Source organism: Agreia sp. Leaf210, assembly GCF_001421485.1.
Classification (GTDB): domain Bacteria; phylum Actinomycetota; class Actinomycetes; order Actinomycetales; family Microbacteriaceae; genus Agreia.
The window spans coordinates 287,654-342,871 of the sequence record NZ_LMKK01000001.1 but is presented as its reverse complement, the minus strand read 5'-3'; the positions used below and the strand labels follow the sequence as shown (position 1 = coordinate 342,871).

Sequence of the window (55,218 nt, the reverse complement as noted above, 5' to 3'; positions counted from 1 at the left end):
AAGTACTACGACTACGCCGAGGCCGCGGACGGTCCCACGGTGCAGCGCTTCCAGGCGCTGGCCAAGGAGCTCTCCATGGTCATCGTGCTGCCGATCTATGAAGAGGAGCAGCCGGGCGTTCTCTACAACACCGCGGTGGTCGTCGATGCCGACGGCACCGTGCTCGGTAAGTACCGCAAGCACCACATCCCCAACCTGCAGCAGTTCTGGGAGAAGTTCTACTTCCGCCCCGGCAACCTGGGCTACCCGGTCTTCGACACCGCCGTCGGCAAGGTCGGCGTCTACATCTGCTACGACCGCCACTTCCCCGAGGGGTGGCGCGAACTCGGCCTGAACGGCGCACAGATCGTCTTCAACCCGTCGGCCACGAAGCCCGGCCTGTCGAACCGCCTCTGGGAGCTCGAGCAGCCCGCGGCCGCGGCGGCGAACCAGTACTACATCGGCGCGAACAACCGCATCGGCACAGAGACCGAGGAGTTCGGCGACGACGCCGTCACCTTCTACGGCAGCTCCTACTTCGTCGATCCGCGTGGCAACTACGTCGGAGACGTCGCCTCGACGGACACCGAGGAGATCGTCGTGCGCGACCTCGACCTCGAGGTTCTGCGCGAGGTGCGCAACTCGTGGCAGTTCTATCGCGATCGCCGCCCCGACTCCTACGTGGCCACGGTCGCGCCGTAACGGGGAGGGCGACTGACATGGCAACGACACTGGTCACCGGGGGGACGGTCGTGTCTTCGACCGGTCGCGCCCGAGCAGATGTGCTCATCGACGGCGAGACGATCGCCGCGGTTCTCGAGCCCGGCTCCGTGCTTCTCGGCACCGACCTCACCTCGGCCGTCGACACGGTCATCGACGCCACGGGCAAGTACGTGATTCCGGGCGGAATCGATGCGCACACCCACATGCAGATGCCGTTCGGCGGAACCGAGGCATCCGACACGTTCGAGACCGGAACCCGGGCAGCGGCCTGGGGCGGCACGACCACGATCGTCGACTTCGCGATCCAGTCGTACGGCGAGAAAGTGCAGGATGGCCTGGCGGCGTGGCACGAGAAGGCGGCGGGAAACTGCGCCATCGACTACGGATTCCACCAGATCATCGGCGACGTGAACGAGGAGTCGCTGCGCGCCATGGACGGACTCCTCGACGAGGGCGTCTCGAGCTTCAAGCTCTTCATGGCCTACCCCGGAGTGTTCCTGAGCAACGACGGCCAGATCCTGCAGGCCATGCAGAAGTCGGCCGCCACGGGCCTGATGACCATGATGCACGCCGAGAACGGTTCGGCCATCGACGTCTTCGCCCAGCAGCTGGTGAAAGACGGCTACACCGAGCCCTACTATCACGGCGTCTCGCGTCCGTGGCAGATGGAGGAGGAGGCCACGCACCGCGCGATCATGCTGGCGAACCTCACGGGTGCGCCGCTCTACGTCGTGCACGTCTCGGCGAAGCAGGCGGTGGGCCAGATCGCCACGGCACGCGACAACGGCCAGAACGTCTACGGCGAGACCTGCCCGCAGTACCTCTATCTCTCGCTCGAGGACAACCTGGGTGCTGATGGATTCGAAGGTGCCAAGTGGGTGTGCTCCACGCCGCTGCGCTCAAAGCACGAGCACCACCAGGATCAGCTCTGGCAGGCGCTGCGCACCAATGACATCCAGATGGTCTCGACCGACCATTGCCCCTTCTGCATGAAGGGCCAGAAGGAGCTCGGTGTGGGCAACTTCACCAAGATCCCCAATGGCATCGGCTCTGTCGAGCACCGCATGGATCTGCTCTACCAGGGTGTCGTCAACGGTCACATCTCGCTCGAGCGTTGGGTCGAGATCACCTCGACGACTCCGGCTCGCATGTTCGGCATGTACGGAAAGAAGGGCGTCATCCAGCCCGGTGCCGATGCCGACATCCTCGTCTACGACCCGAACGGCCACACGTCGATCGGCTACGAGAAGACGCACCACATGAACCTCGACTACTCCGCCTACGAGGGCTACGAGATCGACGGTCACGTCGATACCGTCCTCTCGCGCGGAAAGGTCGTGGTCGACGACAACACCTACCTGGGCGCCAAGGGCGACGGCAGGTTCATCAAGCGCGGCCTCTCGCAGTACCTCATCTAAGGGACCCCATGGAATTCGGCGCAGTACTTCAGACCAATCCGCCCGCCTCCCGCACGGTGCATCTCGCCAAGCTCGCTGAGCAGCACGGCTTCGAGTACGTGTGGACGTTCGACTCGCACCTGCTCTGGCAGGAGCCCTACGTGATCTACAGCCAGATCTTGAACGAGACCCACCGCGTGAAGGTCGGCCCGATGGTCACGAATCCGGCCACGCGCGACTGGACCGTCACGGCATCGCTCTACGCCACGCTCAACGAGATGTACGGCAACCGCACCATCATGGGCATCGGGCGGGGCGACTCGGCGGTGCGCGTCACCAATGGCGCTCCGACCACTCTGAAGGCGTTGCGCGAGTCCATTCACGTCATCCGTGAACTCGCCAACTCCCGACCGGTCGAGTACAACGGCGCCGAGCTGCGCTTTCCGTGGAGCGTCGGCAGCGAGCTGGATGTCTGGGTCGCCGCCTACGGTCCGCTCGCCTTGAAGCTCACGGGTGAGGTCGGCGACGGCTTCATCCTGCAGCTGGCCGACCTCGACATCGCCGAGTGGATGATCAAGACGGTTCGTTCGGCCGCGGAGAACGTCGGCCGCGATCCCGACGAGATCGCCTTCTGCGTCGCGGCTCCGATGTACATCGGCGACGACTGGCAGCACATGCGCGATCAGTGCCGTTGGTTCGGCGGCATGGTCGGCAATCATGTGGCCGACATCGTCTCGAAGTACGGTGCCGACTCCTCTGTTCCCACGGCTCTGACCGACTACATCAAAGATCGGGAGGGCTACGACTACAACGAGCACGGCCGTGCGGGCAACAGTCACACGGCATTCGTGCCCGATGAGATCGTCGACCGCTTCTGTCTGCTCGGAACCGCAGACGAGCACATCGAGAAGCTCAAGAAGTTGAAGGACATCGGCGTGACCCAGTTCGCGGGTTACCTCCAGCACGACAACAAAGAGGAGACCCTGCGCGTGTACGGCGAGATGGTCATCCCCGCGCTCAAAGAGCACATCACGGCCAAGGCATGACCCGAACCGGCTCCCCGCTCGTGCGCCGCGTACTCCTCGGAGTGCTCGGAGTCGTGGTGCTGGCCGCCGTGTGGGAGCTGTACAAGGCGCTCGGCCCTGCCACGGGCGTGGTGCTCGGCGACCTGACCGTGCTTCCGCGCACGAGCGACTTGGCCATGCCCCACGTGTGGGACATGGTGGCCCGGTTGTTCCGCCCTGTTCGCTCGGCCGGTGACGACGAGATGATGTGGCAGGCCGTGCTGCAGGCGTCGTTCTTCAGCCTCGGTGTGGCCGCGGTGGGCTGGCTCGTGGGCGTCGTCGTGGGCATGCTCCTCGCCGTCGTCATGCAGCGGTTCCGCACGGCGGAGTCTGCGCTGCTTCCCTGGATCGTGCTCAGCCAGACCGTGCCGCTCATCGCCATCGCTCCGCTGGTCAAGCGATGGGGATCGCAGATCGAGATCGGTTCGTTCAGCTGGGAGAACTGGATGTCGGTGGCCCTGATCGCGTCGTACCTGGCGTTCTTCCCCGTCTCGATCGGAGCGCTTCGCGGACTCGAGTCTCCCGATGTGAACCACGTCGAATTGATGCGCACCTACTCGGTCGGATGGTGGGCGACCCTCATCAGGCTCCGTCTGCCGGCGAGTGTGCCCTATCTCCTTCCCGCCCTGCGCCTCGCCGCAGCCAACGCCGTGATCGGCACCGTGGTGGCCGAGGTCTCGATCGGACTGCGCGGCGGCATCGGGCGCATGATCGTGGAGTACGCCGCCGCGGCCGGGGGAGACCCGGCCAAACCGTGGGCACCGATTTTCGGAGCCGTCGTCGTCGGCCTCCTGGCCGCGGGCGTCGTCGCCCTGATCGGCCTCGCCCTCACCCGTTACCGTCGAGGAGAGACCCCCGCATGAGCACCGAAACGTCTGCACAGGGCCAGCCCATCGCATCCACCCACCCCGCGGCCGTCTCTGTGGCCGGCGTGAGCAAGGTGTTTGCCGCTCGCAAGGGCGCGGATGTGACGGCGCTCGAGGCCGTCGACCTCACGATCGCGCCGGGCGAGTTCGTCTCGCTCATCGGGCCGTCGGGATGCGGGAAGTCGACGCTGCTGCGACTCATCGCCGACCTCGACTCGCCCACGAGCGGATCGATCGAGGTCTTCGGCAAGACGGCCAGGCAGGCTCGTATCGATCAGGCCTACGGCATCGCGTTTCAACAGGCGGGCCTGCTGCCCTGGCGAACGGTGCGCGCGAACATCGAGCTTCCGCTCGAGCTGCACAAGGTCGGCAAGGCCGATCGGGCGGCGCGCTCCTCCGAGCTGCTCGCGCTCGTCGGGCTCTTGGACTTCGCCGACAAATACCCCGACCAGCTCTCCGGCGGAATGCAGCAGCGCGTCGCGATCGCCCGCTCGCTCGCCGAGAGCCCCGGTCTTCTGCTGATGGACGAACCGTTCGGCGCTCTCGACGAGATGACGCGCGAGCGCATGCAGACCGAACTCGTGCGCATCTGCGCTGAGACAGGGGCAGCGGTGGTCTTCGTCACGCACTCGATCCCCGAGGCGGTCTTTCTCTCGAACAGGGTCGTCGTGATGTCACCGCGCCCGGGTCGCATCCGAGACGTCATCGCTGTCGACCTCGGGCGCGCGGAAGGGCGCGACGAGGGTCTGCGCGAGGCCGACAGCTTCTTCGAGGCCGTGGTGGCCGTGCGCGAGAGCCTGCACGGAGAACCGGCCGGGGCGTCCGCGGTGCGAGGGGTCGACCAACGATGAAACAGTCCGCGTCGATGCCGCGCACGATCCTCGCGCCGATCCTTCTCGGCGTGCTCGCGGTCGCGCTTTGGCAGCTCGCCGTGGTGGTGCTCGAGATCAAGCCGTTCGTTCTGCCCTCACCCGTGTCGATCGCGACGGAGTTCTCGTCGAGCGTCTCGAGCGTGTGGACGGCGAGCCTGGTGACCGGCGCGAACGCTCTCATCGGTCTGCTGATCGGCGCGATCGTCGGCATCATTGCGGCGATCATCGCCACCGTGCTGCCTCTCACCGACGAGCTGAGCGCGCCCTTGGTGGCAGCCGCGTCGGTGATTCCGATCGTCGCCCTGGCCCCGGTGTTCTACACGATGTTCGGTGCCGACAAAGAGACGGCGAGGCAACTCGTCGCCGCGCTCGCCGTCTTCATTCCGGTCTACCTCAACACTCTGCGCGGTCTGCGTCAGGCCAGGCCCGTGCACCGCGATCTCATGAGGGCCTACGGTGCGTCGGCGTGGCAGTCGACGCGTGCCGTGACCTTGCCCGGTGCGGTTCCGTTCTTGTTCATCGGGCTGCGCATCGCGTCGAGCCTGGCCGTGATCTCCGCCCTCATCGGAGAGTACTTCGGAGGCCCGATCGGTGGACTCGGCAAGTCGATCACCTCGGCCGCTGCGTCGAGCAACTACTCGCTCGCCTACGCCTACGTGCTCGGCGCCATTCTTCTCGGACTCGTCTTCTACGTCGTGACGCTGGGTCTCGAGAAGCTCGTCTCCCCGCACCGCGCCTCTGTCTCGACCCCCTAGAACGTCCGCCTCTTTCTGGCGGCCCTGCACCATTCACCGCACCATCACAGGAGGAACAATGAAACACAGCAAACGCCTCATTGTCACCGGCGCCATCGCGGCTGTCTCGGCTCTCGCGCTCGCGGGCTGCAGTTCGAGCGGTTCCGACGACTCCACGGATTCCGCGAGCGGCGAGCTCACCCCCGTGACTCTTCAGTTGCAGTGGTTCGCACAGGCGCAGTTCGCTGGCTACTACGCAGCGCTCGACCAGGGCTACTACGAAGACGAGGGCCTCGACGTCACGATCCTCGAGGGCGGCGCCGACATCGTTCCGCAGGACGTGCTGTCGGGCGGAGACGCCGACTACGCGATCTCGTGGGTTCCCAAGGTGCTCGGCTCGATCGAACAGGGCGCCGAGATCACCGACGTGGCGCAGATCTTCGAACGCAGCGCCACCACGCAGATCTCGATGAAAGACAAGAACATCACGACCGCCGCCGATCTCGAGGGCAAGAAGGTCGGCAGCTGGGGCTACGGCAACGAGTGGGAACTCTTCGCCGGTATGCAGAAGGCCGGAGTTGACGCCTCGAAGATCGACCTGGTGCAGCAGGCTTTCGATATGAACGGCTTCCTCGCCGGCGACATCGATGCGGCCCAGGCCATGACCTACAACGAATACGCACAGGTACTCGAGTCGGTGAACCCGGCGACGGGCGAGTTGTTCACCCCCGACGACCTCAACGTGATCGACTGGAACAAGGAGGGCACGGCCATGCTTCAGGACGCGATCTGGGCCGATTCGGCCAAGCTCGCCGACGATGACGCCTACGCAGACCAGACCGTCAAATTCATCAAGGCCTCGATCAAGGGATGGATCTACGCGAAGGACAACCCCGAGGAGGCCGCGGCCATCGTGACCGCCGCGGGCTCGACGCTCGGTGAGAGCCACCAGCTGTGGATGACCAACGAGGTCAACAAGCTGATCTGGCCGTCGACCTCCGGCGGCATCGGCATGATCGACGAGGACGCCTGGAAGCAGACCGTCGACATCGCCATGGGAACGAAGAACGAGACCGGCGCGACCGTGATCTCGGCCGAGCCACCGGCATCCGCTCACACCAATGAGTACGTCGAGAAAGCGCTGGCCGAGTTGAAAGACGAAGGAGTCGACACCGAAGGTGCCGACTTCACACCCATCGACGTCACACTGAAGGCCGGCGGCGAGTAACACCCAGTTTCACCATCACCATCGTTCCCTGAGCTTGTCGAAGGGAGCCTGTCGAAGAACTTCCCTCCGACAGGCTCAGGGAACACAACACAGAAAGAACAGGCACCACCGTGATTCCCACCTCTGACGACGGCAAGCGCGCGTACGACCTCGACCGGGCCTACGTCTTCCACTCCTGGTCGGCGCAGGCCGCCCTCGACCCCATGGTCATCGCGGGCGGGTCGGGCACGCGGGTGTGGGATCACGACGGCAACGAGTTCCTCGACTTCTCGAGCCAGCTCGTCAACGTGAACATCGGCCACCAGCACCCGGCGGTGCGAGACGCGATCAAGGCTCAGGCCGACGTTCTCACCACCGTCGCCCCCGCCCACGCCAACCTCGCCCGAGGCGAGGCGGCCCGGCGCATCCTCGATCGTGCAGGATCGGGCTTCGGCAAGGTGTTCTTCACCAACGGCGGGGCGGATGCCAACGAGAACGCGATCCGCATGGCGCGGCTCTACACGGGGCGCGACAAGGTGCTGTCGGCGTATCGCTCGTATCACGGCAACACCGGCGCCGCCGTGGTGGCCACGGGGGACTGGCGTCGTGTTCCCAATGAGTACGCGCGCGGACACGTGCACTTCTTCGGTCCGTTCTCGTATCGCTCGGAATTCTGGAGCACCAGCCCGGCCGAGGAGAGCGAGCGGGCTCTGCACCATCTGCGCCGTGTCGTCCAGAGCGAGGGCGCGTCGTCGATCGCGGCGATCCTGATCGAGACGATCCCGGGCACCGCTGGTGTTCTCGTGCCCCCGCCCGGCTACCTCGCGGGGGTGCGGGCACTTGCCGACGAGTTCGGTATCGTGCTGATCTTCGACGAGGTCATGGCCGGCTTCGGCCGCACCGGTGACTGGTTCGCGTTCCAGTCACTGGCCGACGACGGGGGCCTCGTCGTGCCCGACCTCATCACCTTCGCGAAGGGCGTCAACTCGGGCTACGTTCCCGTGGGCGGCGTCATCATCTCGCCGTCGATCGCGGCCACGTTCGACGAGACGGTGTTCCCCGGAGGGCTCACGTACTCGGGGCATCCGCTCGCCATGGCCTCGATCGTCGGGGCGCTCGACGCCATGGAGAGCGAGGGCATCGTCGCGAACGCGAAGCGTGTGGGTGCGGATGTCATCGGACCGGGCCTTCGCGCGCTGCAGGCCAAGCATCCGACGATCATCGGCGAGGTGCGCGGGCTCGGCGTCTTCTGGGCGCTCGACCTCGTCGCCGATCCCGAGACGCGCGAGCCGGTGGCGCCCTCTGTGATCGGTGTGCTCAAGAAGACGCTGCTGTCGCTCGGGCTGCTGCCCTTCTTCGCCGACAACAGGCTGCACGTGGTGCCGCCCTGCGTGGTGACCGACGACGAGGTGGCTCGGGCGCTCGATCTCTACGACCAGGCGTTCTCGAGTCTCGAAGGTTAGATCGTGTACCGCACGTGAAGAGTTCGAGCCTGACTCCTTAGTTCGGCTTCTAGACTGTCGAACTATGGACGTCGGACGACTCAATCTGCTGCGCGAACTCGCCGAGCGGGGCAGCATCACCGAGGTGGCCAAGGCCACCCATCGCACCGCTTCGGGCATCTCGCAGCAGCTGCGCAAGCTCGAGTCCGAGGCCGGTCTCCCGCTCACCGAGAAGGTGGGGCGGGGGATCGCCCTGACCGATGCGGGCCGAGCGTTGGCGCGCAGTGCGACCGATGTCGCGATCGCGCTCGAGAAGGCCGAGGCCGTGTGGGACGAGTTCCGCAACGACCCCACGGGCACGGTGTCGCTGGCGACTTTCCCGACGGCAGGTCAGATGCTGCTGCCGGGCATGCTCAAGCGCGTGGCCGAGACCGGCGGCCTCACGGTGCACTGCTCCGACCGCGACCCGGAGTCCGAGGGTTTCCCGTCGCTCACGAGCGATTTCGACATCGTGCTCGCGCACTCGCCGAAGCCGGCGGCCTTCTGGAACGACAAAAATCTGCTGGCCGTGCCGCTGATGACGGAGCCGCTCGACATCGCGCTCCCGCCCGGACACCGCCTCGCCGACAAGGACTTCCTGGTGCCGAGCGACCTCATCGGCGAGCAGTGGATCGGGGTGCCCTGGGGGTACCCGTTCGAGCGCACGCTCAACGACATCTTCGAGGCCGCCGGGGTTCCCGTGAACTTCTTTCAGCGCTTCGGCGATACCCGGGTGACCGAGGCGCTGGTCGCGGCGGGCCTCGGTGTCGCCGTGCTCCCGTGCTACACGGCGGCGGGTGCCTATCGCGACCGCATCGTGCTCAAGAACCTGCAGGGAGTCGTGGCCGAACGGCACATCGCGATTCTGATGCGCCCCGACCGCGCCGAACGCCTGGCCGTGCGCACCGTGGTGGACGCACTGCGCGCAGAAGCGGCCGCCGTGGTCGAGGCGAACAAGCACCGCAACCCGCCGGCCGCCTAGCTGCGGCTGTGTGGACTTTCGTCAGTTCTTCGGCGTCGCCCTTCGCAGGATGAAGTAGCCCGTGATGGCGGCGATCGCGGTGGGCACGAGGCTCCAGGCGATCACGCCCGACGGGCCGTTCGAGCCGAACCAGGCCCAGACCGACGGCCAGCTGCTGGTGAACGACGCCAGAGCGATGCCCGCGACCAACAGCAGGGCGAGCGTGCCGAACAGAACGAGCATGCCGTTGTTGCGCCAGCGCTGGTAGATGGTCGCGATCGCGGCTCCGACGAAGTAGAAGAACAGATACGCCGCGAAGTAGAGGCCGAATCGCTCGATCCACGACGCGTCCGCGCCGCCGAAGTAGAACGTCGCGAACATGGACCCGCCGAGCCCCCACCCGTCGGTCGCCACCTCGATGGCCGCCAGCACGGTGAGACCCGCGCTGTAGACCGCCGAGAGCCCGATGAAGGTGAGCGCGCTGCCCAGCCAGAAATCACGCCTCGTCACGCTGAACCCGAGTGCGAAGGGGAACGTGAAGGCAACGGCCTGGATGCCCAGCACGAGCATGTAGACGAAGATGTAGAACAGGGCGCCGGAGAATTCGAGGCCGTCTCGCGCGTCGGCCCTGTCTGCCTCGCTCGAGATCGACGAGAAGATGATCCACCAGATAGCGACGTTCACCACGAAGATGCCCCCCATGATCATCCACGGCACGGCGAAGACGCTGTATCGGTTCACGAGGTGCAGCCGAACGACGGCGAGGATGTTCGAGGCCCCGCCAGGTCGGTCGATCCGCGCCTCGTCGATGGTCGGTTGAGTGAGGGTGCTCATGCGCTCTGCTCCAATGCTGTCTGGCTGCTGCCGGTGAGGCGCACGACGAGTTGCTGCAGCGACACGGGCGACAGCTCGAGGCCCATCTCGGTGGCGCGTGCGCGATCCTGAGGTGTGAGACGGCCGACCGTCACCGAGGCGAGACCGCCGATGCCCTCGCGATGCAGCACCTCTCGGCCGACGACGAACGAGTCGACGCCCTGCCTGGTACCGACCACGGTGGTGGCAGATCCGCGCAGGGTCTCCGCGTCCTGGTCGATGAGCAGCTTGCCCTCGTCGATCACGAGAACGTGCTCGAGCAGGTTGCTGACCTCGTCGATGAGGTGCGTCGAGAGAATCACCGTGCGGGGATGCTCGCCGAAGTCCTCGAGGAGCCGGTCGTAGAAGATCTGCCGCGCCACGGCATCCAGACCCAGGTACGGCTCGTCGAAGAACGTCAGCGGGGCGCGGGATGCCAGCCCGACGATGACCCCGATGGCCGACAGTTGGCCGCGCGACAGCTTCTTGATGCGGCGATTCAGCGGCAGCCGGAAGTCGGCGATGAGGCGTTCGGCCAGGGCGGCGTCCCAGTTGGGAAAGAACCAGGGAGCGCTGGTGAACACGTGCCGCGGCTTGAAGTCGTCGGGGTAGCGCTGACTCTCTTTGATGAAGCACACGTTCTTCAGCACACCCGAGTTCTCGACCGGGTGTTCTCCGAAGATGCGGATCTCGCCGCGGGTGGCGAAGTCCTGGCCGGTCAGCAGTTGCATCAGAGTCGTCTTGCCGGCGCCGTTGCGGCCCAGCAGCCCGTGGATGGTGTTCTTCTGGACGCTGAAGCTGACGTCGTCGACGGCGGTCGTCTCGCCGAAACGGCGGGTGAGGTGAGACACCTCTACTACTGCACTCATGCTGTGCCTTCCTTTCTGATCATGTCGATCAACTGCGTTTCGCCTATGCCGAGCTTCTCTGCCTCGACCATCAGCGGTGCGATGAATTCGTTCTGGAACTGGTCTCGGCGCTTGGCCACCAGTCGGTCTCGGGCGCCGGATGCGACGAACATGCCGATGCCGCGCTTCTTGTAGAGGATGCCGTCGTCGACGAGCACATTGACTCCCTTGCCTGCGGTTGCGGGGTTGATGCGATGGAATGCGGCGAACTCGTTCGTCGATGGAACCTGCGACTCTTCGGGAAGGGCACCGGCGATGATGTCGTTCTCGATCAGCTCGGCGATCTGCACGAAGATCGGTCGAGAGTCATCCACGACGTGTTCCCTTCGTTGGTTCATTACTCATGTAACTAACCAACCAGGCTTGCCTCGCCGTGTCAAGACTTTTTCCTGCGCACCCTCAGGGGACGCCGCGCGGCGATCGCCGGTAGACTCGAATGTTGTGAACAAATTCAAGAAGACGCCCTACACCGTGGGGGTGCACGACCTCATCCACCGGCCCGGCGAGATGCGCGAGCACGAACTCGAGATCGTTGTTCCCGAGAAGCTCGGCGAGGGCCTCGTGGCCGTTCAGGCCGACTCGATCCTCGATGTCGACCTTCGTCTCGAAGGCCTGCACGACGGCATCCTGGCGTCGGTTCATGTCTCCGGAACGGCCGACGGAGTCTGCGGGCGCTGCCTCACCGACATCCATCTGCCGGTAGAAGTCGAATTCCAAGACGTTTTCGCGTATTCTCTTGACGAAGCTTTTGATTACTCGGTTCTCGACGATCACGTCGACCTCGAACCGATGATCAGGGATGCGGTGGTACTTTCACTGCCGTTCCAACCGGTCTGTCGGCCGGATTGCCCAGGACTAGACCCGGAGACGGGTGAGAAGCTGGCCGATCAGCCGCATGACGAACCCCAGCAGATCACCGATCCGCGCTGGGCTGCGCTCGCCGGCTTCGAAGCCTCCACACAGACTGACCAAGCAGACACCGACGCCTCCGCGCGACCCGAGTGACCTGAACGATAGAGAAAAGAGAAGATCATGGCTGTTCCGAAGAGAAAGATGTCGCGGGCTTCCACCCGCATGCGTCGCGCTCAGTGGAAGGCTACGGCCCCCACCCTCGTCAAGACGATCGAGAACGGCAAGACTGTCTACAGCTTGCCGCACCGCGCCAAGATCGTCGAAGACTCCGCAGGCACCCCCCTGTTCATGGAGTACAAGGGCCGCAAGGTCGCAGACATCTAAGACTCCTGCTGTCGGCAACGACAACAGATGCGTCACCAAGGAGCGCCTCGATGGTTTCTGAACACGAAACCGACGGGTCGCTCCTTTTGGCGACTTTGCAGATCGAGCTTCCCGACGATCTGCTCGAGCTCGCCCTGACCCACCGCTCGTACTCGTACGAGCACGGCGGCATCCCCACGAACGAGCGCCTCGAGTTTCTCGGCGACTCGATTCTGGGCCAGGCGGTCACGGTCATGCTCTACCGCCGTTTTCCCGATCTCGAAGAGGGAGAGCTGGCCAAGCGCCGCGCGAGTCTCGTGTCGACGGTCGCTCTGGCGGAGATCGCCCGAGGCATCGAACTGGGTCGCTTCGTTCGACTCGGTCGCGGCGAAGAGCTCACGGGTGGTCGAGACAAGCCGTCGATCCTCGCCGACACGATGGAGGCCGTCATCGGCGCCAGCTATCTGGGTGCGGGCCCGGATGCGGCGACCGCGCTCGTGCTTCGTCTCGTAGCCCCCCTCGCCACTGCTCCCGGTCACTTCCGCATCTCCATGGACCCCAAGACGTCCCTGCAGGAGGCCGCGGGCCAGAAGGGCCTGGCCGCTCCCGTCTACGAGTTGAGCGAATCCGGGCCCGATCACCAGAAAGTGTTCGTCGCCACCGTGCGCGTAGCGACCGCGGCTGGTGCCGTCGTGGTGCAGGCCACGGGCGAGGGACCGTCCAAGAAGCAGGCCGAGGCATCCGCCGCTCGTGATGCCGTGGCGATGCTGGCGGCTCTGCCGACCGAAGTGGCGTCGGCCTAGAGTGCCCGAACTCCCCGAGGTCGAGGTCGTGCGTGCTGGCCTCGAGCGGGCCGTGTCAGGCGCGCTCATCAGCGCGGTCGAGGTCTTCGACCAGCGTTCGCTCAAACGGCACGTCCCCGCGGCGGGCGCCTTCGTCGACCTGCTCGAGGGGCACCGGATGCGCTCGGCCGTGCGCCGAGGCAAGTTCCTCTGGTTCCCGCTCGACGACGCGACCGACGCCGGAGGCCGAGCTCTCGTAACCCACCTCGGAATGAGTGGACAGGTTCTGCTGCGCACGCCCGGCGTCGAGGAAGACGGCCTGCTGCGCATTCGCCTGCACATCGAGCATCCCGAGCACGGCGAGTTCTGGGTGAACTTCGTCGACCAGCGCATCTTCGGCTCGATGGCCGTCGACGCTCTGCTGCCGACCGACGATGGGCGCGCGGCCGGCCGTGGGAGCGAGCTCGCATCCATTCCCGGCCAGGTGTCGCACATCGCGCGCGACCCGCTCGATCCGGCCTTCAGTGACGCCGCGTTCTTCGCCTCGCTCGCTCGGAAGAACACCGGCATCAAGAGGGCGATGCTCGACCAGAACCTCATCAGCGGCATCGGCAACATCTACGCCGACGAGTCGCTGTGGGCGGCACGCATCCACTACGCCCAGCCGTCGTCGTCGCTGTCGCGCGCCAAGGCGAAGCTGCTGCTGACCGAAGTGCGGTTCGTGCTCGAGAAGGCGCTCGCCGAGGGCGGAACGAGCTTCGACGCGCAGTACGTGAACGTGAACGGCGCATCAGGATACTTCTCGCACAGCCTCAATGCCTACGGTCGGCAGGGGCAGCCGTGCCCGCGCTGTGGACGCCTGATCGTGCGTGAGAGCTTCATGAATCGCGGCTCGCATTTCTGCGCCCACTGCCAGAAGCTGCGGAGTGCTCCGCAGGGCTGATTGAGGGCATGCTCACCGGATGCTCAGGGTCGGTGCGTGCATACTTGCCGCTGATCATTCGAACAGGAAGGACTCGGCGTGAGCGAAAACGACTCATCGAGTGGGCCCCAGTTGGAGCCCTGGTTCAGCGAAACCCCGAAACCGCGCCGACGCCCCGAGGCGGAGACGGTGCCGATCGAGGCGCTGTCCGGCGTCGACCTGTCGAGTGACACCTCGCCGATGACCACGGCGCCCACCGAGCAGCTCTCCGTCGAGCAGCAGGAGCAGCCCTGGTTCGAGCGGGACATCGATGCCCAGCCCGAGGCATCCGGAACCGAGGGTGAGGCGACCGCTGCCGCCGCACCGGTCGAGCCCGGCGAGAGGCCGAATGCGCGCCGTCGCCGTTTGCGCCGCACCAGCCTCGCCGTGCTCGGAGGAGCCCGCCCCGACGCCATCGAGGGCGCACCCGGCGATCGGCAGGCCTACTCGTCGATGGCCCTCATCCTGATGTTCACGGCCACCGTGGCCGCTCTGTCGATGGCCTTCGCCCTCGGCATGGTGTTCCACGCCGACTGGTTCTGGTTCATTCCGGTGGGCATCTTCTGGGGCGCGGGGATCTTCGCCATCGACCGCGCTCTCACGATCCAGCTCTCGAACACCAAGGGTGCCTGGAAGACCACGTTCGCCGTCGTTCCCCGCGTGCTGCTGGCCGCGATCCTCGGCACTGTCATCTCGACGCCGGTCACCCTGCAGATCTTCGCACCCGAGATCAGCGCTCAGATCCTGGTGATGGAGGCCGAGGCGCGTACGTCGTTCGCCAACCAGCTCGCCAGCGATCCGATCCTCTCGACCGAAGACACCGTGCGAGCCTCGATCGCCAGCAACCAGGCGATCATCGACAAGAGCGATGCCGTCGACCCGCTCACCGACCCCACCTACGCTGCCGCCAAGGCTGCAGAAGACGCGGCACTCGCCGATCTCAACGCCAAGACCGCCGCGTGGCAGGCCGAGGCCAATGGCACCGGGGGCTCGGGCCAGGTCGGTGACGGAGCCGTGACGCAGATCGCGCGACAGGCCGTCGATTCGGCGCAGACCGTCTACGACCAGGCGCAGAAAGCAACCGCCGCGGCACTCGCGACGGCGCAGCCCGCCCTAGCCTCGCAGCTGAAGGACTCGAAGACCACGGCCGAGGCCGCGCTCACCAAGGCGCAGGCAGACCTCGCCACGATCGAGCAGCGCAAGTCCGACTTCCAGGCCCAGAACGACGCGGCCGTGTCGTCGAGCGATGGCATCAGCAACCGTCTCACCGCGCTCGATCGATTGAGCAAAGAGAGCCCGTCTGCGGGGCTCGCGCACGTCATGGTGTTCCTGCTGTTCTTCGCGATCGAGCTGCTTCCCGTGATCATCAAGCTGCTGCGCAACCTCGGCAACAAGGAGTCGGTGCACGACGAGACGGCGCGCGAACACGACCGCACCGAGATCGCTCGGGTGCGCCAGCAGTTCGCGCTCGAGCGCGACCAGGCGCTTCTGGATGCTCAGATCACCACGGGCAGGCTGGCCACGCTCAGACAGCTGGCCGAGCACGAGGAGGAACTGGCGCTCGCCACGGGCAAGGAGCGAAACCTCGGACTCGACGACCGGGTGCGCAGCAAGAGCCAGGACTTCTTCGACGAGTGGGATCGCGAGCAGTCGGAGCAGCGCCGCCGCTGATCAGGCGGAGGCGTCGACCTCGGCCGGCTCCACCGGAGCGTGGTGCGGCCGACCCGCGAGGTGCCCGGTCAAGGCGACCAGAAGAGTGATGAAGGCGGCCAGGGCCACGCCCCAGCCGATGTGGATCATAAGCAGCAGCGCGCCCACGGCGGCGCCCCCGCAGATGAGCAGGATGGCGCCGGCCCGCCGGAACCACGGCTGCCCCGAGCCGCCGGCCAGTCGCGAGTCGGCGGCGAGGCCGGTGATGGTCGAGGTCACCACCACGGTGGTGACGTCTTTCACGGCGATGTGTCGCGCCGTCGCGGCCTGCACGCCCATGACCAGGGCGAAGCATCCGGTGAAGATGTACTCGTAGGGCTGCGGGGGAGGCCCGTCGTAGACGAACAGCGCGATCGTGAGGCCGACCATGACCGTGCCCACGATGCTGAACAGCACGGTGCTGTGGGTGGTCCAGCCGACCTTGACGGGGCGCAGTACGCGGCCGCCGATCGCGGCGCCCAGCATGAACCCGAACAGGGCGACGAGCGGGCCGATGACGGGCAGACCGTCGGCGCCGGCGATCGCCATTCCGAGGATCACGACGTTGCCGGTCATGTTCGCGGTGAAGACCTTGTCGAGGCCGAGGTAGCCGACCGCGTCGGCGATTCCGGTCGAGAACGTGAGGGCGAGCATCAGACCCAGATGCAGATTGGCGGGCTTGCTGCGGAGTCTTCGGAGCACGGTGCACCTGATCTTTCGATGTCTCTGGGCGTGGCGGGGCTGTCGGCTGGCGCACGATACTCTCGAAGCGACCCTCCCATCTTTCCAGACTTCGGAAGGCGCGCATTCGGATGCCGTTCACTGCACCGCTCCAGCCCGGCCAGGGATTCATCCAGGCCGCTCACTACCTGCCGGCGTCTATCGAGAACGTGCTCTGGGGCAGGCTGCCCTGCGCCGCCGACACCGAGGTCATCACCATCGAGTCGGGTGACGAGGTCACCATCGACACCCTCAGTCATGAGGGCGTGCTCGAAGACCAGGGCCGCGACCCCGTCGCGTACTTCGTCGGCCACGGCGTGGGGCGCGAGAACGTGCTCGACGACGCGATCGCGCTCGCGGCATCCGGATATCAGCGCGACCCCAAGGTCGACGGGCCGCACGTCGTGACCGGACCCATCCGCATCCGGGGTGCGAAGCCGGGCGATCTGCTGAAGATGACCCTGCTCGAGGCGACGCCGCGCGTTCCCTACGGCGTGATCTCGAACAGGCACGGCAGGGGAGCGCTTCCCGGCGAGTTTCCGCTCGTCGAGGGCTCGGTGAGCGTCTTCTCCGCCGTCGACGACGAGGCCGACGGAAGCCAGGTCGGAACCCTGCCGCTCGTCGCCGGAGCAGAGCACACCGTGCGGTTCCCGCTGCGTCCGTTCCTCGGGATCATGGGGGTGGCCGTCGCCGGGATGACGCGCCCGCACTCGGTACCGCCCGGCGCGCACGGCGGAAACATCGACATCAACCTGCTCACCGAGGGCAGCTCGCTCTACATCCCGGTTCAGGTCGACGGCGCGCTGGCCTACGTCGGCGACCCGCACTTCGCCCAGGGCGACGGCGAGGTCGCGCTCACCGCAATGGAGGCCTCGCTTCGCGTGACCGTGCGCTTCGAGGTCGTGCCGCAGAGCGAGGCGCTGAAGGCGTTCGGCGCTCTCGTCGGGCCTCTCGCCGAGACCGCGGAGTTCCTCGTTCCCACGGGAATGGACGACGACCTCGACGAGGCCCTGCGCAAATGCGTGCGCGCCGCCATCTCTCTGCTGCATGCCCGCTACGGCATGGACGAGGACCTCGCCTACGCCTACCTCAGCGCGGCCACCGACTTCAACATCTCTCAGGTCGTCGACCTGGTCACCGGTGTGCATGCCCGTGTGCGCGTCTCGGATTTCGAAGGACATCATGGCTGAGCGACTCTCTCCCACCTCCGTCACCGGCGAGCTGCCCGACGGCCTGATCGACGCCTTCTGGGCCTACGAAGACGCGCTTCTCGACAACGACCTCGAGGCGCTCGACGCGGCGTTCGCCCCCGGTGACTCCACTCTGCGCGGCGACGCGTCAGGGTTGCTCGTCGGCCACGAGCGCATCAGCTCGTTCCGCGGTGCTCGAGGTGGTGCGCCCACGCGCACCGTCACGGCGCTGCACGTGCGCGTGCTCTCGAGCGAGCATGCCCTCATCGTCAGCGAGAACCGGCCCCGCTCGGGTGGGCGTGGGCTCATCACGCAGCTGTGGGCGAGACGCCCGGATGCCGTCGGCTGGGTCATCGAGTCCGCCCAGGTGGCCGGCGCCCCCGCAGCCATGAACACGGCGATCTGGCGCGTGCTGGGCAATCCGCTGGTGGGCTCGACCGCCTCGAAAGGCGGCGCGCTCGAGGGTGAGACAGTCGCGGTGAAGGATCTGTTCGATGTGCGGGGCTTCGCCGTCGGCGCTGGCATTCCCGAATACCTCGCGGAGGCGACTCCTGCCGAGGCGAACGCGCCCGCCCTCGCCGCGCTGCTCGCGGCCGGCGCATCCGTTCGCGGCATCGCGCAGACCGACGAGTTCGCCTATTCGATCGCTGGCAAGAACGTGCGCTACGGCACCCCGCCGAACGCGGCGGTTGCCGGAGCCACTCCCGGCGGCTCATCGAGCGGACCCGCCTCGGCGGTGGCCCTGGGGCACGCCAGCATCGGGCTCGCGACCGACACCGCGGGGTCGATCCGGGTTCCCGCGTCGTATCAGGGGCTCTGGGGTCTGCGCACCACGCACGGCGCCGTCGACTCGGGCGGGCTGCTGCCGCTGGCCGCGTCGTTCGACACGATCGGATGGCTGACGAGATCTGCCTCCGTGCTGCGCGCCGCTGCCGCGAGCACGCTCGACGACGCCGCGCAGCAGCCTGTCGAGCCGCAGTTCGTGATCTCGACCGAGCTGCTCTTCGCCGCCGACCCCGCGATGCAGGGGGCGTTGGTGGATGCCGTGGGCCGGCTCGAGGCCGCGGGGCTGATCGGCGAGGTGGGCGTCGTCGACCTCGGCGACATCTCTGGTTTCTTCGCGGCGTTCCGCACCGTGCAGGGCGCGGAGGCGTGGCGTCGGCACGGCGAGTGGATCACCGCTCATCCGGGAGTGCTGGCAGACGACGTCGCGTCGCGCTTCGAGGTGGCGTCGACGATTACCGACGAGGAAGAATCCTCTGCTCGGGAGGTGCTCGGGGCCGCTCGCACCCAGCTCGACGAGGCCCTGGCCGGGCGCATCCTGTTGCTGCCGTCGACGGCGTCGACCGCGCCGTCGCTGACCGCCGACCCCGCCGAGATCGACGCTGCCCGGGCGGCGACGCTCGCCCTGACCTGCCTCGCGGGCATCGGTGGATACCCCGCACTGTCCGTTCCGCTGCTCGAGGTCGATGGTGCACCGGCCGGCCTCTGCCTCGTCGGACCACGGGGCACCGACCTGGCGCTCATCGACATCGCGACCACGTTCGTTTCCTGAGCGGCCGCCGTTCGCTGAGCCTGTCGAAGGGCAGCGCTTCCATCGACACGTCGAAGATGCGCCCAAAATCGTTCCGTAGGGTGCATTCGCGCCGAGTCGATGCTCTGCGGCCCTTCGACAAGCTCAGGGAACGTAGGCACCCCGAAGCTGTAACGCGCGTGAAACGACGGTTCCGTAGAATCGAAGCCTGAAACAGGTGATTCATTCTCAGCGAAAGCGGTCAGCTCATCTCACTCTCGTCTCTGCCCCAGCCCATCAATCCGCCGCAGCGACTCCTGATGGGGCCGGGCCCGATCAACGCCGACCCGCGGGTGTTGCGCGCCATGTCTGCGCAGCTCGTGGGCCAGTACGACCCCGCGATGACCGAGTACATGAACGAGACCATGGAGCTCTATCGCGGCGTCTTCAAGACCTCGAACGAGCAGACGCTGGTCGTCGACGGCACCTCCCGAGCCGGCATCGAGGCCGCCCTCGTCTCGTTGATCGAGCCGGGCGACCGGGTACTCGTTCCTATCTTCGGCCGCTTCGGTCACCTGCTGCGCGAGATTGCCGAGCGCTGCGGAGCCGACGTGCACGTCATCGAGGTTCCCTGGGGCCAGGTGTTCACGCCTGAGGCGATCGAGGCCGCCATCGTCGAGGTGCAGCCCTCGCTGCTCGCCGTGGTGCACGGCGACACCTCCACCACCGTGGCCCAGCCGCTCGATGAGCTCGGAGCCATCTGCGCGCAGCACGGCGTGCTCCTCTACACCGACGTCACCGCATCGCTCGGCGGCAACACCATCGAAACGGATGCCTGGGGCATCGATGTCGTGACCGCCGGCCTCCAGAAATGCCTGGCCGGCCCGTCGGGCTCCGCGCCCTCCACATTCTCGGCGGCCGCGGTGGAACGCATCGTGGCGCGCAAGAGTATCGAGGCGGGTATTCGCGAGGCCGGCGACGCGGTGGCCTCGCATCCGATTCGTTCGAACTACTTCGACCTCGCGATGATCTTCGACTACTGGGGGCCGAAGCGGCTCAACCACCACACCGAGGCCACCACGATGCTCTACGGCGCGCGCGAGTGCGCGCGCCTGCTCATCGAGGAAGGCGTCGAGAACGCCGTCGAACGACACCGGCTGCACGGCTCCGCCATGCTGGCCGGGGTTCAGGGCCTCGGCCTCGCCGTATTCGGCGATCTCGAGCACAAGATGAACAACGTCGTCGCGGTCATGATCCCCGAGGGAGTGAACGGCGACGCCGTGCGCGGCGAGCTGCTGAACGACTTCGGAATCGAGATCGGTACCTCGTTCGGGCCCCTGCACGGCAAGGTCTGGCGTATCGGCACCATGGGCTACAACGCTCGCCGTGACACCGTGCTCACCACGCTCGCCGCTCTCGAGGCCGTGCTGCGCCGGTCCGGCGCATCCGTGACACCCGGAGGGGGAGTCGGCGCGGCCTACGAGATCTACGCCGACGCCGATCGGGCCGTACGGGTCGGAGCCGAGGCGTGACGCAGCCGGCCTCGACGAGCGCGCAGGCGATTCTCGAGCGCTGCGACGAACTCGCCACCTATTCGTCGATGGATGACGGGCTCATCGAGCGCGTCTACCTCTCACCCCAGCACGCTGCCGTCAACGCCCTCGCCGGACGGTGGATGACCGAGGCGGGCATGACCACCTGGCAGGACGCCGCCGGCAACCAGTGCGGGCGGCTCGAAGGAGTGACTCCCGGTCTTCCCGCGCTGCTGCTCGGCTCGCATCTCGACACGGTCCCCTCGGCGGGACGATACGACGGAATCCTCGGCGTGCTCTCCGCGATCGCCGTCGTCGATCGAATCCGGTCGTCCGGCCGCCAACTGCCGTTCGCCCTCGAGGTCGTGGCGTTCGGCGACGAAGAGGGCACCCGCTTCGGCCGCGCTCTGCTCGGCAGTCGCGCGCTCGCAGGCACCTGGCTCGAGGAGTGGTGGCAGCTTGAAGACGAAGACGGTGTCTCGCTGCGCGATGCCTATGTGCACTTCGGCCTCGATCCGGATGCCGTTGGCGAGGCCGCGCGGTCGCGCGGCGACTTCGTGGGCTACCTCGAGACCCATATCGAACAAGGTCCGTACCTCGAAGACGAGAACAAAGCGCTGGGGGTCGTCTCGTCGATCGCGGGGGCCCGCCGCTTCCTGCTCACGATCACCGGGCAGGCGGGCCATTCGGGCACTCCATACGAACGTCGACGCGATGCTGTCGCGGGGGCAGCCGAGGCCATCACCACCATCGAGCGCATCGCACGATCCGCGCAGCTCATCGCGACGGTCGGCCACCTCGAGGTCTTTCCCGACGCGGTCAACGTGATTCCCGGCAAGGTCGAGTTCAGCCTCGACCTGCGCGGCGAATACGACACCGAGCGCGACAAGGTGTGGCTGCAGATCGAGGAGGCCATCCTCGAGATCTGCCAGCGACGACGGCTGCGGCTCACGAGCATCCAGACGCACTCGGCCAAGGCGGCCGTCTGCGCGCGTCGGCTGCGCGACGCGATCGCCGAGGGCATCCGCTCGACGGGCGACGCGCGACCGATGTCGCTGTTCTCCCGCGCCGGCCACGACGCGATGGCCATCGCGGAGATCGCCGACATCGGCATGATCTTCGTTCGGTGCAAGGGCGGCGTGAGCCACAACCCCGAAGAGCACGTCACCGAGGCAGACGTGGCGAAGGCCCTCGACGCCTTCGAAGCCACGGTGCTGCAGCTGGCCGACGGATACGAGGAGTAGCAGGTGGACACCGCGCCGCCCACGATCGGGCAGCGGATCGACAGCCAGTACGGAGCCCTCTCTCCGCAGGAGCAGCGGGCCGCCGACTTCATCCTCGATCATCTCGGCGATCTGGCTGTGTACAACGCGACGGAGCTCGCGAGGCTGAGCGGGGTGTCGAAGGCCACGGTGTCGCGGCTGTTTCGCCGCCTCGGGTTCTCTGATTCGGCCGAGGTGCGCGAGCACGCCCGCAGCCTGCGCAATCAGGGTGCTCCCCTCGGCGGCATCGGGGCCGCGGCCGGAACGCCCTCGGCGCTCGCCGCGCACGCGCGTCAAGAGAGCGAGAATCTGCAGAAGATGCTCGCCGGGCTCGACGATGGGCGCTTGGATGTCGCGGCGCGGCTCATCGCGGGCGCCGGCGAGGTCGTGCTGGTCGGTCTGCGCAACAGCTATCCGCTGGCGCTGCATCTGCGTCAGCAGCTCGCTCAGGCACGAGGTCGTGTGCGACTTGCTCCCGCGCCGGGGCAATCGTTGGGCGAGGAGCTCGCCGGCCTGGGTGCGCACGACGTGGTGGTACTCGTGGGCTTTCGGCGACGTCCGTCGGGTTTCGCGCTGATCACGCAGGCTCTCCGGGAGCGCGGGGTGCCCGTGGTGTTCATCTCGGACTCGTCTGCACGTCGGCACGCGGAGGCGACTACTCTCTGGTTGGAGTGCCCCGTCGACAGCGTCTCGGCGTTCGACAGCTACGCGGCCGCGATGAGTCTGATGAACCTGCTGGCGAGCGGCGTACTCGGAGTCGACGTGCGCGAGGGGCGGACGCGAATCGCTACGATCACGAGCGTTTACGACGCGCTCGACGAGCTCGAATCGACAGTGTGACGCGGGCCGACGGTTTCTTGTGCACACGTGACTGTGCCCGAATACCTCCATCTGGGCCGCGCAATTCGTACGGAATGGAGGTAATCGGGCACAAACCTGCTCGCCCGGGGTCGTCGATCAGCGGGTCGCGGCCGCCAGCATCTCGGTGATCTCGGAGACGGTGCCGCGGGGTCCGTAGGCCGGGGTTCCGGGCTCGACTCGCCAGCTGTTCGCGAGTGATCCGTCGTCGACGACATCGAAGCCGAAGCCGTCGATGAGGCTCGTGACTATCGTCTTGGCGTCGCCGAAGTCGCTCGAGATCACGAGGGCCCGGCGATCCTCGGTGCCGGATGCCTGTGCCTCGGAGGTGAGCTTCGCCGCCTCGATGTGGTTGAACGCCTTCACCACGCGTGACGCAGGAAGGTGACGCTGCAGAAGTGCCGCGGACGTGGTCGACTTCGAGTCGAGTTCGTCGATGTTGCCGTCGCGCTCTGGGTAGTAGTTGTTCGTGTCGATCACGATCTTGCCGGCGAGCGGCTCGACGGGAACCGACTCGTACGCCTTCAACGGGATCGTCACGATCACGAGGTCTCCGGCGGCCGCAGCCTCCTCTGCCGTCGCTGCGCGTGCCTTCGGTCCGAGTTCCTCGACGAGATCGCTCAGCGTCTCGGGGCCGCGGGAGTTGCTGATGACGACGTCATAGCCGCTGGCGACGCTCAGCCGTGCGAGCTGGCTACCGATGTGTCCGGCGCCGATGAGTCCGATGGTCGTGATTCCAGGAATAGTCATGGTGAGGGGAACGCACGCACCTCTCACAGGATTCCCGTTATCAGGCGAAGCTCAGGAGCCGGTCCATCAACAGCGGAGCGTATGGGCGGTCGACCTCGAGCACGACCCGCACATGCGCGCCGCGCTGAGGGGGATAGCCGTTGTAGACGCCGCGCATGTCGCAGATCGTCTGTCCGCGCCCGGGCCCGTCTGTCGCATCCACCGTCACCCGAACGAGCGGGGCGAGGGTCGGAACGACCTCGCCCGTGCTGATCGCCACGGCGAGAGGATCGTGCAGCGCTGAGCAGGGCCGACCGAAGACAGAGACGTAGAAGTCGTAGTAGATGCCGAGCATCTCGGCGAGCATCGGCGCGATGGTGCCCGGTGCCGAGCGTAGCCGTTCGAGGTCGTCTTCCTCGATGAGCTGATCCATGGTGGCGTCGAGTCCGACCATCGTGATGGTCCACGGGGCGGCGAAGACGAGCTCGGCGGCGTGCGGGTCGTTGATGATGTTCGCCTCGGCGACGGGCGAGGCGTTTCCGGCCACCAGTGCCGCTCCACCCATGATCGTGAGGTCGCCGACGAGCTCGGGAAGACGCGGCTCGAGCTCCAGCGCGAGCGCCAGATTGGTGAGTGGGCCGATGGCGATCAACCGCAGTTCGCCCGGGTACCGGTGGGCCATGCGCACGATGAACTCGGGGCCCGATTCGGGTAGCGGGTCGACGTGCGACGCGGGTAGTTCGACCCCGCCGATGCCGTTGTCGCCGTGGATGTGCGGCACACCTCCGTCGTACTCCGCCATGCGGAAGTGGTGAGCGCCGATGGCCACTGGCACATCGGTGCGACCCGCCGCGGCGAGCAGACGCAGAGTGTTGTCGGCGGCTTGCGCTGCCGAGGTGTTGCCCGACACGGTCGAGACCCCCACGAGGTTCACGTCGGGGTCGCTCAGCAGGTGGAACAGCGCGAGCGCGTCATCGACTCCCGTGTCGCAGTCGAGCAGATAAGGGCGTGCGGGCATGGCGGTCCTTCGCGGAGACGGGTGGGGCTTCACTCGATTATGGCGCGCTCCGACGCGAGTATCAGACCGCGAACTGAACCGCGCGGTTGCAGAATGGCGGGATGGGAAAACTCATTCGTGACCGCGTTCCAGACATCGTGCGCGAGCTGGGCCATCACATCGAGGTGCGGGAGCTGGCGGCGGACGAGTATGCGGCCGCACTGCGCGACAAGCTCCTCGAGGAAGCGCGCGAAGCGCACGATGCCGCTGGTCGAGCTGCTCTCCTCGAGGAGCTGGCAGATCTCGTCGAGGTGGCTCTCGCGCTGGCGCGGCACGAGGGCATCACCGAGGCAGAGATCCTGAACCAGCGAGCGGCCAAGAACCGCAGTCACGGCGCTTTCGACGACAGGCTGTTCTCGACGTCTTACCGTTCGTGAGTGTCGTCGGGCGAATCGACGTCGGCGCCGTCGCCGAGGTCTGAGCAGCCGATCAGCCGCGCTCCGTGCTGCACGAGGTAAGGCCGCGCGCCGACGTCGCCCGTCACGCTGTCGGACAGCGCCTTCCAATGGTCGCGACCGATGACCACCGGATGCCCGGGGCGACCCGAGAATGTGGCTTGGCGCAGGGTTTGGCGACCCATCGCATCCGGTTCGGGCCCGCTGAGTCGCCGCACCTCGGCCGAGCCGAGAGACGGCACGTCGACCGTGACGATGGCGACGGCGTCGACCTCGGGCACGAGTGCCTCGGCGGCGGCCAACCCGCTGCGGAGCGATGCCGCCATGCCCGATTCCCATCCGGTAGCGCGCGCGACCCGCACCGAATCCGCGTCGGGGAACGAACGGCGCAACAGGGCCTCGGCCTCGTCGGCACGTGCCCCGAGCACAACGACGACGGGCGCGCATCCGCCGCCCAGCAGACTGCGAACCGCGTTGACGAGCCACAAGGTTCCGTCGGCCGACTCGACGAGTGCCTTCGGCATGCCGAAGCGGGTGCCCGCACCTGCCGCGAGCACCACCCCGGCAACGGATGCGTGGGCTGTGGACATGGCCTCATCGTAGGCCCGGCCGTCGGTGCCTCCGAATAGAATCGGGTGTCTGCCCCGCACCACGGCGAGGCTGCACAGTGCCCGAAAGGCCGGTCATGACCGATCACTCTGCCGACCATCTGCGTGTCGATCTACGCGCCTGCCTCGCCGTTCCGCGTTGGATCGACGAGGTCGCCGAGCAGGCTCCGTTCGGATCGGTCGACGATCTGCTCGAGGCCGGCCGAACCGCCGCGAACCCCCTGACCCGCGACGAGGTCGAAGCGGCGCTGGCCGATCACCCGCGCATCGGCGACAAGCCCGTTGGCGAGGGCGCAGCGCAGACCTTCTCTCGCTCGGAGCAGGAGTCGCTGGGCGACGACGATGCCGAGACAGCGGCGGCCATCGCCGAGGGCAACGCGATCTACGAAAAGAGATTCGACCGGGTCTTCCTCATCCGCGCCGCCGGCCGCAGCCGAGCCGAGATCCTCGCCGAACTGAACCGACGCATCCGCCTCGACGACGACGAGGAGTTCGCGATCGTCGAACAGCAGCTTCGAGAGATCGCCCTGCTTCGCCTCGAGAAGACGTTCACCGAGCGGGGCATCGAGGTGGCCGAGTGAGTGCCCGCAGCCACATCACCAGCCACGTGCTCGACGCGGCGACGGGCACGCCGGCGGCCGGTGTTCCGGTCACGCTGGCGCAGCTCGACGGTGACGCGTGGCGAGTACTCGCCGAAGCGGTGACGGATGCCGATGGCCGCGTCTCGCAGTTCGGCCCCGAGAGTGTGCCGGTCGGCCGCTACCGGGTGACGTTCGATACGCAGGCGTATTTCGCATCGCTCGGTCAGACAGCGTTCTACCCCGAGGTGCAGGTGGTATTCGAACTGGCCGACGGCGACGCGCACTATCACGTGCCGCTTCTGCTGAGCCCGTTCGCGTATTCGACGTACCGCGGCAGCTGACGTCTGGGCCGAGCGCGCCGTTATCGGGTGAACGCGCGCTCCGTGATGGCGCTCTTGCCCGGTAACGGCGCGCTCGGCGAGAGGCTGCGCCAACGGGGCAACTACTCTGGCGCCACCACGCGTGTGCCCTGCACGTAGACGCCCGCGATCGCCGCCTCGCGCAGGCCCATAAGCAGCGCGAAGAGTTCCCTGTCGGCGTCGACCCGCTCGTCGTCAGAGCGCACCCGCCCCTCGAGCAGCATCGCCAGAGGCTCCCAGCGCTCGGGGTCGATAAGCAAGAAGTCGGCGTCTTTGCCCACGTCGAGATTGCCGAAGCGCTCCTCCATGTCGAGCGCCCGAGCTCCGGCGAGGGTGCCGGTGAAGAGCAACTCCGCCGGATGCAGAGAGACGCTCGCCTCGAGCGGCTCGCTGATGTGCACTTTGAAGGCGTCGTTCATGACCCGCGAGATGAGCCATTCGTCGCCCGCTCCCACGTCGCTTCCGAGCGCGACGGTCACCCCAGACCCGGTCGTGCGTTTCCACGGCATCGTTCCCGAGCCGAGGAACTGCTGCGACGTCGGGCAGTGTGCGATCGACGACCCTGTCTCGGCGAGGCGGGCGAGCTCGTCGTCGGTGCAGTGCACCCCGTGAGCGAAGATGCTGCGCCGGCCGAGAAGTGACGATCCGCCCTCTGTCGACCCTGGCATGAACCTGCCGTCGTAGGTGTCGAGGTAGCTCGTCGTCTCGTAGACCGCCTTCACCGCGGCGATCTCTCCGCCGATGATGCTGTCGTTCTCGCTGAGGTGACTGTGGAAGTAGACGCCCGATCCGCGCACCGCGTCGTACAGCTCGCCGAGCGCTCGCAGCGTCTCGCGCGTCACCGACAGGCTGAACCGCGGCACGATGGCGACCTGGATGCGCGCGGTCGTCGCGTCGCCGGTATCGACGGCGTGCCACCTGTCGATCTCGTCTCGCACGAGCGCAAGAGCCTCCGCTTCCCCGGTGAGCAGGGCCGACGCCGACTCCGGCCCGACGGTCTGGATGCCACGGCCCGACACCACACGCAGCCCGGCTTCCCGCGTGCTGCGGAAGAGGGCATCCTGAGCGTGCGGAAACGCCGAGCCGAAAACCATCGCGGCCGTCGTGCCGACCGCGATGCGGCGGCGAGTGAAGTCGCGCGCGATGCCCTCGGCGAAGGCGGGATCGGCGAGGCGCGACTCCGCGGGGAAGATGCAGTTGTCGAGCCACTCGAGCAGCTGCCCTCCACCGTAGGAGTCGGTGGAGTAGGTCTGCGGAAAGTGCATGTGCGCGTCGACGAAGCCCGGCACGATGTATCCGCCGCGGTTGTCGACGACGGATGCGCCGGCGAACGTCGGCGGCAGGTCTCGGGCGGCGCCGATCCATTCGATCGTGCCGGCATCCGACACGACAAGCGCACCGTCGGGAAGCGACACGAGGTGCTCTCGTGCATCCGCAACGGTGGGGGAGCCGGCCACATGGAAGATGTGGCCGAGGTAGGTGGTGCTCACGAGGTGTCTACGCGAGGTTCGCCGCGGGCGTCCACGCGGGACCCGCATCGGGCGCGTCGTCGCGAAGAACCGTGGCCTGGATCAGACCGTACGGCCGATCGTCTGCGTGGAAGACCTCGTTGTTGTTCTCGACGCCGAAGGTCTCGAGGTTGTAGAGGAAGTGGTGCTTGTTGGGGGCCGAGAACTTGATCTCAGCGATGAACGGGTACTCCTCCAGCACGGCCTTGCCCATCTCATAGAGCGTCTGCTGCAGAGCCAGCGACTGCACGGTCGCGAACCTCGAGATGAGGATGCGCTTGACGCCGGCGTAGACACTGTTCCAGTCGATCTCGGCCCACGTGACGTCGGTTTCGCTCACCCGCCACTGCGCCACGAGGGCGGTGGCCATCACCCGGTCGGTCGTCGGTTCGAGCAGGGTGTACTCGTCTTTGAGGAAGCCATGGAACTCGCTTCCGGTGGACTTGAGGATGATGAGGTCTTTGAGACCGCTGATCACCCACGTCTGCTGCTCGGCCCCGGTGCCCTCAACGGTGATGGCGGCGGTGCGCACTTCCTGGCCCAGGCGCACGAAGGTGTGCTCGTGCTCCTCGCCGTCGACGACGGCGTGCTCCCAGGCGTACTCCTCGATCTCGATGCGCGCGCCCTCGACCGGAACGACGTCGTCGACGAAGTGGCGTGCCAGCTCGAGCCCGTAGGCCTCGATGGACTCGACACCTTTCTCCTTGGCATAGGAGTACGCGGTCTGCTTCTGGGTGTCGGTCGGAAGGACCTGCGACTGGTCGCCCACGAGGTGTGCCGCCGAGAAGTCGCCGCGCAGAGCCGTCGACACGTTCAGGTCGCGGATCTCGTGCCGAGCGGAGTCGCGGGTGATGCGCACCACGCGGTTCTCTGCCTTGCCGTACTGATTGGGTCCGAGGACGATTGCCATGGGTGTGCTCCTGCGGTCGTGAGGGGTGAATGAGATCCGGGGTCAGACGCGCGCGAGCAGCCGGCCGGTGGGTGTGGATGCCGGTGCGTCGGCCGATTCGCCGCTCGTGTAGACCGGCACTCCGGCCAGCCACGTGACGGCGACCAGGCCGGTGAGTTCGGATCCGTCGAACGCCGAGACCTTGTTCTTGTGCAGCAGCGCATCGGCGCTTGCGGTGAAGGCGGCGTCGGGTGCGAACGCCACGAGGTCGGCGTCGGCGCCCACCTCGATGCGGCCCTTCTGCGAGAGCCCGGCGAAGCGGGCGGTCTTGGCAGACATCCACTCGACGACCGTCTCGAGGGCGATGCCGCGGGCCTTAGCGCCCGTCCAGACGGCGCTGAAGCTGAGCTGCAGGCCGGAGATGCCGCCCCAGGCGAGTTCGAAGTCGCCGCCGTGGGCGAACTTGAGCTCCTTGGTCGAGGGGGAGTGGTCGGAGGCGACGATGTCGATGAGTCCCGACTCGAGCGCCTGCCAGAGCAGCTCCCGATTGCCCGCATCGCGGATAGGAGGGCAGCACTTGAATTGCGTGCCGCCGTCGGGAATGCCCTCGGCGGAGAAGCTCAGGTAGTGCGGGCAGGTCTCGACCGTGATCGGAAGTCCCTCGGCCTTGGCCGCCTCGATCTGCGGGAGGGCGCGAGCGCTCGACAGGTGAAGGATGTGGGCTCGCACTCCGGTGGAGCGCACGGCCTCGATGACGTGCGCAATGGCGTCTTCTTCGGCGAGATCGGGGCGGCTCGAGACGAAGTCGAGGTAGTCGGTGCCGCCGTGGCTCTCGCTCTTCTCGAGCACGGCCGGGTCTTCGGCGTGCACGATGAGTAGGCCGCCGAACTCGGCGATCTCGAGGGCGGCAGCGAAGAGCTGCTCGGTCTCGAGATGGGGGAACTCGTCGACGCCGGAGGGCGAGAGGAACGCCTTGAAGCCGAACGCACCAGCGTCGTGCACCGCTTTCAGCGAGCCGAGGCTCGACGGGATCGCCCCGCCCCAGAACCCCACGTCGACGCTCGCCTGCGGAGCCGCGGCCTCGCGCTTGAGCTCCAGCGCCTCGACGGTGGTGGTCGGCGGGATGCTGTTGAGCGGCATGTCGATGATCGTGGTCACACCGCCCGCGGCGGCCGCGCGGGTCGCGCTGGCGAAGCCCTCCCAGTCTGTGCGACCGGGCTCGTTCACGTGCACGTGGGTGTCGACGATGCCGGGAATGAGAACCTGGTCGTCGGGCAGGGTGACGGTCTCTGCGGCGTCGAACGACGCATCCAGGTCGGCGATCGCGACGATCACGCCGTCGGCCGTGGCCACGGTCGCGGGGCGGAACTCGCCGTCGATCAGCACCCTCTCGGCCCTCACGACCAGGTCGTAGCGTTCTGCCATGGCGTCGTCGTCTCCTCGTTCGTCGGTGGTCACATCGACGGATCAAGCCTAGTGATGGGGGTCCGTCGCCGAGGCAGGTTCGGAAACACCCGTGTTACACGCCAGAGCTAGCATGAAATATTCGCATCACCGCTGATGAAACATCTGCAGCGTGCGACCGGTCGGAAGGATCCTCGTGGAATCGCTTCTCAGCCGTGTGGCCGGGCACGCCGGCTGCCCGAAAAACATGGAGTACGGGCCGTGCGGCGGGGTCGGCTTCGATGGCAGTTGCGAGGTCGGGGACTTCCGCTGCGTCTTTCTCGACGACCCTCTCGTGACCTGGCGCGTCGGCGCGCCGGCCGAGTCCGAGGCCGTGCGGCGCTCATCCGGTGCCGCCGAGATGATGGCTCTGATGACGACCCGGCCGATCGTCGTCGCCGATTTTCCGGCCAAGGCTATGGATGCCGAGTCGTTGACGGAGTGCGCGGCGCTGCTCGCCGGGCCCGTCGACGCCGCGCTGGCCGGCGACGCGGGAACTGCTCGGGTGCAGTTCTCGCCGAGCTACCGGGCGTCACTCATCCGCGCCGCGGGGCTGCAGGTCTGGACGGGACTCAATTGCCGCGACCGCAACCGCGTCGCGATCGAGGGAGAGCTCGCCGGCCTCGCGCACATCGGAGTCGCCGGTGTGCACTGCGTGACCGGCGACCACACACTGCTCGGCTCCCGCCCCGACGCGGCGCCGGTGTTCGACCTCGACTCTTCGCAGCTCGCCGCTCTGGCGCGTGCAGCGGGTCACCTCGTGTCGGTGGGGGAGTCGCCGACGACCCCGCCCGTCGAGCTGCGCGCCGCCCGGCTCCTCGAGAAGACCCGCGCGGGTGCCGACGTCTGTTTCGTGAATCACTGCGGGGGCGTGGATGCCGTGGGCCGGTTCGTGCGCGAATCGCACGACCTCGGCGTGACGGCCGCGTTCATTCCCTGCGTGCCCATGGTGACGGATCACGGGAGCGCGCGGCTGCTGCAGTCGTTCCCGTCGCTCGTGCTGCCCGATCGATATTTGGAGCGCATCGTGTCGGCCGAGGATCCGCGTGAGGAGGGCATCCGGGCCGCCGTGGCTCTGAGCCTGGAACTGCTCGAGATCGAGGGGGTCGCGGGCGTGAACCTCTCGGGTGGAGCGGGCGCCGGCCACGAGGCGGAGTTCGCCATCGCGCTCGCGGAGACGGCCCAGCGCCTCGCCCTGTGAGCCTGCGTTCGGGCACCTTTTGTGCCCGAATACCTCCATTCGTGCAGAAGAAGAGTGCGCACATGGAGGTATTCGGGCACGATCACCGCGCGTCGACCTCTCCTACCCAGCGTCGAGACTCCCGTATCCCTCCCCAGCTGCCGACCTCTGCGGGGTGGGTGGCGAGGCGAGGCGCTTGGCTGTGGCCATGGACACTCCTTCATCTGATGCTTCTCTCGTTTTCGCGCGCGATGTGCGTAAGACAGGCAACAGCGCGAACGCGCTGACGCGGGCCGTTCGACGGGACGAGCTCGCCCGCATCGCGCCCGGAAGCTACATGTCGCGGCAGCATTGGGACGCGCTGAACGAGATTCAGCGCACAACGCAACGGGCGCGAGCGGCCTCCGAACGGTGGAAGTCCGCTCCCGTCTTCTCCCACTGGACCGCGGCCGCCATCCACGGCATACCCCTGATCGGCGCGTGGCCCACTCGGCTGCATGTCATCGTCGACCGCGCGTCGACTGTTCGTTCGCGCGGCGAGATCGTCCGTCACGCGATCGGGGTGGATGCCGACGACGTCGTGCTCATCGACGGAATGCTCGTCACTTCGGTGGCTCGAACGGTGCTCGATCTCGCTGTGGACTCGACGTTCATGTCTGCCGTTACCGCAGCGGACTTCGCCCTGTGCCATAAGCGGGAGACTCGAATCGAGAAGGCCACGCTTGCCGAGGTCTGGGAGAACCGACTGCCTTTTCGCGGCCACGTCCGTGCTCGACGTGTTCTGGAATTCGCGACGCATCTGGCGGAGAGTCCCTTGGAATCAGGCAGCCGGGTCAACATTCACTTGCTGGGATTTCCTGCGCCGGAGCTGCAGGTGGAATGGCGCGACTACCGCGGTCTCATCGGGTACAGCGACTTCTTTTGGCGCGAATTGAATCGTGTGGGCGAGGCTGACGGACGTGCGAAGTACTTCGACGACGAGCTGACTCGAGGCAGATCGCTCACGCAGATCCTCTTCGACGAGAAGATCAGAGAGGATCGGATACGTGCGCTCGGTCCGGGCTTCTCTCGATGGGACTGGGATATCGGAATGAACCCGCGTCGACTGAAGCCGTTTCTGCTCGCGGCAGGACTGACGATCGTGACGCGGCGGTAATTGTGCCCGAATACCTCCATTTGCGCGCGGTCTCGTTGCACGAATGGAGGCATTCGGGCACGAAAGCGTGCGCGAGACCGGCTCAGCCGGGGAGAGTCGCCGTGCTCCAGGTGCCGTCCGCGGCAGAGCGGTACTCGGTGCGGCGGCTCGCCGCTCGAGGGTTGCCCTCCCAAAACGTGAGCCGCGTGGGCTCGATCACGAAACCGAGCCATGTGTCCGGGGAAGTCAGCGTGCCGTCCGGGTGAGCGGCGTCGAAGGCGGCCCAGCTCTGCTCTTGCTCATCTGTCGGCAGCAGAGCGAACTCGGGGGTATTGAGCCACGCCAGCAACTGCAGGTAGCGAGACCGTCGAGCGTACGCAGATGCTTCTTCTTCTGGGGATGCGCGTCGCGCGACACCCTGCACCGTCAACTGACGCAGATCGGCCGGCCAGGCGATCGAGAACGCCACCTCCGGGTGGGCCTCCACATCGGCGACTTTGCGCGAGCGCGAATCGGTGTGCACGAAGAACCCGCTGCGATCGAACTCGCTGAGCAGCACGCTGCGCGAATCCGGGCGCCCCTCGACGTCGACCGTGGCCAGCGCGATGAGCGGCCGAGCGTGGTCGCCGTTCGCAGGAAGCCACTCGGTCAAGACCGCGAAGGCCTCGTCGGGAATGGTGGGCTCCGGTGCGCGCACGTTCACGCCACGGGCCCGGCCGGGTCGAAGCGCGCGATCTCTGCGAACGCCGCCGCGGCCTGCTCCACGGAGTGCTCGAACAGCTCAGCGCCGTACGCCGCGTTGGCAGCCGTCGCGTCGCCGAGTACGCCGTCTGTTCCGAAGTCGTTCGACAGCCAGCCGAACGAGACGGGCTTCTTGAATCCGATGTGCTCGTAGTCGGCCAGGTGCTCGGGAACACTGCGCTGAGCCAGTGAGAGATCGACGAGATCGGGTCGGATGTGCATGATCAGCGACGTCTCACTGTGGCCGCCGTGGATGCCGAGTCCCAGCTCGTCGGGCCCGTCGCCCGTGCCGTCTGCCATCGGCGGCACGATCGGCCCGAGCAGGAATGTCTGCAACCCGAAACGGCGTCGCAACTCGCGGCAGGCGACCTGCAGCAGCGCGAGATTGCCCCCGTGGCCGTTGAAGAACGCCACCTTGTTCGCGGGGGTCGCGGCGATCGAGTTGCCCAGGTCGACGATGGTGTTCATCATCGTCTCCCAGGTGAGCCACATGGTTCCGGATGCCCAGTGGTGCTCGTCGCTCTTGGTGTACGCCAGGGTCGGCAGAATCCACGCGTCGACACCCTGCGATGCGGCGCGCTCGACGGCGGCGTTCGCGATCGCATCCGCCAGCAGGTAGTCGGTCATCAGAGGAAGATGCGATCCGTGGTGCTCGATCGCCCCCGTGGGAATGACGACGACGGAGTCGGCGTCGAGCGCCGCTGTCGCGGCCGGCCCCGACAGCTCGACCAGTTTGCGCGTTCCCAGGTCGTTCACGACGGGATCGCCCGTAGGGGCGCCGCTCATGACGCGGCTCCGACGACGCCCTTGCCCTGCAGCTTGCCGGGGTTCAGCAGACCCTGGGGATCGGTGGTTTCGGCGAGGGCCAGCGTGCGTTCGACCTCGTGGTCGACGAACCAGACGTGCGGGTTGTGCACGCCGACGCCGATCGCAGCGAGCTTGTCGAAGCCCTCGTAGACCTTCTCGGCGCTCTCGTAGATGCCGGCGAGCATGCCGATTGGGCGGTTTTTCTGGGCCTCGATGTGCAGCATGCCGCCGGGGTACACCGCGTGCACCTCGTCGATGCGGTCGACGAGTGCGTCGCCGGCGACCTCGATGTGAAAGTACTTGCCCGGGTCGCTCTTCTGCAGCCACTCGATGGGGTGGTTGTACGAGATCATGCTGAGCTTCATGGCGGTCTGAGGGCCCTCGCGCACCTCTTCGACTCGGCCTCCCGCGGCCTCGATGAGGGCCGTCGCGGCGGGGACGGCCGCGATGTCGATGATGGCGCGCAGGCTCGCGCGGTCTTTGGGGATGCCCGGGTCGGCCGGCAGCGCATTGGCCAGTACGGGCAGATCGGCAGACACCAGCCGCGGCGTCGGCTCGAGCTGTCCGATCTCGCGGATCACGGAGATGGCCTCGGAGAAGGTGTCGAAGCTGGCGAACAGGCCCCGCCAGTCTTGCAGGGGCTCGAGTGCGATCGTGGCCTGGGCGATGATTCCGGCCGTGCCGTAGGTGTGCACGTAGGGCTGCGCCTCGTCGCCGTCCACGTGCACGAGCTGCGCATCCGGTGTCGCGTGCACGACATCGAGGGCCAGAACGAAGCCCTCGTGATTCGAGCCGTGCGCGATGGATCCGGTTCCGCCGGAGCCGCCCGAGAGGAAGCCGCCGATCGACGACTGCGCCGTCGACGGGTACATGAGAATCTGCTGGCCCGACTCGCGCGCCGCCTGCTCGATCGTGACGATCGGGGTGCCGGCCAATGCCGTGAGGAACCCGTCGCCGACCTCGACGACCCCGCGCAGCTTCGACAGGTCGAGCACGAGACCGTTCTCGATGGGGATGGCCTGGCCGTAGTTGCCCGTGCCTTTGCCGCGGGGGGTGATTCCCACCCCGTGACGAACGGCGGCGGCGATCACCTGTGCGACCTGCTCGGCCGTGGTCGGGAAGGCCACGATGTCGGCGAGCCCGAGCGGAAGCTGCTCGGTGATGATCGGAGACAGATACGAGCCGTCGGCCGAGGCCTTCTCGCGGGCGCGGAGCTCGGTCGTCACGCCGCGCTCACCCAGAATCGCGGCGAGTTCTGTGGCGAGGGATGCGATGGGCTCGGTGAGGTCGGTCATGGTGCGGGTCCTTAGATGGTGCCGAATGATGATGGCCCGTCACCGGTCGCCCGTCACCCACGCGAGGTGGTGCGACGGGCGACCGATGATGGGCCGACGGTTCTGCAGCTACGGGTTACTTCAGGCCGATGGTCTGGTCGATGAACTCGTTGGTGAAGAGGTCGGAGGTCTTCAGACCGTCTGCCGGGGGAGTGCCGAGCTTGGTGAAGATCGGGGTGTCGATGTCGAGGACCTTCTGGATACGGGCCTCGTCGAAGTCGCCGATGTAGGCGTTGTCGCCGTTGCTCACCAGACCGAGCTTCTTCATGGTGTCGACCGAGTAGTCGGCCACGCCCTCGTCGTAGACCCAGCCGGTGTCGAACTGGTCGACGAGGTCGAGGATGAGCTTGTTGGTCGCGGCGGGGTCGGCGAAGTAGTCGACCTCGGCCTGCTGCAGCACGGGCACGAGCTTGGTGAGGCAGGGCGAGAGCTTCTCGAGATCAGCGGAACGCACCGAGACGGCCGCCGCGTAGATCGGGTAGCCGGCGTCGTGGATCAGCTGGTACGCGACCGGCTTCTTCCAGGCATCGACCTCGTTCTCGTACACGTAGGGCTCGGCACTCGCGAAGCCCTGCTGCGCGTCCTTGCCCTGAGCCGTCACGAAGTTGGCGGGGGTTCCGTCGTAGCCGCCGTCGGCCTGAGCTTCGGGAACGATTCCCGCACCCTTGAGGTACTCCATGTACGCCGCTCCACCGAAGTACTTGATGACGGCGCCGGCCTTCGCCAGTTCGGCGATGGTCTTCACATCGGGGTATGTCTTCGGATCCCACATGATCATCTGGGGGTTGATGTCGAGCGGCGCGAAGACGGCGGTGGTGGGCATGTCGGCCGACAGCTGGATCGCCTCGTCGGTGTTCGAGTAGCCGAGGGTGATGCTGTCGTCGGTGTACATCTGCGACGTCACGGTCTGGAAGCCGATCGCCGGACCGCCGGAGCGCACTTCGAGGTTCACGCCCGTGTATTCGCCCTTCGAGTACAGGGGGCCGGAGACGCTCTTGTTGCCCGCGTCGACCACGGCATCGTCACCGAACATGGAGTACAGGTGGCCGTGCTCCGCCTCGGGGTTCCAGTCGGTCTGGATCGTGACGGTCGCCGGGCAGCCGGCGGCCGCGAGGTCGACCGAACCGATTTTCAGATCCTTGCTCGCGTCGGTGGCGGTGTCGGTTGCGCCCGCGGAGCAACCGGTGAGGACGAGAGCCGTTGAGGCGAGAAGACCCGCGGCCATGAGTGACCTCGATCGAGTGATGCGCATTTCATCTCCTTGTGTGATGTGCAGGATGCAAAGCGGTTCGGTGCTGTGAAGGGTGCTGCTGGGGATGGGTGAGTCGAGGGTCGGCCTGCGCCGAGGTGCTACTTGCTGTAGTCGTACCAGCGGCCGACGGCGAGTTTGCCGAGCCAGCCGAACACGAGGAAGACCACGACGCCGAAGAGCGAGGCGACGATGATCGCGGCGAAGAGTTCGGCGCCCTGCACGCGCGATTGGTAGTTGCTGATCAGCGACCCCAGGCCGGGCTCGCCGCGTCGGAAGAAGAAATCGCCGACGATGGCGCCGACGACCGCGAGGCCGGCGGAGATGCGCATACCGGCGAAGATCGCCGGAAGCGCGGCCGGGAACTCCAGCTTGAGGAGAACGGTCCAGCGACTGGCCTTCTGCAGCTGGAACAGCTCGCGCTGGCCCTTGTCGACCGACTGCAGCCCGAAGAGCGTGTTCGACACGATCGGGAACAGCGCGATCATGACGCAGACGATCACGCGGGCGGGAAAGTCGAAGCCGAACCAGAAGCCGATCAGCGGCACGAGGGCCAGGATCGGAATGCACTGGAGGATGACGGCGTACGGAAAGAGCGAACGCTCGATCCAGCGTGCCTGGCTCATGGCGACGGCCCAGACGAAGCCGATCACGATGGCGATCGCGAGTCCCGTGAGAGCGACTCCGGCCGAGCGGGCCAGAGCGCCCATGATGTCGCCCAGAGTCTTCGGGTCGAAGAACGCCTCTTCGATGATCACGTGGGGCGCCGGAACGAGGAACGACCGCGCCGGGTCGAGCAGCACGTAGCTGACGAAATACCAGATCGCCAGAATGACGATGAAGACGATGACGGGTGGAACCCACGCGGGGAATCGGCCGCCACGTCGCTTCGGCATCTCGGATGCGCGCGACACGGTGCGGATCTTCGGGTTCGTGGCGACCGGCCCGGTCGGTGGAGCGGTCGTGGTCACGAGTGTCCCTTTCTGAGCGCGTGCGAGACCTCGCCGGCGAGCTCGGCGAACTCGGGGGTGAAGCGGATCTCAGGATCACGGGGGTAGGCGAAGGGAACGTCGAAGGTCTCGACGATCTTGCCCGGGCGGCCCGACATCACGACGACCCTGGTCGACAGGTAGACGGCCTCGGAGACCGAGTGGGTGATGAAGAGTCCGGCGAACTGCTGCTCGGTGAAGAGCTTGATCAGCTCGTCGTTCAGGCGCTCGCGCGTGATCTCGTCGAGGGCGCCGAACGGCTCGTCGAAGAGAAAGAGCTCGGGGTCGAGCGTCAGCGACCGCGCCAGCGAGGCGCGCATGCGCATGCCGCCGGAGAGCGTCTTGGGCAGGTGCTTCTCGAACCCCGCGAGTCCCACGAGTTCGATGGCCTTGGCGGCCTCGGCGACGCGGGTCTTCTTGGGGATGCCGTTCAACTCGGCGAGCAGCTCGACATTCGCCTGCACGGTTCGCCACGGCAACAGCGTCGCGTCTTGGAAGACGTAGCCGATGCGCTTGGTGGCGACATTCGTCTCGCCTGCCGTCGCAGGGGTGAGCCCTGAGGCGATGCGCAGCAGCGTGGACTTTCCGCATCCCGACGGCCCGACGACGGTGACGAACTCGCCTTTCTTGACCGTGAGATCGACACCGGAGAGTGCGGTCGTGCCGTTGGGGAACGTCATGGCGACGTCGGAGAAATGGAGAAGCTCGGTCGTCGTCGTCTCGGCAGGGGTGTCTGTCGTCAGCGTCATCGGGCTCGTCACCTCTTTTCGAGAAGGAGTTCGGTCGGCTCGATGGAACGAGTCGGAAGGGCAGTGTGATGGGTGACCTCGCTGAAGGCGACGAGACGCCCCGCGTGGATCACGTACCGGTCGGCGGGCGCGTTCGCCACCACATCGGTGAGGTTGGCTCCGCGCACGGCGAGCAGTTCGGCCTTCGCGCCGACGGCGACGCCGGCGGGTTCGAGGCTCATCACCAAGCGGGCCCCGCGACTGACCGCGGTGTACGCCTCCGGCACCGTGAGGTGACCGGCCGTGACGAGAAGCGAGGCGGTTTCGAGCGCGTCGCTGCGGCCGACGGGATTGAACGGATCACGCACGTTGTCGGCGCCCGCACCCAGCCGCACTCCGGCATCCAGAAGCCTGCGAACGGCCGTGAGGCCGCGCGGCGTCGACACCGGATGCTGCCAGCCCTGCAGGTAGAGATTGGTGATCGGCAGGGTCACGATTCCGATGTCGCTGGCGAGGACCTCGTCGATGATCGCGTCGGCCTCGTCGAGGTCGAGGGTGCCGAGTCGCACGCAGTGCCCGGCGGTCACCGGCATCGATTCGGGCCAGTCGCGCACGGTGCGGGCGAGCTCGGCGAGCGTGTACCCACCCGTGAGGCTCTCGTCGGTGTGGATGTCGACGCCCACGCCGCGTCGTGAGGCGATCGCGAGCAGGCGCTGCAGGTCGGCGCTCTGATCGTCGGCCAGGTGAGGCGCGCCGCCGACGAGATCGACTCCGAGATCGAGGGCCGCCTCGATGTCTTCGGTGGGGATCGTCGGTCCGGCGAGGGCTGCGAGCTCGATGTGCATCAGCTCACGGAGTTCGTCGCGCACCTGAACGAGGGCCTGAACCCCGCGCAACGGAGAGTCGCCCGAGAGGATGTCGACGTGGCAGCGAATGGCGGTGGTGCCGTTCTGCAGCAGCATGAGCGCCGCGCGGCGAGCCCGGTCTGCGATGGACTCGACGGTCATCGTGGCCGAATAGTTCTTCCACGACTCGATGGCGAGACCGAGGTCGCCCATGGGCGGATCGATCAGGTCCCACGACAGGGCCTTGTCGAGGTGGGCGTGCGGTTCCGCCGGTGCGGTGAGCAGAACGAAGCCGGAGAGGTCGAGGGTCTCTGATGCCGCGGCAGAAGACGCGTCGCCTGCGGGCCGGACGCCGGTGACGGTATCGCCCGTGATCTCCACATCGACGACCGAGCCGTCTTCAAGGGTCGCGGAGCGAAGCAGCGAGACAGCCCTCGGCAGTGCGCTCATTGTGTGCCCTCCGATGAACTTCTTGGGGCCCACGCTGGCCAGTGACGATTCCACTCTAAGCAGTGGATATTTCGGTCACGTAACACGAACATTTCCTCACATGACGATTCGAGGAATGCTCGACGTCGGTGATCGAAGTAGTTCTCATCGAAGAGTACTGTCGCAGTGGACCACCCCGCATCTTCTGACCGAAAGCCACCACCTCCATGTCACTCCACCTCTCTGAGATCGACGCCGTCGTGAGCCGCGTCGCCGATGTCGCCGACGGCGTGAAGACGATCGAGTTCCGCGCCGTCGACGGATCAGAACTTCCCTCGTGGACCCCGGGCGCGCACCTCGACGTGGTCGTGCGCGAGGGAGTCGAGCGGCAGTATTCCCTGTGTGGAGACCCCGCCTACAGGCGCTCGTATCGCATCGGCGTCTTGCGTGACGACGAAGGGCGCGGCGGCTCGCGTGCGATGCACACGGAGCTCTCTGTCGGGAGCAGGGTGCGTCTGCGCGGCCCGCTGAACCACTTCGAGCTCGTGCCCGCCGAGAGCTACCTCTTCATCGCCGGAGGCATAGGGATCACGCCGTTGATCCCCATGATCCACGCCGCCGAAGAGGCCGGTGCTTCCTGGTCTCTCGCTTACGCAGGGCGCTCGCGGCGCACGATGGCGTTCCTCGGCGAACTAGAGGCTCTGTTCGGCAGTCGGGTGCGCGTGTTCGCGGCTGATTCCGACGAGGGCGAGGTGAGTCGAATGGATGTCGCGGCTCTCGTCGCCGAGGTGGCCGACGGAACGCTCGTCTACTGCTGCGGGCCGGCCCGCCTTCTCGCCGCCGTCGAAGACGCATCCTCCTCGCTGCCGCACGGCAGCCTGCACCTCGAGCGCTTCGAGGCGAGAGATGCCGGAGCGCCCATGCTCGACGACTCATTCGAGGTCGAACTCACCCTGTCGGGGGAGACGCTCACGGTGCCGCCCGACAAGTCGATTCTCGACGTCGTCGAAGACGCCGGTGTGCTCGTGCTCTCGTCGTGCCGAGAGGGAACCTGCGGAACCTGCGAGACGCCCGTGGTCTCGGGCGAGGTCGATCATCGCGATTCGGTGCTGACCCCCGACGAGCAGGCCGACAACGAGGTCATGATGATCTGCGTCTCGCGAGCCGCGTGCCCGCGCCTGGCGCTCGAGCTCTAGCCGCCTTCTCCTCGATCGGCGTGCGTCAGGCGGTTCTCGAAGCCAGAAGCGCCGTCAGATCGGAGGCCAGGTCGCGCTGGTCGCGGCCCACGAGTTCGTAGTCGCGCACGACCACCCGTCCGCCCACCACGACGTGCTTCGGGCGTCGGCCGGGGCTCGCCCAGAGCAGGCCTGCAAGAGGGTCTGCGACTCCGGCGTCGGCCACCCCGGAGACATCCCAGACGCACACGTCTGCCGCGGCGCCATGTCGAAGATGCCCCAACTCGTCGCGGCCCAGACCGGTGGCCGACCCCTCGCTCGCCATCGCGAGGACCTCCCGCGCCGCGAGGGGACGACCGACGAGCGGAGCGACCTGCATGGCGAGACGCGCGTCGGCCAGCAGATGCCCGGCGTCGTTGCTGCCACCGCCGCTCGTGCCGAGTCCGACGGCGATGCCGGCCTGCCGCAGCGCCGCCACGGGCGCGATTCCCCAGCCCATGGGCAGGTCGCAGCCGGGCGCGTGGGTCGCGGTGACACCGGCGGATGCGAGCCGCGCGATCTCCTCGGGCGTGACCGCACAGAGATGGGCGATCGTGACATCGGGTGCGAGCCAGCCCCACTCGTCGAGCAGGTCGAGGGGGCGCCGGCCGTATTTTTCGAGAGCGATCGCCACGTCGACCTGCTCGTTGGCCTGAGTGCGCCTGCGCAGTCCATGCCGCCGAGCGACCTCCGCGAGCAGCCGGAACGTCTCCTCGCTGTCGCTGTGCACCCCGGCCGGCCCGACCGCGAGCTGCAGCATCCCGTCGTTCGAGATGCCGGCCTCACCCTGCGGAACCAACGCGCTGACGATGCGCTCCGCCGACAGGGCGGCTTCCTCCGGGTCATCGCGGGCGGAGCCGCGCACGAAGACCAGTCTGCCGCCGAGCTCCGCGGCAGCCGAGGCGGTGGCGCGCGCGATGCCCACATCGTCGCTGCCCGCGGGCCAGGTGAGGTGGTGATCGGCGACGGTGGTGACACCCGAGAGCAGACCCTCCGCTACGCCGACGCGAGCGGCGGCCCGCGCGAGTTCGGGATCGATTCCGACACGGCCATACGCCGCCGCCATCGTCGGCAGCCAGTCGCTCATGGCGACGCCGCGCGTGCCGGGAAGTGTGCGGAACGCGCTCTGCAGAAGATGGTGGTGAGCGTTCACGAGGCCCGGGGTCACCACGCATCCGGAGGCATCCAGCACGTCTGTCTCGTCGCCCTCGCTGGTCGCCGCGATGGCCGCGGAGACCACGACCCCGTCGGCGAGAGCCAGGTCAGCGGCGCTTTCGTGCGTCTCGTCGATCATCGTCGTGATGGCATTGCGGATGAGGAGCATTGACCAGTTCTAGCACCTCTGTGTGTCAGGATTGTGTCGGTCGAGGCGAGGCCTGATCGCCGTCCTCGAGGCCGAAAGAGATGTTCTCATGCTCGATATCGCAGCAGACCTGCTTGAGGCCCTCGGCGAGGGTCGACGACTCGCGGTCGCGACCGTCACGACCGTGGATGGCTCGGCCCCGCGGGCCCTCGGCACATCGATGGCCGTCGACGACCAGGGGCGAGTGCTCGGCAGCATCTCGGGCGGATGCGTCGAGGGCGCGGTCTACCAGGCCGCCGAGACGGTCCTCGAGACGGGCGCGCCCGTTCTGGCCGAGTTCGGCTTCACCGACGGCGACGCCTTCGAGGCCGGCCTGAGCTGCGGCGGGCGTATCGAGGTCTTCGCGCACGAGATCACGATGGGCGGCGCCCGCGGCGCGCTCGACGCGCGAGTGGTGCACGAACTCGAGGCGACGCGCGACGGCCGCCCGGCCGGCGTCGCCATTATCGTCGCCGGTCGGGCCGCGGGCACGGTGATCGCGGCGACGGCGTCGGCGCCCGAGGTCGAACGCGACGGGCTCGATCCCGCCGCCGCGCAGCGCATCCTGCACGAACTGACGGCGCGGGTGTCGTCGGGGCTGTCAGGAACGCTCGATGTCGACTGTGACGACGAGGCGCTGCGAGTGCTGTTCGTCGTGGCCGCCACAGCGCCGCGCATGATCATCTTCGGGGCCGTCGACTTCTCTGCGGCGCTCGCCGACGCCAGCAGTCTGCTCGGCTACCACGTGACCGTCTGCGACGCGCGGCCACTGTTCGCCACGCCGCGGCGCTTCCCGTCGGCCGACGAGGTCGTCGTGGCCTGGCCGAGCGAATACCTCCGGTCTACCCACACCGATTCGCGCACCGTGATCTGCGTGCTCACCCACGACGAGAAGTTCGACATCCCCCTGCTCGAAGAGGCTCTGCGGCTGCCGGTGGCCTTCGTCGGAGCGATGGCCTCTCGGAGCACCCACGAGCGGCGGATCCGAGCCCTCGAGGATGCCGGCGTCAGCGCGGCGCGGATCGCGCGACTGCACTCACCGATCGGACTCGATATCGGCGGAAGCACCCCGCAGGAGACCGCTGTATCGATCCTCGCCGAGGTCATCGCGAGTCGCACCGGGGCGGCTGGTGCGTCGCTGCGCTCGCAGACCGGCGCCATCCATCGCACGGCGGCGACCCGGGTGACGTGGCCGTAGCGCCGAGCGACTAGTCCTGCAGCAACCGCCAGATGCGGTCGCGCGACATCGGCAGCTCCATGGGGCGGCGGCCGATCGCGTCGGTGATCGCGTTCGCGAGGGCGGGTGCCACCGGGTTGTAGGGCGCCTCGCTCATCGACTTGGCGCCGAACGGCCCGAGTGGATCGCGGGTGTCGGCGAAGTACACCTCGGTCACGGGCAGGTCGGAGAGCTGGGGGATGTGGTAGTTGCGCAGCACGGTGGTGAGCACCGTGCCTTCGCCGTCGTTGATGATCTCCTCGTAGAGCGCCGTACCGATGGCCTGGGCCACGCCGCCCTCGATCTGACCACGCAGCTGAGCAGGATTGAGCACGAAGCCGGCGTCCGCCGTCTGGATCGACTGAAGGACGAGCACCTCGCCGGTGAGTGTGTTCACGGCAACGCGGAACGCGTGAACGTTGAAGGCGATGGAGCGTCGAGCGCCGTCTTCGTTCGCCGTCGCCGTCAGTCCCTCAGGGCCGACGAGCTCCGCGACCGACAGCCGTCGATCGCCCGAGACGAGCGTGCCGTCGTCGAGGGTCCAGGCATCCGGCGCCGTCTGCGTGTGTTCGGAGGCGAGCTGTCGCAACTCGCGCGCGAGCGACTCCGCGGCAGCGAGCACGGCCTTGCCCGCGACGACCGTGCCGGCCGACCCGAACGCGCCGGTGTCGTAGCGCGCGGCGTCGGTGTCGCTCTGCCTCACCCGGATGCGCGTCGGGCTCGTCGACAGCGCGCTCGCAGCGAGTTGCGTGTGCACCGTGGTGGTGCCGTTGCCGAACTCCGCGGTGCCGACACCGACGGTGTAGCCGCCGTCGGCGTCGGCCGTGACGGTCACCTCGGAGAAGTGACCGCGCGGGGGCATCGTGGCGATCATCGACGAGGCCATGCCCTGGCCTACCCGCCACTCGGCGCCGCTCGGCGCAACCGTCGAGTTTCCCCTCGCAAGAGCCTTCTCGGCCAGATCGATGCACTGATCGAGCCCGTAGCCGCCGAGGATCAGATCGTCTCCCTCGACGTGGGTGACGATCAGCGGGTCTGAGGGTGTCACGGAGTTGAGCCGGCGCAGCTCGAACGGGTCGATGCCGACGACGCGCGCCAGATCGTCGAGAGCCGACTCGATGGCGAAGATCACCTGCCCGAGTCCGTAGCCACGGAACGCGCCCGAGGGGACGTTGTTGGTGTAGACGCAGCGGGCATCCACCCGCTTGTTCGGCACGGTATACAGACTCACCGACTCGGAGCACGAGTGGTACATCGTGCCGGGGCCGTGGTTGCCGTAGGCGCCGGTGTCGGAGAGCAACTCGACCTTCATCGCGGTGAGCAGGCCGCCCTCGTCTGCTCCGAGGGTGACCTCCACCTCCATGGGGTGCCGCGTCGGCGAGATCGTGAATTCGTCTTCGCGAGTGAACTCGTACTGCACCGACCGCCCCGTGACGAGCACGGCGAGGCTCACGATGTCCTCGGTCAGAATCTCCTGTTTTCCGCCGAAGCCGCCGCCCACTCGAGCCGTGAAGACGCGAACGGTGGAGGGGTCGCGGTCGAACAGGCGGCAGATCTCGGTCTGCACCAGGAAGGGAACCTGCGAACTCGTCCGCAGCACCAACCGATCGTCGTCGTCGAGCCAGCCGATCGTGGCATGGGTCTCGAGGTGCGTGTGGGCCACGCGCTGCGTCTGCCAGGTTCCCGTGACCGTGTGCGCGGCCTCGGAGAACCCGGTGGCCACGTCGCCGTATTCTCCGTGCAGCTCGGCGACCAGGTTGTGCTGCGGGTCGACGATGCGCGAGGTGGTTCCGTTCTTGTCGCCGTGGATGCTCGGTGCGCCCTCGAGCGTCGACAGGTGCGGGTCGAAGACGGCGGGCAACACCTCGTAGTCGACCTCGATGAGACGTGCGGCGGCCTCGGCGATACCGACCGAGTCGGCCACGACAGCGGCCACGCGCTGGCCGCGATAGCGCACGACGCTGTCGAGCACCAGCGTGTCGTCGGGATCGTCGAGTCGCGACTCGTGTCGGGCGGTCGAGAACAGGGTGTCGGGGGAGTGCTCGTGCGTGAGTACCGCGTGAACGCCGGGCAGGGCGCATGCGCGCCGTGTGTCGATCGCCGTAATGCGCGCGTGCGCGTGCGGCGAGCTGAGTACGACGAGGTGCAGCAGCCCGGCGACCGCGACGTCGAGGGTGAACGGCTCCTGCCCGCTGACCACCCGCTCGCTGGCCGGCGCCGCGACCGAGGTTCCGATGGATGCGCGCGGCCCGGTCTTGATGACCGGCGTCGTATGCGGCTCCGGTGCCGCGGCGCTGGGCTCGAGCTCGACGCCGCAGGAGTCGGTGTGCACGTGGTCGATAGCCTCGTGGATCGCGCGATAACCCGTGCACCGGCAGAGATTGCTCTTCAGCAGGCGTGGCAGCTCTGCCAGGTCGTCGTCATCGAAGGTCGACGCCGTGACGACCATGCCCGCGGTGCAGAACCCGCACTGGAACGCGGCGTGATCGACGAACCTCTGCTGCACATCCGACAGATCGCCCGGCATACCCAGCCCTGAGGCGGTCGTCACGTCTTTGCCTTCGGCGCGGAACGCCGGGTACACGCACGAGTGCACGGGCGTGCCGTCGATGAGCACCGAGCACGCGCCGCAGTCTCCGGTGTCGCAGCCTTTCTTCACTTCGAAGTGCTGCTGGTCTCGAATGAAGGTGCGCAGGCTCTGTCCGGCCCGGGGCTCCGAGTCGAACGTCTCACCGTTGATCGAGAACGTCATCGAGATGCCTCCGTTAGTTCCAACCGAATCTCCTCGCCCAGCACGACGCTGACCGCGCGCCGCCAATCCGCCGCGCCGTGCGCATCCGTGAACCAGCTGTCGATGCTCTCGATTGCGGCGCGCAACTCGGATGCCGTGGGCAGGCCCGCGAATCGCCGTTGCTCCGGGTGCACGGTGGCCGCCGACACGGTGAGCACGAAGCTCCCGTCGACGGGGTCGAGTCTGCCGATGACGACCGCGCCGCTTCGACCGATGGCCGAGAGCGCGATCTTTCGGTAGGCCGTTCGCGAGCCGAGTGAGCGGGTGGACACGTGCAGCGAGCGCAGCACATCGCCGGAGTCCAGCGAGGTGGTCGTGTTGCCCGTGACGAGTTCGCTGACGGGAACGCGCAGGTCGCTGCCATCGCCCTTCCAGATCAGTGCCTCTGCATCGAGCGCGCTGAACAGCGAGGTCATGGGCCCGGCGGGCAGCGCGGTGCAGATGTTGCCGCCCACTGTGGCGACGTTCCAGACCTTGAACGAGCCGAACAGAGCCGTGCAGCACTGGGAGAAGAGGGGGTAGGCGCGCCATCCCCGGTCATCGGGCAGCCGGGAGAGCTCGGCGAGTGTGGCGGTGGCGGCCACCTCGAGACCCTTCTCGGTGACCTCGAACGGCGCCCAGCCGAACGTCTGCAGATCGACGAGGGTGTGGATCTGAGGGTCGGGCTCGGCGAAGAGCACGCTTCCGCCGGCCAGAGGCACGGCCCCCTTGCCGAGCTCTCGGAGGTCGGCCCGGCTTCGGGCAGGAACCACTCGGTTCACGGTGTTGAGGTCCATGTACGTCTCCTCGTACCGAATCGTTGCGGTGGTGCTGGGTTCCAGTACACCTCACACATGTGTCGAGCGTGTAACTCACCGCGCCGAGAACCACCGCTTCTGCTCGCAGGCACACACACGGTGTTCCAGGGGTGGCGGAGGTGACCGCGTGGGGGGAGCAGAATAACCCTATGGAAACGCAGGATCCTGTTGCCGCTTTGGTTCTTCTCGGCTGGTTGTCCGCTGGCCTTCTCGCGTTGATCGCCGTGATCTGCCTGGCTGCCAAGCGAGGGTCGCTCACGGTCAATCCGATGGTGGGACTCCGTCTTCCCTCGCTTATGCGCGATGAGGAGTCATGGCGAGTCGGCCACGCGGCTGCCCTGATGCCGGCCCTCGCCGCGCTCGCGCTCGCCGTGACGTTCGACTTGATCGGGCTGGTGGCGTTGCCGGCCTATTGGGTTGCCATTGCAACGTTCGTCGCCGGGCTCGTGGTCATTGTCGTTCGAGCATCCAAGGCGGCCGGACTCTCCTCGGGTGCGTAGCGGCGCACCCAAGCAGCACATCAGCCGAGGGCGGCTACCCACTCCGTGGTGCCGTCGGTAAAGCCCTGCTCTTTCCAGATCGGCACGCGCGCCTTGATCTCGTCGACGAGCGCGGCGCACGCGGCGAACGCCGTGCCGCGGTGGGCGGATGCGACGGCGCAGGCCAGGGCCACGTCGGTGATTGCGAGATCTCCGACGCGGTGTGCCGCGGCGATTGTCGTTCCGGGGTACGCGCGGGCCGTCTCGGCGACGACCTCACGCAACACCGCGTCGGCCGTCGGATGCGCCGAGTACCTCAGCCACGTCACGCCCTTGCCCTCGTCGTGGTCGCGCACGACCCCCGCAAAAGTCACGACCGCTCCGGCGTGGTCGTTCTCGACGGCGGCGACGCACTCGTCGACCGTGATGGGCGCATCCGTGACTCGTGCGAAGGCGACGACCGCGGGTGCCGACTCGCCGAAATCGTCAGCAGACTCAGGCGCGGAGTCCGCTACCGAGGAGGAGATATCAGCGCTCATGGTCTCCTCCGTGCAACTGATCGATCACGTGGTCGAGAAGCTCGTCGAGCACGGCGAGCCCGTCTTTCACCCCGCCTGTCGAGCCCGGAAGATTCACGACGAAGCTCCTGCCCCGTGCTATTCCGGCATGACCGCGGGTGAGTGCGGCGAGGGGCGTGGATTCGGCACCGCGTCGACGGATCGCCTCGATCACTCCCGGCAGCTCTCGTTCGAGTAGCGGCAGTGTGGCTTCCGGAGTGCGGTCTGTGGGATTGACTCCCGTGCCCCCGGTCGTCACGACGAGATCGGCACCCGATTCGACGGCATCCTGGAGCGCGGCGACGACCTCGTCGCCATCCGGAACCACCTGCACCATCGGATCAGCCCACCCGCGCTGCCGCAGCCAGTCGGCGATCACGGGGCCTGTGCGGTCGTCGTAGACCCCGGTCGCTGCGCGGGTCGATGCGACGATGACGCGGGCCCGGCGCTCGCGGGGGTCGTCGACGCTGCCCGTCATTCGAGCGTCCAGTCGCCCGACTTGCCACCCGATTTGGCTGTGACCTGAATGTCGGTGATCACCACGTGCTTGTCGACTGCCTTGATCATGTCGTAGAGCGTGAGGGCGGCGACCGACGCGGCGGTCAGTGCCTCCATCTCGACCCCGGTGACGCCTCGGGTCTTCACCGTCGCGGTGATCACGATGCGGTCGTCGCCAGGCGCGAAGTCGATCGTCGCACCAGACAGGGGCAGCGGATGGCACAGCGGGATGAGCGACGACGTCTGCTTGGCCGCCATGATTCCGGCGACTCGCGACACCGCCAGGGCCTCGCCCTTCGGCAACTCGCCCGCGAGGAGAAGCTCGAGCACGTCGGGTCGCGTGATGACCGTGGCCACCGCGCTGGCGCGCCTCGACGTCTCGGCCTTGTCGGTGACATCGACCATCAGTACCGCTCCATCGGCGCGCACATGGGTGAGGGCGGGTTCGTCAGTCATCGATTCTCCAGACGTCGACCGGGTTTCCGGCATCGGCGTGGCCGAGCCCGACCGGAAGGTGAACAAGGGCGGTCGAGGCCGCATAGGAATGCAGCAGGTGCGAGCTCGGCCCGCCAACGAGTCGAACGAGACCGTCGGCATCGATGGATGCGCGGCGCACCTGATGCTTGTCGGCGGGCGAGTCGACGGACTCGGCCAGGGGCAGGCGCAGCACCTCGCGTTCGGTCCGGACGAATCCGGCGAGGCTGCGGAGCGCGGGGCGCACGAACATCTCGAACGAGACGAGAGCGCTTACGGGGTTGCCCGGGAAGGTCACGACGGGCAATCCGTTCGGATGCCCGGCCGCCTCGACGAGGCCCAGACCCTGAGGTCCCCCGGGCTGCATGGCCACGTGTGAGAACTCCACACCGAGCGGGCCGAGCGCGTCGCGCACGACCTCGCGCGCCCCGGCACTGACTCCTCCGACGGTGATCACGAGATCGGCGGTCGGCGCGCCCTTCTCGACGATGTGCAGCAGCTCTGCCGCGTCATCGGAGCGGCACGGCCACGCGACGACCGTGCAGCCCGACTCGATGAGGGCCTGGCTCAGCACCGCGCTGTTCGAATCGTAGATCTGCCCGGGTTCGAGAGTGGTGCCGGGTTCTCTGATCTCATGGCCGGTGGCGATGAGCAGTACCCGGATGCGACGCAGTACGTCGACCGTCGTGAGCCCGGTGGCCGCTATCACGCCGAGTTGGGCGGGCCCGAGCGAGGTTCCCGCTGCGAGCAACAGATCACCGGCGCCGACGTCGGAGCCGCGTCGGCGCACGAACTCCTCGGGTCGTGGCGCTGCCGAGAACTCGACGATTCCATCGGCTCGGGGGCTCTCGCCTGCGGTCGGGAAACGGTCGGGAATCGCACGCTCGATAGGCACGACGGCGTCGGCGCCGACGGGCAGCGGAGCTCCGGTCATGATGGGCGCCGCCGTGCCGGGAGCCAGCTCGGCGATCGTGTCGCCCGCGTTGATCTGTGTGTCGATCTGCAACCGCGCCGTCGCATGCGGTGCGGCGTCTGTCAGCTCGGCGGCCCGCACGGCATAGCCATCCATCTGCGAGTTGTCGAACGGCGGCAGGTCTGTCGGGGAGACGATGTCCACAGCCAGCACGCGATGACGATAGGTGTCGGGAGCTCCGGCGATCCGCGCCGCGGAGACCGGCAGTGTCTCGACGGCGCGATCCTGCGCGAGCGGCGCAAGCAGCGCCTCTACCGCGACGCGGTGATGGTCGAGCAATCGGGAGGTCACCCGTCTATTGTCTCGCAGCGGCAGCGGCATCCGCTGGTCACAAATCGACCCATGACTCCCGTTTCAGGTCGATTCGCGCCACATGAGCGCGTCAGCCACGCCGACCGACGCTCGCTAGTGGCGCGTATGAGGAACTAAACTGGGCTTTGTGACGCAGATACGGATAAGAGATGCCGCAGTGTTCCTCGGCGTGAGCGACGACACGGTGCGGCGCTGGATCGAGAACGGCGTGCTCGAGGCGTCGCTCGATGAAGCGGGCCGCAAAGTAGTAGAGGGCGTTGCGCTGGCGCGTCTGGCTCAGGAGCACTCGGCCAGCCCGGCCGATCCGTCCGACATGAACAGTTCAGCGCGCAATCGTTTCGTGGGCTTGGTCACGAAGGTCACGAGCGACCTGGTGATGAGCCAGGTCGAGGTGCAGTGCGGGCCCCATCGCGTCGTGTCGCTCATGAGCACCGAGGCCGTTCGCGAGCTCGACCTGAAGCCCGGTTCCGTCGCCGTCGCCGTGATCAAGTCGACCAATGTCATCGTCGAGGCGCCGCGGAGCCTCTCATGAAGCGGGCCGCCCTCGCGTCTCTCGTCCTCCTCGCAGCCGTCGGTCTTCTCGTCGGGTGCGCATCGCCTTCGACGGGCTCGGCGAACGACACGAGCGCACCGAGCGCGACTCCGGTCGTGAAGCAGACGCTCACGGTCTTCGCCGCCGCATCGCTGAAAGACACCGTCACCGAGTTGGCGAGCGAGTTCGAGGCATCGCACCCGGGCGTGACGGTGTCGCTGAACTTCGCGGGCTCGGCCGATCTGGTGTCGCAGGTCACCGAGGGAGCGCCTGCCGACGTCGTCGCCTTCGCCGACGAGAAGAACATGGCGAAGCTGACCGATGCGAAGCTGATCGCCGGCACGCCCGAGCTCTTTGCGAGCAACACCCTCGAGATCGCCGTTCCTCGGGGAAATCCGGCCGGGATCACCTCGTTCGCGGATCTGAGCAAGCCCGACGCCAAGGTTGTCATCTGCGCTGCGCAGGTTCCCTGCGGTTCCGCCACCGTCAAGATCGAGCAAGCCACGGGCATCGCGCTCAGCCCCGTCAGCGAGGAGTCCGCCGTGACCGACGTGCTCGGCAAGGTCTCGTCGGGCGAGGCGGATGCCGGTCTCGTGTACGTGACCGACGTCGATGCCGCGGGTGACTCGGTCGAGGGAATCTCCTTCCCCGAATCCGCGGGCGCAGTGAACAGGTATCCGGTCGGAATCACGACAACGTCGGCCCACCCCGAGCTCGCAGAAGAATTCGTGACGCTCGTCACCGGCGTGGACGGCCAGAAGATCCTCGCCTCTGCGGGCTTCGCGAAGCCATAGTGTCCGCTCGCATACGGCAGCGCCCGAGTCTCGGCGGCATCCCCTCGTGGGTAGCCATCGTCGCCGCCGTCGGAGCACTGCTCGTCATCGTGCCGATCGTCAGCCTTGCAACACGGGTCGACTGGCCCAACTTCGCTGCCCTCGTCAGCAGCCCCTCGTCGCTCGCGGCGCTCGCCCTGAGCCTGCGAACATCGGTCGCCAGCACCGTACTCTGCATCGTGCTCGGTGTGCCCCTCGCACTCGTCTTGGCGCGCACGAGCTTTCCCGGCAAGCGCATCCTCCGGGCGCTCATCCTCCTTCCCCTCGTGTTGCCGCCAGTCGTCGGCGGCATCGCGCTGCTCGCCGCTTTCGGCCGACGCGGCGTGCTCGGCTCGTCACTCGAGACGATGGGAGTGAGCATCGCGTTCTCGACCGTCGCCGTCGTGCTCGCGCAGACTTTCGTCGCCCTGCCATTCCTGGTGCTCAGCCTGGAGGCGGCCCTGCGCGCGGCCGGATCGCGGTACGAGGCCATCGCATCCACCCTGGGGGCCTCGCCCAGCACCGTCTTTCGGCGAGTGACCCTGCCGCTTGTTCTACCCGGGCTGGTCACCGGCGCGGTGCTCGCCTTCGCCCGGGCTCTCGGAGAGTTCGGTGCGACCCTCACGTTCGCGGGCAGCCTCGAGGGCGTGACGCGAACGCTGCCGCTCGAGATCTACCTGCAGCGGGAGACGGACCCGGACGCGGCCGTGGCCCTCGCCCTGGTGCTGGTGGTCGTCGCGGTGATCGTTATGGTCGTCACCTACGGGCGCAGGGAGATCCGATGAGCCTCGACGTCGATGTTGTCGTCGAACCCGGCCGGCTCGATGCGCGATTCTCGCTCGTCGAGGGCGAGACGCTCGCCGTCCTCGGGCCGAACGGAGCCGGAAAGTCGACCCTCCTCGACGTTCTCGCGGGCCTTACGAGACCAGATTCGGCGAACATCCGATTGGGTGACACGACCCTGGTCTCGACCAATCACGACGGCCGCGACGTCTGGTTGCCGCCCCACTCCCGGGGCGTCGCGCTCCTGGCACAGGAGGCCCTGCTTTTTCCCCACCTCAGCGTGCGTGACAACGTAGCGTTCGGCCCCCGCAGCACGGGCTCCGATCGCGCCCAGGCCCGCCGCATCGCCGAGCGATGGCTCGAGCGAGTGGATGCGACGGGGCTGGCCGACCGGCGCCCCCGCCGGCTGTCGGGCGGGCAGGCCCAACGCGTCGCGGTGGCCAGGGCGCTGGCGACCGAGCCGAAACTGCTGCTGCTCGACGAGCCGTTCGGTGCCCTCGACGCGGGGGTCGCCCCGCTGATGCGGCGCCTCCTTGCAGAGGTCCTCGCCGATCGCACGGTGGTGATCGTCACTCACGACCCGCTCGACGCGCTCGCGCTGGCCGACCGCGTGATCGTTCTCGAGGAAGGGCGCATCGTCGAACAGGGCGCGACGCGAGAGGTGCTTCTGAACCCGCAGACCGACTTCACTCGCCTCCTGACCTTCGGATTGGGACCTGTCTGACACGTCGTCTCGACAAACGTAGCGAGCAGCAGCACGGTCCGGTCGCCGAGGAACGACGTAGGCTGGGTGAATGAGCATCACGCTCGGCATGCCGACGATCCCGATCCGGGGCACCGCTGTGACGCCCGGCCAGCCGCAGGCATCCGATCGCCCCGCCGCGGCCGGCCTGCTCGACCGCTTCGGTCGCACGGCCACCGATCTGCGCATCTCGTTGACGGACAAGTGCAATCTGCGCTGCACGTACTGCATGCCCGCCGAAGGACTGCCGTTCCTGGCCGGGCCCAAGCTCCTGACCCGCGAAGAGATCGCGCGCCTCGCCCGCATCGCCGTGCACGAGCTCGGAGTACGGCAGATTCGATTCACGGGTGGCGAGCCGTTGCTGCGCAAAGACCTGGTCGAGATCATCGAAGACTGCGCGGCCCTCGAGCCCCGTCCCGAGATCTCTCTCACGACCAACGCGATCGGGCTGAAGAGTCGCGCGGAGGCGCTCGCCGCGGCGGGCCTGGACCGGGTCAACGTGTCGCTTGATTCGATCTGCGCCGAGACCTTCGCCACGATCACCCGCCGGCCGTTCCTCAACCGCGTGCTCGAGGGCATCGATGAGCTGCGCACCGTGGGCCTCGAGCGCACGAAGATCAACGCCGTGCTGATGCCGGGCATCAACGACGACCAGGGTGTCGAATTGCTCGAGTGGGCTCTGGCGGGCGGTCATCAGTTGCGCTTCATCGAGCAGATGCCGCTGGATGCCGATCACTCGTGGACGCGCGACGGAATGATCACCGCTGCCCAGATCCGCGAGAAGCTCGAGGTGCGCTACGTGCTCACGCCCGATGAGGCTCCGCGCGACGGAGCCCCGGCCGAGCTCTACCAGGTGCGCGAGAAGTCCGACCCGACCGGCGAGCTGCTCGGCATGGTGGGCATCATCGCGAGCGTCACCGAGAACTTCTGCGACGATTGCCGCCGCACCCGCATCACCGCCGAGGGTGGGGTTCGCAGCTGCCTCTTCTCCGAGGGAGAGACCGACCTGCTCGCGCTGCTCCGCGGTGGGGCGACCGACGAGGCGATCGCCGACCTCTGGCGCGCGGCAATGTGGGCGAAGCCATCCGGGCACGGCATCAACGCCTCCGGCTTCGAACAGCCTGCCCGATCCATGAGCGCGATCGGAGGCTGACGTGCAGGTTCAGGTGAGGTACTTCGCCGCGGCCAAGGCTGCCACGGGCGTGGCCGAAGAGACGCGCTCGATCGGAGACGAACACACGATCGGCGCCCTGCTCGACGAGTTGGGCGAGGATCCCCGTGCGGTTTTCGCGCGCTGCTCTTTCATTCTCAACGAGGTCTCGACGACCGATCGAGACATCGTGCTGCGCGACGGCGACCGCCTCGACGTGCTGCCCCCGTTCGCCGGCGGCTAGGCACGGCGCGCCTCAGCCTCGATCATGGCGCGATAGAGGGCCCACTCCTCTGCTGAGCGTCCCGGGATGTTCGGGTCTGCGTCTCGCAGGCCCACCTCTCCGTCGATGCTCTCGCGCAGAATATCGGCGTGCCCCGCATGCCGAGCGGTCTCTGCAATCACGTGCACGAGAATCTGGTGCAGTGTGACGCGGCGGGTCTCCGGTAGCCACCACGGCACGTCGCCGATCGCGTCGAGGCTGAGGGCATCGATCGTGGCATCGCTGTGCGCCGCTGAGTAATGGTGGAACTCGATGATGTCGGCGCGCGACTCGGCGGCGGGAACCCACATGTCGGCATCGTCCGCCGCATCCTCGGCGAGCCAGGAGACCGTGCGGTCGGCGGGTCGACCGAACGTCACACCGAAGTATTCGAGTTGCACGCCCGCGACATGTTTCACGAGACCGAGCAGATTCGTGGCCGTCGGGGTCAGCGGTCGGCGGGCGTCGTAGTCGCTGAGCCCATCGATCTTCGTCAGCAGGCTGTCGCGCCC

General features: G+C 67.3%; 57 protein-coding genes and 1 pseudogene (2 of these 58 only partly in view). 33 read left to right on the top strand and 25 right to left on the bottom strand.

The window, feature by feature from the left end; genetic code table 11:
- From ASE64_RS01650 to ASE64_RS01610, 9 genes are all read left to right on the top strand, one after another.
- Positions 1-681, top strand: the 3' portion of a protein-coding gene (locus ASE64_RS01650; RefSeq protein WP_055775009.1) for a nitrilase-related carbon-nitrogen hydrolase. Its footprint begins 168 nt before the window's first position; the window shows 681 of its 849 coding nt (coding positions 169-849); the start codon falls outside the window, past its left edge; it ends in the stop codon at positions 679-681.
- 17 nt (positions 682-698) lie between these two features.
- Positions 699-2,120: a dihydropyrimidinase gene (gene hydA, locus ASE64_RS01645; protein ID WP_055775005.1), complete on the top strand. Its 1,422-nt coding sequence runs from the start codon at positions 699-701 to the stop codon at positions 2,118-2,120.
- 8 nt (positions 2,121-2,128) lie between these two features.
- Positions 2,129-3,145 carry a TIGR03842 family LLM class F420-dependent oxidoreductase gene (locus ASE64_RS01640; RefSeq protein ID WP_055775002.1) on the top strand — a complete coding sequence of 339 codons (1,017 nt, stop codon included), beginning with the start codon at positions 2,129-2,131 and terminating at the stop codon, positions 3,143-3,145.
- A complete protein-coding gene (locus ASE64_RS01635) occupies positions 3,142-4,026 on the top strand; it encodes an ABC transporter permease (protein WP_055774999.1) in 885 nt (294 codons plus the stop codon). Before ASE64_RS01640 ends, ASE64_RS01635 begins: the two co-directional genes overlap by 4 nt.
- A complete protein-coding gene (locus ASE64_RS01630; RefSeq protein ID WP_055774997.1) occupies positions 4,023-4,880 on the top strand; it encodes an ABC transporter ATP-binding protein in 858 nt (285 codons plus the stop codon). The genes ASE64_RS01635 and ASE64_RS01630 overlap by 4 nt, the downstream gene beginning before the upstream one ends.
- Positions 4,877-5,656, top strand: coding sequence for an ABC transporter permease (locus ASE64_RS01625; protein ID WP_055774994.1), 780 nt, complete (start codon positions 4,877-4,879; stop codon positions 5,654-5,656). The genes ASE64_RS01630 and ASE64_RS01625 overlap by 4 nt, the downstream gene beginning before the upstream one ends.
- Before the next feature lie 58 nt (positions 5,657-5,714).
- Positions 5,715-6,863, top strand: coding sequence for an ABC transporter substrate-binding protein (locus ASE64_RS01620; protein ID WP_055774991.1), 1,149 nt, complete (start codon positions 5,715-5,717; stop codon positions 6,861-6,863).
- Positions 6,864-6,976: 113 nt separating this feature from the next.
- Entirely contained in the window at positions 6,977-8,305 is a 1,329-nt protein-coding gene (locus ASE64_RS01615; RefSeq protein ID WP_442853827.1) for an aspartate aminotransferase family protein, read from the top strand.
- A gap of 64 nt (positions 8,306-8,369) precedes the next feature.
- Positions 8,370-9,305, top strand: coding sequence for a LysR family transcriptional regulator (locus ASE64_RS01610; RefSeq protein ID WP_055774985.1), 936 nt, complete (start codon positions 8,370-8,372; stop codon positions 9,303-9,305).
- 21 nt (positions 9,306-9,326) lie between these two features.
- Here ASE64_RS01610 and ASE64_RS01605 read toward each other — a convergent pair whose 3' ends face one another.
- From ASE64_RS01605 to ASE64_RS01595, 3 genes are read right to left on the bottom strand one after another with little or no spacing between them, the layout of a single operon-like run.
- The gene (locus ASE64_RS01605; protein WP_055774981.1) at positions 9,327-10,118 is read right to left on the bottom strand and encodes a hypothetical protein; all 792 of its coding nucleotides are present in this window, start codon (positions 10,116-10,118) and stop codon (positions 9,327-9,329) included.
- Positions 10,115-11,005: an ABC transporter ATP-binding protein gene (locus ASE64_RS01600; protein WP_055774977.1), complete on the bottom strand. Its 891-nt coding sequence runs from the start codon at positions 11,003-11,005 to the stop codon at positions 10,115-10,117. Before ASE64_RS01600 ends, ASE64_RS01605 begins: the two co-directional genes overlap by 4 nt.
- Complete coding sequence (locus ASE64_RS01595; protein WP_181035688.1) at positions 11,002-11,382, bottom strand: GntR family transcriptional regulator; 381 nt, start codon at positions 11,380-11,382, stop codon at positions 11,002-11,004. The genes ASE64_RS01600 and ASE64_RS01595 overlap by 4 nt, the downstream gene beginning before the upstream one ends.
- A gap of 103 nt (positions 11,383-11,485) precedes the next feature.
- Between ASE64_RS01595 and ASE64_RS01590 the strand changes: the two genes are divergently transcribed.
- The 5 genes from ASE64_RS01590 (at position 11,486) to ASE64_RS01570 (ending at position 15,673) form a co-directional block, all read left to right on the top strand.
- Positions 11,486-12,049, top strand: a complete 564-nt coding sequence (locus ASE64_RS01590) for a YceD family protein (RefSeq protein ID WP_442853824.1) — start codon at positions 11,486-11,488, stop codon at positions 12,047-12,049.
- Between the two features lie 27 nt (positions 12,050-12,076).
- Positions 12,077-12,280, top strand: a complete 204-nt coding sequence (gene rpmF, locus ASE64_RS01585; RefSeq protein ID WP_044442139.1) for a 50S ribosomal protein L32 — start codon at positions 12,077-12,079, stop codon at positions 12,278-12,280.
- A 50-nt stretch (positions 12,281-12,330) separates the two neighbouring features.
- Positions 12,331-13,062, top strand: coding sequence for a ribonuclease III (gene rnc, locus ASE64_RS01580; protein ID WP_055774969.1), 732 nt, complete (start codon positions 12,331-12,333; stop codon positions 13,060-13,062).
- Position 13,063: 1 nt separating this feature from the next.
- Complete coding sequence (gene mutM / locus ASE64_RS01575) at positions 13,064-13,984, top strand: bifunctional DNA-formamidopyrimidine glycosylase/DNA-(apurinic or apyrimidinic site) lyase (RefSeq protein ID WP_055774966.1); 921 nt, start codon at positions 13,064-13,066, stop codon at positions 13,982-13,984.
- Positions 13,985-14,062: 78 nt separating this feature from the next.
- Positions 14,063-15,673, top strand: a complete 1,611-nt coding sequence (locus ASE64_RS01570; RefSeq protein WP_156351591.1) for a DUF4407 domain-containing protein — start codon at positions 14,063-14,065, stop codon at positions 15,671-15,673.
- Here the strand turns inward: ASE64_RS01570 and ASE64_RS01565 are convergent, their stop codons facing one another.
- Positions 15,674-16,393, bottom strand: a complete 720-nt coding sequence (locus ASE64_RS01565) for a YoaK family protein (protein ID WP_235480464.1) — start codon at positions 16,391-16,393, stop codon at positions 15,674-15,676.
- A gap of 110 nt (positions 16,394-16,503) precedes the next feature.
- Here ASE64_RS01565 and ASE64_RS01560 point away from each other — a divergent pair, with 110 nt between their 5' ends.
- From ASE64_RS01560 to ASE64_RS01540, 5 genes are all read left to right on the top strand, one after another.
- Positions 16,504-17,601 (top strand): acetamidase/formamidase family protein, encoded by a 1,098-nt coding sequence (locus ASE64_RS01560; protein WP_055774961.1) that lies wholly within the window; start codon positions 16,504-16,506, stop codon positions 17,599-17,601.
- Positions 17,594-19,156, top strand: a complete 1,563-nt coding sequence (locus tag ASE64_RS01555) for an AtzH-like domain-containing protein (protein WP_055774958.1) — start codon at positions 17,594-17,596, stop codon at positions 19,154-19,156. Before ASE64_RS01560 ends, ASE64_RS01555 begins: the two co-directional genes overlap by 8 nt.
- A 278-nt stretch (positions 19,157-19,434) precedes the next feature.
- Complete coding sequence (locus ASE64_RS01550) at positions 19,435-20,646, top strand: pyridoxal-phosphate-dependent aminotransferase family protein (protein ID WP_082465826.1); 1,212 nt, start codon at positions 19,435-19,437, stop codon at positions 20,644-20,646.
- Positions 20,643-21,890, top strand: coding sequence for an allantoate amidohydrolase (locus ASE64_RS01545; RefSeq protein ID WP_055774952.1), 1,248 nt, complete (start codon positions 20,643-20,645; stop codon positions 21,888-21,890). The genes ASE64_RS01550 and ASE64_RS01545 overlap by 4 nt, the downstream gene beginning before the upstream one ends.
- Positions 21,891-21,893: 3 nt before the next feature.
- Positions 21,894-22,748 carry a MurR/RpiR family transcriptional regulator gene (locus tag ASE64_RS01540; RefSeq protein WP_055774949.1) on the top strand — a complete coding sequence of 285 codons (855 nt, stop codon included), beginning with the start codon at positions 21,894-21,896 and terminating at the stop codon, positions 22,746-22,748.
- Between the two features lie 117 nt (positions 22,749-22,865).
- Here ASE64_RS01540 and ASE64_RS01535 read toward each other — a convergent pair whose 3' ends face one another.
- Both ASE64_RS01535 and ASE64_RS01530 read right to left on the bottom strand, forming a co-directional pair.
- Complete coding sequence (locus ASE64_RS01535) at positions 22,866-23,516, bottom strand: NADPH-dependent F420 reductase (protein WP_235480462.1); 651 nt, start codon at positions 23,514-23,516, stop codon at positions 22,866-22,868.
- Between the two features lie 40 nt (positions 23,517-23,556).
- Complete coding sequence (locus tag ASE64_RS01530; protein WP_055774946.1) at positions 23,557-24,513, bottom strand: nucleoside hydrolase; 957 nt, start codon at positions 24,511-24,513, stop codon at positions 23,557-23,559.
- A gap of 101 nt (positions 24,514-24,614) precedes the next feature.
- Here ASE64_RS01530 and ASE64_RS01525 point away from each other — a divergent pair, with 101 nt between their 5' ends.
- Complete coding sequence (locus ASE64_RS01525) at positions 24,615-24,929, top strand: nucleoside triphosphate pyrophosphohydrolase (RefSeq protein WP_055774943.1); 315 nt, start codon at positions 24,615-24,617, stop codon at positions 24,927-24,929.
- Here the strand turns inward: ASE64_RS01525 and ASE64_RS01520 are convergent.
- The gene (locus tag ASE64_RS01520) at positions 24,917-25,537 is read right to left on the bottom strand and encodes a nucleotidyltransferase family protein (RefSeq protein ID WP_055774939.1); all 621 of its coding nucleotides are present in this window, start codon (positions 25,535-25,537) and stop codon (positions 24,917-24,919) included. The two genes, ASE64_RS01525 and ASE64_RS01520, sit on opposite strands and share 13 nt — an antisense overlap.
- Positions 25,538-25,632: 95 nt before the next feature.
- Here ASE64_RS01520 and uraD point away from each other — a divergent pair, with 95 nt between their 5' ends.
- Positions 25,633-26,136, top strand: a complete 504-nt coding sequence (gene uraD, locus ASE64_RS01515) for a 2-oxo-4-hydroxy-4-carboxy-5-ureidoimidazoline decarboxylase (RefSeq protein ID WP_055774936.1) — start codon at positions 25,633-25,635, stop codon at positions 26,134-26,136.
- Complete coding sequence (uraH, locus tag ASE64_RS01510; RefSeq protein WP_055774934.1) at positions 26,133-26,477, top strand: hydroxyisourate hydrolase; 345 nt, start codon at positions 26,133-26,135, stop codon at positions 26,475-26,477. Before uraD ends, uraH begins: the two co-directional genes overlap by 4 nt.
- A gap of 101 nt (positions 26,478-26,578) precedes the next feature.
- On the opposite strand, the gene ASE64_RS01505 is transcribed toward uraH, so the two are convergent.
- Genes ASE64_RS01505 through allB form a run of 3 tightly spaced genes read right to left on the bottom strand, consistent with a single transcriptional unit; the run spans position 26,579 to position 30,317 of the window.
- On the bottom strand, positions 26,579-27,985 hold the full coding sequence (locus tag ASE64_RS01505; RefSeq protein ID WP_235480460.1) for an amidohydrolase family protein: 1,407 nt from the start codon (positions 27,983-27,985) through the stop codon (positions 26,579-26,581).
- Between the two features lie 7 nt (positions 27,986-27,992).
- Positions 27,993-28,913: a factor-independent urate hydroxylase gene (gene pucL / locus ASE64_RS01500; RefSeq protein WP_055774928.1), complete on the bottom strand. Its 921-nt coding sequence runs from the start codon at positions 28,911-28,913 to the stop codon at positions 27,993-27,995.
- Between the two features lie 42 nt (positions 28,914-28,955).
- Positions 28,956-30,317, bottom strand: coding sequence for an allantoinase AllB (gene allB / locus ASE64_RS01495; protein ID WP_055777262.1), 1,362 nt, complete (start codon positions 30,315-30,317; stop codon positions 28,956-28,958).
- A gap of 175 nt (positions 30,318-30,492) precedes the next feature.
- Here allB and ASE64_RS01490 point away from each other — a divergent pair, with 175 nt between their 5' ends.
- Both ASE64_RS01490 and ASE64_RS01485 read left to right on the top strand, forming a co-directional pair.
- The gene (locus tag ASE64_RS01490) at positions 30,493-31,536 is read left to right on the top strand and encodes a methylenetetrahydrofolate reductase C-terminal domain-containing protein (RefSeq protein WP_156351590.1); all 1,044 of its coding nucleotides are present in this window, start codon (positions 30,493-30,495) and stop codon (positions 31,534-31,536) included.
- Positions 31,537-31,723: 187 nt separating this feature from the next.
- Entirely contained in the window at positions 31,724-32,671 is a 948-nt protein-coding gene (locus tag ASE64_RS01485) for a hypothetical protein (protein ID WP_156351589.1), read from the top strand.
- An 82-nt stretch (positions 32,672-32,753) separates the two neighbouring features.
- Here ASE64_RS01485 and ASE64_RS01480 read toward each other — a convergent pair whose 3' ends face one another.
- The 7 genes from ASE64_RS01480 to ASE64_RS01450 form a co-directional block, all read right to left on the bottom strand.
- Complete coding sequence (locus ASE64_RS01480; RefSeq protein WP_162234532.1) at positions 32,754-33,347, bottom strand: pyridoxamine 5'-phosphate oxidase family protein; 594 nt, start codon at positions 33,345-33,347, stop codon at positions 32,754-32,756.
- A gap of 2 nt (positions 33,348-33,349) precedes the next feature.
- Positions 33,350-34,177, bottom strand: a complete 828-nt coding sequence (locus ASE64_RS01475) for a creatininase family protein (RefSeq protein WP_055774917.1) — start codon at positions 34,175-34,177, stop codon at positions 33,350-33,352.
- Complete coding sequence (locus ASE64_RS01470) at positions 34,174-35,493, bottom strand: FAD-binding oxidoreductase (protein ID WP_055774914.1); 1,320 nt, start codon at positions 35,491-35,493, stop codon at positions 34,174-34,176. The genes ASE64_RS01475 and ASE64_RS01470 overlap by 4 nt, the downstream gene beginning before the upstream one ends.
- 115 nt (positions 35,494-35,608) lie before the next feature.
- Positions 35,609-36,784: a hypothetical protein gene (locus ASE64_RS01465; protein ID WP_055774911.1), complete on the bottom strand. Its 1,176-nt coding sequence runs from the start codon at positions 36,782-36,784 to the stop codon at positions 35,609-35,611.
- A gap of 98 nt (positions 36,785-36,882) precedes the next feature.
- Entirely contained in the window at positions 36,883-37,752 is an 870-nt protein-coding gene (locus ASE64_RS01460) for an ABC transporter permease (protein ID WP_055774908.1), read from the bottom strand.
- Positions 37,749-38,519 carry an ABC transporter ATP-binding protein gene (locus ASE64_RS01455; protein ID WP_181035686.1) on the bottom strand — a complete coding sequence of 257 codons (771 nt, stop codon included), beginning with the start codon at positions 38,517-38,519 and terminating at the stop codon, positions 37,749-37,751. The genes ASE64_RS01460 and ASE64_RS01455 overlap by 4 nt, the downstream gene beginning before the upstream one ends.
- An 8-nt stretch (positions 38,520-38,527) precedes the next feature.
- Complete coding sequence (locus ASE64_RS01450; protein WP_235480456.1) at positions 38,528-39,847, bottom strand: amidohydrolase family protein; 1,320 nt, start codon at positions 39,845-39,847, stop codon at positions 38,528-38,530.
- 152 nt (positions 39,848-39,999) lie between these two features.
- On the opposite strand from ASE64_RS01450, the gene ASE64_RS01445 reads away from it, so the two are divergent.
- Positions 40,000-40,968 (top strand): PDR/VanB family oxidoreductase, encoded by a 969-nt coding sequence (locus ASE64_RS01445; protein ID WP_055774905.1) that lies wholly within the window; start codon positions 40,000-40,002, stop codon positions 40,966-40,968.
- A gap of 25 nt (positions 40,969-40,993) precedes the next feature.
- Here ASE64_RS01445 and ASE64_RS01440 read toward each other — a convergent pair whose 3' ends face one another.
- Positions 40,994-42,310 carry an amidohydrolase family protein gene (locus tag ASE64_RS01440; protein ID WP_055774902.1) on the bottom strand — a complete coding sequence of 439 codons (1,317 nt, stop codon included), beginning with the start codon at positions 42,308-42,310 and terminating at the stop codon, positions 40,994-40,996.
- Positions 42,311-42,398: 88 nt separating this feature from the next.
- On the opposite strand from ASE64_RS01440, the gene ASE64_RS01435 reads away from it, so the two are divergent.
- Entirely contained in the window at positions 42,399-43,526 is a 1,128-nt protein-coding gene (locus ASE64_RS01435) for an XdhC family protein (protein WP_055774899.1), read from the top strand.
- A gap of 10 nt (positions 43,527-43,536) precedes the next feature.
- Here the strand turns inward: ASE64_RS01435 and ASE64_RS01430 are convergent, their stop codons facing one another.
- Together ASE64_RS01430 and ASE64_RS01425 are read right to left on the bottom strand one after the other, a co-directional pair.
- Entirely contained in the window at positions 43,537-46,296 is a 2,760-nt protein-coding gene (locus ASE64_RS01430) for a molybdopterin-dependent oxidoreductase (RefSeq protein ID WP_055774896.1), read from the bottom strand.
- On the bottom strand, positions 46,293-47,111 hold the full coding sequence (locus tag ASE64_RS01425; protein ID WP_055774893.1) for an FAD binding domain-containing protein: 819 nt from the start codon (positions 47,109-47,111) through the stop codon (positions 46,293-46,295). Before ASE64_RS01425 ends, ASE64_RS01430 begins: the two co-directional genes overlap by 4 nt.
- A 170-nt stretch (positions 47,112-47,281) precedes the next feature.
- Here ASE64_RS01425 and ASE64_RS01420 point away from each other — a divergent pair, with 170 nt between their 5' ends.
- The gene (locus tag ASE64_RS01420) at positions 47,282-47,632 is read left to right on the top strand and encodes an SdpI family protein (RefSeq protein ID WP_156351588.1); all 351 of its coding nucleotides are present in this window, start codon (positions 47,282-47,284) and stop codon (positions 47,630-47,632) included.
- A 20-nt stretch (positions 47,633-47,652) separates the two neighbouring features.
- Here ASE64_RS01420 and ASE64_RS17625 read toward each other — a convergent pair whose 3' ends face one another.
- The 4 genes from ASE64_RS17625 to ASE64_RS01400 are packed head-to-tail and all read right to left on the bottom strand — an operon-like array spanning position 47,653 to position 50,404.
- Positions 47,653-48,150 (bottom strand): molybdenum cofactor biosynthesis protein MoaE, encoded by a 498-nt coding sequence (locus ASE64_RS17625; RefSeq protein ID WP_200920074.1) that lies wholly within the window; start codon positions 48,148-48,150, stop codon positions 47,653-47,655.
- On the bottom strand, positions 48,140-48,646 hold the full coding sequence (locus ASE64_RS17620; RefSeq protein WP_055774887.1) for a MogA/MoaB family molybdenum cofactor biosynthesis protein: 507 nt from the start codon (positions 48,644-48,646) through the stop codon (positions 48,140-48,142). The genes ASE64_RS17625 and ASE64_RS17620 overlap by 11 nt, the downstream gene beginning before the upstream one ends.
- The gene (gene moaC / locus ASE64_RS01405) at positions 48,643-49,122 is read right to left on the bottom strand and encodes a cyclic pyranopterin monophosphate synthase MoaC (protein ID WP_055774884.1); all 480 of its coding nucleotides are present in this window, start codon (positions 49,120-49,122) and stop codon (positions 48,643-48,645) included. The genes ASE64_RS17620 and moaC overlap by 4 nt, the downstream gene beginning before the upstream one ends.
- Positions 49,115-50,404 carry a molybdopterin molybdotransferase MoeA gene (locus tag ASE64_RS01400; RefSeq protein ID WP_235480454.1) on the bottom strand — a complete coding sequence of 430 codons (1,290 nt, stop codon included), beginning with the start codon at positions 50,402-50,404 and terminating at the stop codon, positions 49,115-49,117. Before ASE64_RS01400 ends, moaC begins: the two co-directional genes overlap by 8 nt.
- Before the next feature lie 148 nt (positions 50,405-50,552).
- On the opposite strand from ASE64_RS01400, the gene ASE64_RS01395 reads away from it, so the two are divergent.
- From ASE64_RS01395 to ASE64_RS01370, 6 genes and pseudogenes are all read left to right on the top strand, one after another.
- A complete protein-coding gene (locus ASE64_RS01395; RefSeq protein ID WP_055774877.1) occupies positions 50,553-50,957 on the top strand; it encodes a TOBE domain-containing protein in 405 nt (134 codons plus the stop codon).
- Positions 50,954-51,751 (top strand): molybdate ABC transporter substrate-binding protein, encoded by a 798-nt coding sequence (gene modA, locus ASE64_RS01390; RefSeq protein ID WP_055774874.1) that lies wholly within the window; start codon positions 50,954-50,956, stop codon positions 51,749-51,751. The genes ASE64_RS01395 and modA overlap by 4 nt, the downstream gene beginning before the upstream one ends.
- 11 nt (positions 51,752-51,762) lie before the next feature.
- Positions 51,763-52,554: an ABC transporter permease gene (locus ASE64_RS01385; RefSeq protein ID WP_055777250.1), complete on the top strand. Its 792-nt coding sequence runs from the start codon at positions 51,763-51,765 to the stop codon at positions 52,552-52,554.
- A gap of 62 nt (positions 52,555-52,616) precedes the next feature.
- Positions 52,617-53,276 (top strand): annotated as a pseudogene (locus ASE64_RS01380) (sulfate/molybdate ABC transporter ATP-binding protein); the annotation flags it as partial.
- A 70-nt stretch (positions 53,277-53,346) separates the two neighbouring features.
- Positions 53,347-54,447, top strand: a complete 1,101-nt coding sequence (gene moaA / locus ASE64_RS01375; protein WP_055774867.1) for a GTP 3',8-cyclase MoaA — start codon at positions 53,347-53,349, stop codon at positions 54,445-54,447.
- Between the two features lies 1 nt (position 54,448).
- Complete coding sequence (locus ASE64_RS01370; RefSeq protein WP_055774864.1) at positions 54,449-54,688, top strand: MoaD/ThiS family protein; 240 nt, start codon at positions 54,449-54,451, stop codon at positions 54,686-54,688.
- Here the strand turns inward: ASE64_RS01370 and ASE64_RS01365 are convergent.
- On the bottom strand, positions 54,685-55,218 hold the 3' portion of the coding sequence (locus ASE64_RS01365) for a DinB family protein (RefSeq protein WP_055774862.1). Its footprint extends 39 nt past the window's final position; the window shows 534 of its 573 coding nt (coding positions 40-573); its start codon lies beyond the right edge, outside the window; the stop codon is at positions 54,685-54,687. The two genes, ASE64_RS01370 and ASE64_RS01365, sit on opposite strands and share 4 nt — an antisense overlap.

What these genes read in the sequence shown, in the direction of transcription:
- ASE64_RS01600 (WP_055774977.1), bottom strand. Translation starts at nt 11,005, where the DNA reads ATGAGTGCAGTAGTAGAGGTGTCTCACCTCACCCGCCGTTTCGGCGAG.
- hydA (WP_055775005.1), top strand. Translation starts at nt 699, where the DNA reads ATGGCAACGACACTGGTCACCGGGGGGACGGTCGTGTCTTCGACCGGT.
- ASE64_RS01475 (WP_055774917.1), bottom strand. Translation starts at nt 34,177, where the DNA reads ATGAGCGGCGCCCCTACGGGCGATCCCGTCGTGAACGACCTGGGAACG.
- ASE64_RS01530 (WP_055774946.1), bottom strand. Translation starts at nt 24,513, where the DNA reads ATGCCCGCACGCCCTTATCTGCTCGACTGCGACACGGGAGTCGATGAC.
- ASE64_RS01465 (WP_055774911.1), bottom strand. Translation starts at nt 36,784, where the DNA reads ATGCGCATCACTCGATCGAGGTCACTCATGGCCGCGGGTCTTCTCGCC.
- ASE64_RS01525 (WP_055774943.1), top strand. Translation starts at nt 24,615, where the DNA reads ATGGGAAAACTCATTCGTGACCGCGTTCCAGACATCGTGCGCGAGCTG.
- ASE64_RS01555 (WP_055774958.1), top strand. Translation starts at nt 17,594, where the DNA reads ATGGCTGAGCGACTCTCTCCCACCTCCGTCACCGGCGAGCTGCCCGAC.
- ASE64_RS01445 (WP_055774905.1), top strand. Translation starts at nt 40,000, where the DNA reads ATGTCACTCCACCTCTCTGAGATCGACGCCGTCGTGAGCCGCGTCGCC.
- uraD (WP_055774936.1), top strand. Translation starts at nt 25,633, where the DNA reads ATGACCGATCACTCTGCCGACCATCTGCGTGTCGATCTACGCGCCTGC.
- ASE64_RS17625 (WP_200920074.1), bottom strand. Translation starts at nt 48,150, where the DNA reads ATGAGCGCTGATATCTCCTCCTCGGTAGCGGACTCCGCGCCTGAGTCT.
- moaC (WP_055774884.1), bottom strand. Translation starts at nt 49,122, where the DNA reads ATGACTGACGAACCCGCCCTCACCCATGTGCGCGCCGATGGAGCGGTA.
- pucL (WP_055774928.1), bottom strand. Translation starts at nt 28,913, where the DNA reads ATGGCAATCGTCCTCGGACCCAATCAGTACGGCAAGGCAGAGAACCGC.
- moaA (WP_055774867.1), top strand. Translation starts at nt 53,347, where the DNA reads ATGAGCATCACGCTCGGCATGCCGACGATCCCGATCCGGGGCACCGCT.
- ASE64_RS01605 (WP_055774981.1), bottom strand. Translation starts at nt 10,118, where the DNA reads ATGAGCACCCTCACTCAACCGACCATCGACGAGGCGCGGATCGACCGA.
- ASE64_RS01640 (WP_055775002.1), top strand. Translation starts at nt 2,129, where the DNA reads ATGGAATTCGGCGCAGTACTTCAGACCAATCCGCCCGCCTCCCGCACG.
- ASE64_RS01620 (WP_055774991.1), top strand. Translation starts at nt 5,715, where the DNA reads ATGAAACACAGCAAACGCCTCATTGTCACCGGCGCCATCGCGGCTGTC.
- ASE64_RS01485 (WP_156351589.1), top strand. Translation starts at nt 31,724, where the DNA reads ATGGACACTCCTTCATCTGATGCTTCTCTCGTTTTCGCGCGCGATGTG.
- ASE64_RS01425 (WP_055774893.1), bottom strand. Translation starts at nt 47,111, where the DNA reads ATGGACCTCAACACCGTGAACCGAGTGGTTCCTGCCCGAAGCCGGGCC.
- rnc (WP_055774969.1), top strand. Translation starts at nt 12,331, where the DNA reads ATGGTTTCTGAACACGAAACCGACGGGTCGCTCCTTTTGGCGACTTTG.
- ASE64_RS01610 (WP_055774985.1), top strand. Translation starts at nt 8,370, where the DNA reads ATGGACGTCGGACGACTCAATCTGCTGCGCGAACTCGCCGAGCGGGGC.
- ASE64_RS01630 (WP_055774997.1), top strand. Translation starts at nt 4,023, where the DNA reads ATGAGCACCGAAACGTCTGCACAGGGCCAGCCCATCGCATCCACCCAC.
- ASE64_RS01595 (WP_181035688.1), bottom strand. Translation starts at nt 11,382, where the DNA reads ATGAACCAACGAAGGGAACACGTCGTGGATGACTCTCGACCGATCTTC.
- rpmF (WP_044442139.1), top strand. Translation starts at nt 12,077, where the DNA reads ATGGCTGTTCCGAAGAGAAAGATGTCGCGGGCTTCCACCCGCATGCGT.
- ASE64_RS01440 (WP_055774902.1), bottom strand. Translation starts at nt 42,310, where the DNA reads ATGCTCCTCATCCGCAATGCCATCACGACGATGATCGACGAGACGCAC.
- ASE64_RS01455 (WP_181035686.1), bottom strand. Translation starts at nt 38,519, where the DNA reads ATGACGCTGACGACAGACACCCCTGCCGAGACGACGACGACCGAGCTT.
- allB (WP_055777262.1), bottom strand. Translation starts at nt 30,317, where the DNA reads ATGGCAGAACGCTACGACCTGGTCGTGAGGGCCGAGAGGGTGCTGATC.
- ASE64_RS01420 (WP_156351588.1), top strand. Translation starts at nt 47,282, where the DNA reads ATGGAAACGCAGGATCCTGTTGCCGCTTTGGTTCTTCTCGGCTGGTTG.
- ASE64_RS01435 (WP_055774899.1), top strand. Translation starts at nt 42,399, where the DNA reads ATGCTCGATATCGCAGCAGACCTGCTTGAGGCCCTCGGCGAGGGTCGA.
- ASE64_RS01635 (WP_055774999.1), top strand. Translation starts at nt 3,142, where the DNA reads ATGACCCGAACCGGCTCCCCGCTCGTGCGCCGCGTACTCCTCGGAGTG.
- ASE64_RS01625 (WP_055774994.1), top strand. Translation starts at nt 4,877, where the DNA reads ATGAAACAGTCCGCGTCGATGCCGCGCACGATCCTCGCGCCGATCCTT.
- ASE64_RS01470 (WP_055774914.1), bottom strand. Translation starts at nt 35,493, where the DNA reads ATGACCGACCTCACCGAGCCCATCGCATCCCTCGCCACAGAACTCGCC.
- ASE64_RS01535 (WP_235480462.1), bottom strand. Translation starts at nt 23,516, where the DNA reads ATGACTATTCCTGGAATCACGACCATCGGACTCATCGGCGCCGGACAC.
- ASE64_RS01520 (WP_055774939.1), bottom strand. Translation starts at nt 25,537, where the DNA reads ATGTCCACAGCCCACGCATCCGTTGCCGGGGTGGTGCTCGCGGCAGGT.
- ASE64_RS01550 (WP_082465826.1), top strand. Translation starts at nt 19,435, where the DNA reads ATGGGGCCGGGCCCGATCAACGCCGACCCGCGGGTGTTGCGCGCCATG.
- ASE64_RS01560 (WP_055774961.1), top strand. Translation starts at nt 16,504, where the DNA reads ATGCCGTTCACTGCACCGCTCCAGCCCGGCCAGGGATTCATCCAGGCC.
- ASE64_RS17620 (WP_055774887.1), bottom strand. Translation starts at nt 48,646, where the DNA reads ATGACGGGCAGCGTCGACGACCCCCGCGAGCGCCGGGCCCGCGTCATC.
- modA (WP_055774874.1), top strand. Translation starts at nt 50,954, where the DNA reads ATGAAGCGGGCCGCCCTCGCGTCTCTCGTCCTCCTCGCAGCCGTCGGT.
- ASE64_RS01430 (WP_055774896.1), bottom strand. Translation starts at nt 46,296, where the DNA reads ATGACGTTCTCGATCAACGGTGAGACGTTCGACTCGGAGCCCCGGGCC.